This window comes from Pleomorphomonas sp. NRK KF1 (genome assembly GCF_023721755.1).
In the GTDB taxonomy this organism is placed as follows: domain Bacteria; phylum Pseudomonadota; class Alphaproteobacteria; order Rhizobiales; family Pleomorphomonadaceae; genus Pleomorphomonas.
Map to the genome: position 1 here is coordinate 170,180 of NZ_JAMDLH010000002.1, position 57,671 is coordinate 227,850.

The window sequence follows — 57,671 nt, forward strand, 5'->3', positions numbered from 1 at the left end:
TATACGACTGGCGCGTGGCTCCATATCCATTTTCGGCATGCCTGTGGCCGACGCGCTTGGCCAAAACCTGGTCGCCTATGTGCCGCAGAGCGAGGAAGTCGACTGGAACTTCCCGGTGCTGGTCGAGGACGTGGTGATGATGGGCCGTTACGGCCACATGGGTTTCCTGCGCCGGCCGCGCCCGGCCGACCATGAAGCGGTGGCCACCGCCCTCTTCCGCGTCGGCATGGCGGAGTTCCGCAATCGTCAGATCGGCGAACTGTCCGGTGGGCAGCGAAAGCGCGTGTTCCTGGCGCGGGCGCTGGCCCAGGACAGTCGCGTCATCCTGCTCGACGAGCCATTCACCGGCGTCGACCTCAAGACTGAAGGCGCCATCATCGACCTGCTCAAGGAGCTGCGCGACGAGGGCCGGGTCATGCTGGTCTCGACTCACGATCTCGGAAGCGTGCCGGAGTTCTGCGATCGTACCGTACTGGTCAAGGGCACCGTTCTGACCTACGGATTGACCGCCGAGGTATTCACTCAGGCCAACCTCGAGATGGCCTTCGGCGGCGCCTTGCGCCATTTCATCCTGAGCGAACAGCGCAATGGCGAGGCCCATTCCGTCGGCGTCATTACCGACGATGAGCGGGCTCTGGTTTTGCGCGACGGCAAGGCGACCCGACTGAACGCCGGCGCGGAAAGGTTCGAGTGATGGCGACGCTTCTCGAACCGTTCTCCTATAGCTACATGGTCAACGCCATGTGGGTGTCGGCGCTGGTCGGCGGCGTTTGTGCCTTCCTGTCCTGCTACCTGATGCTGAAGGGTTGGTCGCTGATCGGCGACGCGCTGTCGCACGCCATCGTCCCCGGCGTGGCCGGCGCCTACATGCTCGGCCTGCCATTCTCGCTGGGCGCCTTCTTCGCCGGCGGCCTCGCGGCCGCAGCCATGCTGTTCCTCAACCAACGCACCAAGCTGCGCGAGGACGCCATCATCGGCCTGATCTTCTCGTCCTTCTTCGGGCTGGGCCTGTTCATGGTGTCGCTGTCGCCCATGTCGGTCGACATTCAGACCATCGTGCTCGGGAACGTCCTGGCGATCGCCCCGGCCGACATCCTGCAACTCGCGATCATCGGTCTCGTCTCGCTCGCCGTGCTGCTCGCCAAATGGAAGGACCTGATGGTGACCTTCTTCGACGAGACGCACGCGCGCTCGATCGGCCTCAACACGACCGCCCTCAAGATCGTGTTCTTCACCCTTCTGTCGGCGTCCACCGTGGCGGCGCTCCAGACCGTTGGCGCCTTCCTGGTCATCTCCATGGTCGTGACGCCGGGCGCCACGGCCTATCTCCTCACCGACCGATTTCCGCGCCTGATCGCCATCGCGGTGGCAATCGGCACGCTGACCAGCTTCTTCGGCGCCTACGTCAGCTATTTCCTCGACGGCGCCACGGGCGGCATCATCGTTGTCCTTCAGGCGTCCATCTTCCTCGCGGTGTTCCTGCTGGCACCCCGCCACGGTCTGCTGGCGGCTCGCAGACGTGCAACACGGGATCTGGAGGCCTCCCGATGACCATCGTCGATGCGCTCCTCTTGCCGTTCCAGTTCGATTTCATGATCCGAGCGCTGGTCATCTCTGCGTTGGTAGCCGTACCGACAGCGCTGCTCTCCTGCTTCCTGGTCCTGAAGGGCTGGTCGCTGATGGGCGACGCCATCTCGCACGCCGTCTTCCCCGGCGTGGTCGTCGCCTACATCGTCGGCCTGCCCTACGCGGTCGGCGCCTTCGCGGCCGGCATGCTCTGCGCTCTCGCCACCGGATTTCTGAAGGACAACAGCCGCATCAAGCAAGACACCGTGATGGGGGTGGTGTTCTCCGGCATGTTCGGCCTCGGCCTCGTTCTTCATGTGAAGGTTCAAGCGACCGTTCATCTCGATCACATCCTGTTCGGCGACATGCTGGGCGTGTCATGGCAGGATGTCGCGTTCACCGCGACGATCGCCACCATCGCCGCCGGCCTCATCGGCGCCAAATGGAAGGACCTGCTGCTGCATGCCTTTGACCCGGCGCAGGCGAAAGCCTCGGGACTTCCTGTTGGCCTTCTGCATTATGGCTTGCTGGCGCTGATCTCGCTGACCATCGTCGGCGCCCTGCAGGCGGTTGGCATCATCCTCGCCATCGCCATGCTGATCGCGCCCGGCGCCATCGCCTTTCTGGTCACCCGGCGCTTCTCCGCCATGCTTCTGGTTGCCACAGCCGTAGCGGTGGCCGCCTCGCTCGCCGGCGTATACCTGTCCTTCTTCCTCGACAGCGCCCCGGCACCGACCATCGTACTGCTGATGGCGATCCTGTTCATCGCGGCTTTCCTGACGTCGATCGTTCGGACGGCGCGGGCCGAGCGGGCCATCTGAGGCCGCGCTTCGGCAAATGCCTCAAGGCGATGACACCCGCCCCACACAGGCGCCTCCTCTCCGACGCCGCTCTATATGCGATGCCCCTCGGTACAATTGTGCCATTTGATGGACGGAATACGGCTATCCCTGAAACAGACTCGAGATAGCCGGATTGCGCCTCGGTATACGTGAAACGTCCATTTCATACGTTAGTATGACCCGCCTTCGCCAGCATACAGCCTGGGCGATATTTCACCCCGCCACAGTCCTTTTTAAATCAATTATATAGCGTAAACACACCATGATGGATACGACCTAAGGGTGCATATTGCGCGACATGATGGAGATGATAGGGACTTGACGACCCAAGTCCATCGTGGAACTAATCTTCCATTCTATGCAGGAAAACAGTCGTTTCATTCCTTAGCGAATGAGACAAGGGAGGAGGCCGGTCTGCGGGGAGCCGACCGGCTGATGGTAGGGAGGAGACGGTCAGGCAGCGAAGCCATTTCCAGGGCGGCGCGGCGACCTCTTGCTCGACACCGCAACCGAGGTATCGGAAATGGTCGCCGATGGAATCCTACTGAAAGTCAAGGGCTTAACCAAGAAGTTCCCCGGCGTTATTGCGCTGGACGGCGTGGATATAGAGGCGCGCGCCGGCGAGATCCACGGCATCTGCGGCGAGAATGGCGCCGGCAAGTCGACTCTGATCAAAATGCTCACGGGCGCTCATACGCCGGACAGTGGAACGATCGAGTTCGACGGAGTGACCTACACTTCTCTCGATCCCCGGCGCGCAATGGGCATCGGCATCGGCTGCATCTATCAGGAGCTGAACCTCATTCCGCACCTCACGGTGGCGGAGAACATCTTTCTCGGCCGCGAGATGTATCTGGCGGAATCGCTGAACATTCTTGATCGTGGCCAGATGAATGCCAAGGCGGCCGAACTGCTCGCCGACCTCGGGCTCGCCGTGTCCCCCACCGCCAGGCTCGGCACGCTCGGCGTCGGTCACCAGCAGATGATCGAAATCTGCCGCGCCGTCTGGTCGAACGCCAAGCTGATCATCATGGACGAGCCGACGTCCAGCCTCAGCGAGAAGGAAGCGCACGACCTTTTCCGCGTGATGGCTCAAATGAAGGCGCGCGGCGTCGCTATCCTCTTCATTTCGCACCGCCTCGACGAGGTGCGCGACAATTGCGACACCGTGACGGTGATGCGCGACGGTCGCTCCATCGAGTCCTTCGCCATGAAGGAGCGCTCGGTGGCCGACATCATTCAGCTGATGGTCGGCCGCAGCATCCAGAACAAGTATCCGAAGGAGCCGGCGCCGCAAGGCGACGTCATCCTGTCCGTCCGGAACCTCAACCGCAAGGGCGTGCTGCACGACATTTCCTTCGACCTCCGGGCGGGCGAAGTGCTCGGCTTTGCCGGACTGGTCGGTGCGGGACGAACCGAAACAGCACGCGCCATCACCGGCGCCGACCCCTATGACTCCGGCGCCATCGAAGTGTTCGGCAAGCCGGTCAAGATCCGCCAGCCGCTCGACTCCATCGACGCCGGCATCGCCTTCCTGACCGAGAACCGCAAGGAACAGGGCCTCATCCTGATCCAGAGCGTCGCGTTCAATGCCACCATCGTCAAGATGCACAAGTACGGCAAGGCCGGCTGGCTGAGCCTCGGCCGCATCAAGGAGACGGCCAGGAAGGTCTGTGCCGAAATGCGGCTCAAGACCTCGGGCATGGACATGCTGGTGGGCAAGCTGTCGGGCGGCAACCAGCAGAAGGTGGTCATCGCCAAGTGGCTGCTGTCCAACGCCAAGATCTTCATCTTCGACGAGCCGACCCGTGGCATCGACGTCGGCGCCAAGGTGGAAGTCTACAAGCTTATCAACCAATTGGTCGCAAACGGCGCCGGCGTCATCATCATCTGCTCGGAAATGGAAGAGGTGATGGGCATGGCCGACCGGATCCTCGTGATGCACGAGGGCGAGATCACCGGCGAGATGACGCAGCAGGAAGCGACGCAGGAGAAGATCATGTACGCCGCGTCCGGCTTCAAGCAGGCGTCCTGACCTCAAGACCAGCCTTTTCCCGGCCAGCGCTGCCGGACCCTATTCCGTGGGAGGAATTTTCGATGTCCAACGACGTCCTGACGAACAACGGCAAGCTGCCGGCCGAGAAAGCCGTGGGCAAGAGCGCCGCCATGACCGAGAAACTCTACCAGCTCGGCGTTCTGCTCAGCCTGCTCCTGCTCTGCGCCGTCATGACCGCGCTTTCGCCCCGCTTCCTGACCATGGACAACCTTATGAACGTCGCCTCGCAGGCGGCGGTCAGCGCCATCGTGTCGATCGGCATGTTCCTGGCCATCCTGACGGCAGGTATCGACCTCTCCGTCGGCTCGGTGCTGGCGCTTTCGGCTATGATGATGGGCATCGCCTCCGACCGTTGGGGCCTGGGCCCCTATGCGTCCATGCTGGTGTGTCTCGGCTCCGGCGCTCTGCTTGGTCTCGTCAACGGCCTGCTGCTCACCAAGCTGCGTCTGCCGCACCCGTTCATCTCGACGCTCGGCATGCAGAAGATGGCGCGCGGCATCGCGTTGTTCGTCACCGCCGCCGCTCCGATCAGCATGTTCCCCGACGAAATCCAGTACCTCGGCAACAACTCGATCGGCCAGGTTCCCGTCAGCTTCATCCTGGTCGCCATCCTCTACGTCGGCATGTACTTCTTCCTGACCCGCACCTCGACCGGGCGCTACATCTACGCCGTCGGCGGCAACAAGGAAGCGGCACGACTGTCCGGCATCAAGGTCAACAGCATCCTGAACCTCGTCTATACGATCTCGGGTCTGACTGCCGCTCTTGCCGGCCTGGTGCTCGCCGGACGCGTCAACGCCGTCTACCCGCTGGCCGGCCTCGACTACGAGACCGACGCCATCGCGGCGGTCATCATCGGCGGCGCCAGCTTCTTCGGCGGCGTCGGCTCCATCGCCAACACCATCATCGGCGTGCTGCTGATCGCCGTGTTGCGGAACGGCCTCAACCTTCTGAACGTCGACAGCGCCTTCCAGACCTTCGCCATCGGCGCGGTGATCGTGGTGGCCGTGGCCGTCGACGTCCTTCGCCAGAATGTCATGAAATCCGGGCGCTGAGGCCGCAAGCCCAGCTCCAGGATCGACCCGCCCTACGTCCACGACATGGGTCCGCGCGCCTCGCCGGACCGGACGTAACGAGGCCTCGCTACGAGGAGACGCGAGGTCTCGGAACCAAACCAGTCGTAATGGGAGTGAGAACATGAACCGGAGAACTTTCGTCGCCGCCCTGATGGCCGGTGCCTTCGCCGTCGCTGCGCTGCCGGGCCTCACCGCCTTCAGCGCCCCGGCCGCCGCCGCCGAGAAGGTGAAGATCGCCGTCGTCCTCAAGACGCTGTCGAGCCAGTACTGGAAGATCGTCGCCGCCGGCGCCCAGGCCGCCGCCGACAAGAACAACGTCGACCTCATCGTGCTCGGCCCGCCGACCGAAGACGCCGTCGAACAGCAGATCAACATGGTTCAGGACGTTCTCGCCCAGAAGCCCGATGCCCTGATCTTCTCCCCGTCGCAGCCCGACACCGCCGTCAACGTCATCACCAAGGTTCGCAAGGCCGGCATCCCCGTCCTGCTGGTCGACACCGGCATGCCCGAGAAGTTCACCGACTATGCGTCGTTCATCGGCACCGACAATGTCGCCGCCGGCAAGGCGGGTGGCGAAGCTCTTCTGAAAGTGCTCAAGAAGGGCGACAAGGTGCTTCTGCTCGATGGCGCGCCGGGCAACCCGAGCATGACCCAGCGTTGCGATGGCGCCAAGGAAGTTCTGGAAGCCGCCGGTATCGAGATCGCCGCGCGTCAGCCGGCCTACTCGGACCGCGAAAAGGCCTACACGGTGACGCAGAACGTCCTGCAGTCGACGCCCGATATCGCCGGCGTGTTCGCCGGTAACGACGAAGAGGCGCTCGGCGCCCTGCGCGCCCTCAAGCAGAGCGGCAAGGAAGTTCCGATCATCGGCGTCGACGCCAACACCGACAACCTCAAGGCCATGCTGGCCGGCGACCTCTACGGCTCCATCGCCCAGGGCAACTACGACATGGGTCGCCTTGGCGTCGAGAAGGCGCTGGAAATCATCGCCGGCAAGACCATCGACAAGCGCATTGACTCCGGCGCCACCTTGATCACCAAGGAAAACGCCCAGGAACTCCTGGACTTCCGCGCCTCGATCAAGTGATCCTCGCCACTTCAGGAGAGTGTTGAGAGCAAATATGGCGAGGCGGCTCCGCTGCCTCGTCACTTTCACGAGCCGCGGTCGGATCCGGCCGCATCGCCTGTGAAAGCGGACGGCCGGTCACTCGCAGCCCCGCCACTTCGGTGGGGCGAGCCGATCGGCCGACTTTTCGACGCCAGTTATGAATCGTTTTTCTGTCACTCCAACAAACCATTGCGCCGACGGCGCCGGCGTCTTGAAGACCGGCCCGGCGCAGATCTCTAGGTAGGTCCTCATGTCCGCTTCCGTCCGCATCGGTATTGTGGGTCTCGGCCGGCTAGGCCGTCGCCACGCCGAAAACCTGGCCCTTCGCGTTCCCGGCGCCTCTCTCGTGGCGGCCGCAAGCCCGATCGCCGAAGAGCGCGCCTGGGCCGAGGCCACGCTTCCCGGCATTGCGACCTATCCCGGCCTGACCGAACTGCTCGCCCACCCCGGGCTCGACGCCGTCTGGCTGGTGACCCCGACCTCGCTGCATGCCGAACAGACGATCGCCAGCCTCAAGGCGGGCAAGCACGTCTTTTGCGAGAAGCCGATCGCCCTGGAGACCGCCGACTGCGACCGGGTCGTCGCCGTTGCCGAACAGCACCCCGACCAGTTGGTGATGATCGGCTTCATGCGCCGGTTCGATCCCGCCTATGCCGAAGCCAAGCGCATGATCGCCAAAGGGGAACTCGGCGACGTCTTCTCCATCGGCTGCCGGTCGGAGGACCCGGTCGATCCGGACGGTTTCTTCGTCCGCTTCGCGCCGACGTCCGGCGGCATCTTCCTCGACTGCTGCATCCACGACATCGATCTTGTCCGCTGGATGCTGGATGGGGTCGAGGTTTCGTCGGTGAGCGCCGCCGGCAGCCGCGTCATGTATCCGGCGCTGGGCGACTGCGGTGACGTGGACAACGGCTTTGCCACCGTGACCTTCAAGGGCGGACAGGTCGCCACCTTCCACGTCTCCCGGACGTCGCATCGCGGCTATGAAGCAACAATGACCATCACCGGAACCCGGGCGGGCCTCGATATCGGCCGCAACGCACCGCGCCGGCCGATCGCGCTGGAAGTCGGCGGGAATCGTCAGATCGAAGGCCAGGTCGATTTCTTCGAGCGGTTCGGCGACGCCTTCCTGCACGAGGCGCGCGCCTTCGTCGACGCCGTTCGGACCGGCAGCCCCACGCCGAGCAGCATCGCCGACGCCCGGGAGGCGACGCGGCTTGCCTGCGCCATGCGCGAGGCGCTGCGCGTGGGCTGACGGGCACCGACCGAGCCGAAACAACCCCGCCCTTCTCAAGCGGGCCCGGAGACCACATCTCCGGGCCCTTGTTCATGGCCGTTGCACCGATGGCATCGAGCAACATTCGCGGACCAACAAAAAGCCCTCTGAAGACGAGCTTCAGAGGGCCAGTTCCGCGCTGGGATAGCGTGGTCAGCGAAGTCCGGCTTCCGCCAGGAAACGCTTCAGGTTGGTGATGCCCATGTTGACGTACTTCTTGGGATTGGCCTTCTCGGGATCCTGCTCGGCCTCAAGCACGACCCAGCCCGAGTAGTTCGGCAAGGCCTTGAACACGCCCGTGAAATCGATCGCTCCATCACCCGGCACCGTATAGACGCCCTCAAGAACGGCATCGAGGAACGACCAGCCTTCGGCCAGCGCCTTCTTGGCGATCGGCTCACGGACGTCCTTGGTGTGAACATGTCCGATGCGATCGGCATACTTGCGCGCCATGGCCACAGCGTCACCACCGCCCCAGGTCATGTGTCCGGTGTCGAGGAGGAGTTTCACCGCCGGGCCTGTCCCAGCCATGAAGCGATCGACTTCCTCCGGCGTCTGCACGACCGTGCCCATGTGGTGGTGGTAGACGACCTGAAGGCCGTAGCCCTTCACCAGTTCGGCAAAGCGGGTCATGCGCGACAGGAAGACGGCCCACTCAGCATCGGTGAGTACCGGCCGGCTCGAAAGCGGCGCCGACTTGGTGCCGTGAACGGTGCGCGTGCACTCGCAAACGATGAGAACCTCCGCGCCCGCCTCCTTGCGCCACTTCAGCTCGTTCTGGGCCGCGGCAAACTCCGCGTCGGCGTCGCGCTCAAGCAGGAAGGTGGAATACCAGCCCGAGACGAAGACCATGCCATAGTCGGCAAGGAGCTTCTTGAGCGCCGGCCCGTCCTCGGGCAGCTTGTGCCCCTTCTCCATGCCTTCGATACCGGCCTCGCGCGCTTCGGTCAGGCATTGCTCGACGGGAATGTCACCACCGATCTCCCACAGATCATCGTTCGACCAGCAGATGGGATTGGCCCCAATGCGAATCATGTCTTCTCTCCCAGTAGCCTCACCGGTTCGGTCCTGTCGCCGACCGGGCTGTTGCTTGCCAAACGCTTCGTACGGACCGGACGTCAGGATATCGCGCGGACCATCCTCTTCGGCCGGCGACGCCATGGAACACGCATTCCGCCCTCGCTCCGTTGCAAGAGCGAATTTTCATCGACCTAGGCAAGATCCGACCCTGAGCCAGGGATCGACGAGCAGCTCGGCCCATGACGGCGATCACGCCCAATGGCGCATCAATTTCTGATCTGATTATTCCCTATTTCATTTCATTCGGTATGTAAATTCCGTTTATCACGACCACGACGAAGGTCTGCCACCGACACCGTCAGCGCCGTGGCGACGGTCAACGTCGCCGCTAGCGACCTGAACCCCTCGAAATCGGCCTCGACGATCTCGAACCAGGCTCCGTTCTCCGGCACCAGCGGACTGAACGGACTGTCGGTGATCACCACGAGGGGCACACCCTGCAAGGCGACCTGCCGCATGTGGTCGACCGTCCCGGAAGCATAGGGGGTGAAGCTGATGGCGAAAGCGGCGTCGCGGGGACCGGCGAAGTTCAGGATCTCACGATCGATGCCGAGCGGTGAGCCCACCAGCACGGTGCGAATCCCCAGCTTTCCGAAGGCATAGGCCATGTACGAGGTGATGGGATAGGAACGGCGCTGGGCAAGCAGATAGATGGTTTCGGCGTCGGCGAGAATGCGAGCGGCCTTGTCCATGACGGCGGGGTCGATCCGTTCGCAGACGCGCTCGACCGAGCGGATCGCCGCCTTGCCAAATCCGTCCAGCATGGCCGCAGTGACAGGCCGCCCGGAGGAGTGGGTGGAGAACGCATCGAGACGCTCGTCATAATTGGTCGGGCGGTCTCGCAGCCGCTCCTGGAATACCACCTGCAGCTCTGAAAAACCCTTGTAACCCATTGCCTTGGCGAAGCGAACGAGCGTCGAAGGCTGTACCTTGGCGGCGGACGCTATGCTCGCCACCGTGCCGAATGCGATCTCATCAGGCGACTCAACGGCATAGGCGGCAACCTGCGCCAAGCGGCGCGGCAGCTTGTCACGGCGCTCAACGATGACGTCGCGCAGGGCGCGAAACTCCTGCGGCGGCGCTCCGACGCCATCGGCGTCCTCGAAATCCATCGACTCGTTGTCTTCGCTCATCCCCACTCCACTCCAATCGAATTGGACGTTTCAACCGTATTCCATCGTTCCAGCCGATGTTAACCCATCCGGCTTTTGTTGGCATCGGCAAAGAAGCGGCCGGGCAATTCGGCAACCTACACCACACGACGCCCCTCGCCTGCCCATCCTTCGCCAGCAGGCGACGCACCCGTCAAGCCGCCGGATAGAGGCGAACAAGCCTCAAGCCGTTGATAATAAAAGATACCATGCACATCACCCTTCAGAGCCACCACGATCGTCGCCCCTCTTTGGTCTCGAGCATTCGACCAAATGGTAATGATCCGGAAGTTCTCGAAGGGGCGATTGCGCAGAGAAGGCCTTGACGATCCGACGATATGGAACTTAAATTCCATATTGAAAAACGACTGTTCCATATCATCCACTACACATAGTGCCAAACTCGGCGAAGAGGACGCTGGAACAGGCTTGCTACGACCCGCCCGAGGGGGTGTGACGCATTTCACCTTTTGGCGCGGCGGGCAGACACAATCAGCCGGCGGGGCACACGAGATGGCCCGGCGGAAACTGTCGAGGGAGAAAGCTCTATCATGACGCTGAGATTTGGACTGCTTGGCGCCGGGCGCATCGGCAAGGTGCACGCTGGCGCGGTTGCCGCCACGCCGGGGGCGAAGCTTGTCGCCGTGGCCGATGCCTTGCCCGAGGCGGCGGCCTTCATATCGAAATCGTCGGGAGCCGAGGTTCGGACGATCGACGAGATCATGAACGCCAAGGACATCGACGCCGTGCTGATCACGACGCCGACGGACATGCATGCCGACATGATCGAGCAGGCCGCCCGCGCCAAGAAGGCGATCTTCTGCGAGAAGCCGATCGATCTCGACGTTGATCGCGTGCGCCGTTGCCTTGACACGGTCGCCAAGGAAAAAGCGGCGTTGATGATCGGCTTCAACCGGCGCTTCGACCCCAACTTCATGGAAGCGAGGGCGCGCATCGACGCCGGCCAGATCGGAACGGTGGAAATGGTGTCCATCACCTCGCGTGATCCCTCCCCGCCACCGGCCACCTACGTGGCGCGCTCGGGCGGCATGTTCCGCGACATGACGATCCACGACTTCGACATGGCGGCCTTCCTGCTCGGCGAGGACCCGGTCAAGGTGTTTGCCGTCGGCTCGAGCCTGGTAGACCCGGAAATCGGCAAGGCCGGCGACATCGACAGCGGCTCGGTCATCCTCACCACCAAGTCCGGCAAGATCGCCCAGATCTCCAACTCGCGCCGCGCCACCTACGGCTACGACCAGCGCATCGAGGTGCATGGCTCGAAAGGCATGGTGCACGCCGAGAACCTGCGCGCCACCACCGTCGAGGTGGCGAACGCCGAGGGGTATCTTCGCGAACCGCTGCTCGATTTCTTCATGACGCGATACACGCAGGCCTATGCCAACGAGATCGCCGCCTTCATCAAGGCGCTCGAAGCCGGCAAGCCGATGCATCCGTCGGGCGAGGATGGCCTCAAGGCCCTCGCCATGGCCGACGCGGCGGTGAAGTCGCTGAAAGAAGGCCGGCAGGTCGAAATCGCCTACTGAAACGGTGGCGGCCGGTGACAATCGCCGGCCGCCTTACCGCAGCTCGACCCGACAAGTTGCGCCCGATGCCTTCAGCCGGGCTTGGGCGACAAGCTCGCACCCTGGCAATGACGCCGCAAAGTGATCTTGCATGCCCAGTCTCTCAGAGCAGTCGGGCAGCCTCCTGTCCGCACGGGCAGTGCTCACCGGCTATCAGCCACTGAAGGAAGAAATCGTTCGGCGGCAGAAGACACTGCCCAAACGCCTCCTTCAAATCGCCACCTTCGCCCTTGCCAGCCCGGATGAGGTTGCCTTCGGGACTGTCTCCTCGATTGCGAAGCACGTCGGCGTTCCGCCGTCGGCCATCATCCGCTTTGCCCAGCACTTCGGCTTCGACGGCTTTGTGGAGATGCAGCGCCTGTTTCGCGACCGGATGCGCGAGCGCAGTTCCGAGTATGAGGAACGTCTTCAGTCGCTGAACCACGGCGTCGATCCGGACGACGAGGCCGGCAAGACGCTGGAGGGCTTTTTCGCGGCGGGACGCCGATCGATGGAAAACGCATTCCAGTCCGTCGACCATGAGAAGTTCTCGTCGGCGGCATCCATACTTGCCGATGGCAAGACCATCTACCTCCTGGCGCGCCGCCGCTCATTCCCGATCGTCAGCTACATGGCCTACTCGTTCGCCAAGCTCGGATTGCGCTGCGAACTGGCAAGCTCGCCGATGGGGACCGACGGCGATCTGCTGCGGTTTGCCGGCCCCGATGATGCCGCCCTCGCCGTCAGTTTCTCACCCTATGCATCGGAAACCGTCGCACAGGCCAGAGTTCTCAGGGAGCGGGGCGTCCCGCTGGTTTCGCTGACGGATTCGCCATTCTCACCCATTGCCGCGATTTCGAACGTTTGGTTCGAAGTCGTCGAAGCAGACTATGGCGGCTTTCGGCCGCTCTCGGCCTCCATGGTGCTCGCTTTGGCGCTTTGCGTGGCGGTTGCCGAGAGAAAACAGTGGAACTGACCAGCGCGACCAAGCACGACGCCTGGGAGGCGGTCCCTTCCGGGATACTACGTTGGTAGTAGAACAATAATTTCATCGACGTTTTTGATCGGAACGTATATTCTTATTGCAACGGCGCGATACAGCGTAACGACGAAAAGCCCTGCGAGGAAAAAATGACAGACACCCCCAGCGCGGCCAAGACACTCGACCTCATCGCGATCGGCCGAGCCTCGGTCGACCTCTACGGCCAGCAGATCGGCACTCGCCTTGAGGATATCGGCAGCTTCGCGAAGTCGGTCGGCGGCTGCCCTGCCAACATCTCCGTCGGAACCGCTCGCCTCGGTCTGAGGTCGGCCCTGGTGACGCGAGTCGGCAACGAGCAGATGGGGCGTTTCATCCTCGAGCAGCTCGGCCGTGAAACGGTGGACACCTCCGGCATCGTCGTCGACAAGGAGCGCCTGACGGCCCTGGTGCTGCTGGCGGTGGAGGACGAGGGCGTGTCGCCCATGATCTTCTATCGTTCCGACTGCGCCGACATGGCGCTTTGCGAGGACGACGTCGACGAGGCCCTGATCGCCAGAAGCCGCTCGATCGTCGTCACCGGCACCCATTTCTCGCGTCCGCATTCCGAGGCCGCACAGCGCAAGGCGATCGCGCTTGCCAAGAAGCATGGCGCCAAGGTGGTGATCGACATCGACTACCGGCCGAACCTCTGGGGGCTTGCCGGTCACGACGCGGGCTTCGAGCGCTATGTCAAGTCCGACCGCGTCTCCGGTCTCCTGCGCACGGTCCTCGCCGATTGCGACCTGATCGTCGGCACCGAGGAAGAGATCATGATCGCCACCGGCGCCGACAGCGTGCTGGCATCGCTGAAGCTGATCCGGTCGATCAACGCCGCGGCCACCATCGTGCTGAAGCGCGGCGCCATGGGTTGCATCGTCTACGACGGCCCGATCTCGGACGACCTTGAAGCCGGCATCGTCGGCAAGGGCTTCCCGATCGAGGTCTTCAACGTCCTCGGGGCCGGCGATGCCTTCATGTCGGGCTTCCTGAGGGGCTGGCTGAAGGGCGAGCCGCTCGCCACCTGCGCCACCTGGGCCAACGCCTGCGGCGCCTTCGCCGTGTCGCGCCTCCTCTGTTCTCCGGAATACCCGACCTGGGAGGAACTCAGCCATTTCCTCGCCCACGGCAGCAGCGAGCGGGCGCTCCGCAAGGATCCGTCTCTCAACCACATCCACTGGGCGACGACCCGTCGGGGCGATTATCCGACGCTGATGGCGCTTGCCCTCGACCATCGCAGCCAGGTGGAAGACCTGGCGCAGGATGCGGCGACACTTAAGCGCGTCCCCGACTTCAAGGTGCTCGCGGTGAAGGCGGCGCGGCGCGTTGCTGCCGGACGCCCCGGTTTCGGCATGCTGCTCGACGACAAATATGGCCACAAGGCGCTGTTCGCCGCCGGGGCCGGCAAGGGGCTTTGGGTCGCCAAGCCGATCGAGCTGCCCGGTTCGCGTCCGCTGAAGTTCGAGTTCAGCCAGGATCTCGGCAGTCGACTGATCGAATGGCCGCTCGAACACTGCATCAAGGTGCTGTGCTTCTATCATCCCGACGATCCCGCCGACCTCAAGGCCGAGCAGACCGCCAAGCTCCTCACCGCCTATGAGGCGGCGCGCAAGGTCGGTCGTGAAATCCTGATCGAGATCATCGCCTCCAAGGCGGGACCACTCGGAGACGACACGGCGGCCAAGGCCTTGACGGAACTCTATGCCGCCGGCCTCAGGCCGGACTGGTGGAAGCTGGAGCCCCAGGCCTCGGAGAAGGCCTGGCAGGCGATCGACCACGTGATCAGGAGCAATGATCCCTATTGCCGGGGCGTGGTACTCTTGGGGCTGGAGGCGCCGATCGAAACGCTGAAGCAGGGCTTTGCGGCCGCAAGGACAGCGCCCTGCGTCAAGGGTTTCGCCGTCGGCCGCACCATCTTCGCCGACGCCGCCAAGCGCTGGCTCAACGGCGAGATCGACGACGAGGCGGCCATTGCCGACATGGCGGAGAAGTTCGGCGCCCTGGTCGACGTCTGGCTGTCGCTGGGCAGCTCGCGGGCGGCTTGATCGACAAGGTTGAAAGAAAAGCGAGAAGGGGCCGACCGCTACGACGACGGCGCCCACTTCGGGAGGATGACATGGCAGGCAAGACAGTGCGATTGACGGTGGCGCAGGCGACGGTGCGGTTCCTCGTCAACCAGAAGACCATCATCGACGGGGAGAAGCTGCCGATCTTCGCCGGCTGCTGGGCGATCTTCGGTCACGGCAACGTGGCCGGGCTGGGCGAGGCGCTCTATCAGGTGCGCGACACGTTCCCGACGCTCCGTGCCCACAACGAACAGGCGATGGCCCTGTCGGCGATCGCCTTCGCCAAGGCGTCGTTCCGCCGTCGTTTCATGGCCTGCACCACCTCGATCGGTCCCGGCGCGCTCAACATGATCACGGCGGCGGCCGTCGCTCACGTCAACCGCCTGCCCCTTCTTCTGCTGCCGGGCGACGTGTTCGCCAACCGCCGGCCCGACCCGGTGCTGCAGCAGGTGGAAGACTTCCAGGACGGCACCGTGTCGGCCAACGACTGCTTCCGGACCGTGTCGCGCTATTTCGACCGCATCCAGCGGCCGGAGCAGTTGATCCTCGCCTTGCAGCGGACCATGCACGTGCTGACCGATCCGGCCGAATGCGGTCCGGTGACGCTTTCCATGTGCCAGGACGTCCAGGCCGAAGCCTATGACTGGCCCGAAAGCCTGTTCGAGGAGAAGGTTTGGACCCCGCGTCGCATCCGGCCCGACGAGAACGAACTCGCCACCGCCATCGGCCTCCTCAAGGCGGCGAAGAACCCGATGATCATCGCCGGCGGCGGCGTGCTCTACTCCGAAGCCTCCGCCGAGCTGGTTGCCTTCGCCGAAAAGCACAGCATTCCAGTCGCCGTCACGCAGGCGGGCAAGTCCTCGATCGACGAGACGCATCCGCTCGCCCTCGGCGCCGTCGGCGTCACCGGCACCTCGGCGGCCAATGCGCTCGCCGCCGACGCCGATCTGGTGTTGGCCATCGGCACCCGCTTCCAGGACTTCACCACCGGCTCGTGGGCGCTGTTCAAGAGCGGCGAACTCAAGATCGTCGCTCTCAACGTCGCCAGCTACGACACCACCAAGCACAACGCCGCGCCGCTGGTGGCGGACGCCAAGGTCGGTCTCGGGCTGTTGTCACAGGGCCTCGGTGCATGGAAGGCGCCGCGCGTTGCCGAACGCGCTGCCGTCGAGAAGGCCAAATGGCTCGAAGACGCCGACAAGGCGCTGGCGTCGACCAACGTCGAGAAACCGTCGGACGCGCAGGTGATCGGCGCGGTGGCGCGGACACTCGGCGGGCCCGAAACGGTGGTCGTCTGCGCCGCTGGCGGATTGCCCGGCGAGCTCGACAAGCTGTGGGTGCCCACCGTTCCCGGCAGTTACCACCTGGAATACGGTTTCTCCTGCATGGGCTACGAGATCGCCGGCGGCATCGGCGTCAAGATGGCCAACCCCGACAAGGAAGTCGTCGTCATGGTCGGCGACGGCTCCTACATGATGATGAACTCCGAGCTCGCCACATCGGTCAGCCTCGGCCAGAAGCTGACGGTCGTCCTGCTCGACAACCACGGCTTCGGCTGCATCAACCGGCTGCAGATGGCCACTGGCGGCGCCAACTTCAACAACCTCTGGCAGGACTGCGCCATGCAGGCCCAGCCGGACATCGACTTCCGCGCCCATGCCGAGAGCATGGGAGCCATCGCCGTCAAGGTGTCGTCGATTTCCGAGCTTGAAACCGAACTGGCGAAGGCCAAGACGGCCGATCGTTCCACGGTGATCGTCATCGACACGGACCCACTGGTCACCACCGATGCCGGCGGACACTGGTGGGACGTGGCCGTGCCCGAGACGTCGCCGCGCAAGCAGGTTGCCGGTGCGCGCGAGGCCTACGAAGCCGCCAAGCGCCTCCAGCGCATCTTCGACTGACGCCACTGCCGAGAAGGAGAAAGCCATGTCCAACTCCCATCTGCGGGTCCGGCCGAAGGCCGACCAAGGCCTGGTCAGCGAAGTGACGCCCGCGAGCGCCGGCTGGTCCTATGTCGGGTTTGCCCTCCATCGCCTGACCGCCGGCCAGGGCCTTGCGGCCGAAACGGGGCAACGGGAAGTCTGCCTGGTGCTGGTGTCAGGCAAGGCTCGGCTTGCCATCGACGGCAAGGACCAGGGCGAGATCGGCGAGCGGATGAGCCCGTTCGACGGCGCCCCCTGGGCAGCCTACGTGCCGGTCGGCGGCCGGTACGAACTGACCGCCACCACGAATGCCGAGGTTGCCGTCTGCTCGGCGCCCGGCGCAGCCGGCTTTCCGGCGAAGCTGATCCCGCCGGGCACGCATGAGCAGATCACGCGCGGCAAGGGCTCCAACACCCGGCTCGTCACCAACATCATGCCGGAGAACGATGGGTCCGCCAACTCGCTTCTCGTGGTCGAGGTGATCACGCCGGGCGGCAACACCTCCAGCTACCCGCCGCACAAGCACGACCAGGACGACATTCCGGCCGAGAGTCATCTGGAGGAAACCTACTACCACCGCTTCAACCCGCCGCAGGGTTACGGCTTCCAGCGCGTCTATACCGACGACCGCAGCCTGGACGAGGTGGTGCTGCTCGAGGATGGCGACGTAGTCATGGTGCCGAAGGGTTACCACCCGGTCGCGACCATCCACGGCTACGACAACTACTACCTCAACGTCATGGCCGGCCCCAAGCGCATCTGGAAGTTCCACAACGAACCGGCGCACGAGTGGCTGTTTACCGGGCTTGGTGCCCCGACCGCTTCACGCTGAGCAGATCGGCAAGAGTTCCCGTCGCCCAAGCAACGGCTTCAAGGCGACCGATATCCTGAGACAAGCACTACGGAGAAGATCATGAACATGGAAATCCTGAAGCACCAGTTCGGCAAGGTCGAGCGTCTCAGGTACCTCGTCGACAACGAGTGGCGGGAATCGAAGACCAGCAAATACATGCCGGTGATGGACCCCTCGACCGGCAAGCAGATCGCCGAGGCCCCCTGCTGCACGCAGGAGGAAGTGGATTCGGCCGTCGAGGCTGCGGCGCGCGCCTTCCCGGCCTGGCGCGACACCCCGATCCCGACACGCATCCAGCTGATGTTCCGTTTCAAGCAGTTGCTGGACGCCCATCTCGACGAACTCACCGAACTGCTGGCCACCGAGAACGGCAAGGTCCTGTCGGAAGCCAAGGGCGACGTTCTCAAGGCGATCGAAGTGGTCGAGTGCGCCTGCTCGACGCACTACCTGATGCAGGGCGACACCTGCATGAATGTCTCGACCGGCTACGACACCGTGTCCTTCCGCGAGCCGCTCGGCGTGTTCGCCGCCATCGCGCCTTATAACTTCCCCGCCATGATCCCCATGGGCTGGATGATCCCGTTTGCGATCACCACCGGCAACACCGTGGTGCTCAAGGCCGCGTCGATGGTGCCGCAGACGGCGAGCCGCATGCTCGAACTGTTGATCGAGGCCGGCCTGCCCAAGGGCGTTGTCAACCTCGTCACCTGCTCGCGCGTCGAGGCGGACAGCCTCCTGGTCAACCCGGCCATCAAGGGCGTCGCCTTCGTCGGCTCGACCTCGGTGGGCCTGCACATCTACAAGACCGCCGCCGCCAACGGCAAGCGCGTCCAGGCGCTGACGGAAGCCAAGAACCACGCCCTCGTCCTTGAGGATTGCGTGCTTGAGCGCACCGTGCGCGGCATCATCAACTCGACCTACGGATGCGCCGGCCAGCGCTGCATGGCCCTGCCGGTCGTCTGCGTTCAGGAGAGCATCGCCGACGAATTCGTGGCGCTGTTCAAGAAGCTTGCCCAGGAGCTCAAGATCGGCCCCGCCTACATTGCCGGTTCGCAGCTCGGCCCGGTCATCTCGGCCGGCCAGAAGGAGTCGATCGAAAAGGCCATTCAGCGTGGTGTCGATGAAGGCGCGACGCTGGTGCTCGACGGTCGCGGCGTCAAGGTGCCCGGCTACGAGGACGGTTACTTCGTCGGGCCGACCATCCTCGATCACGTCAAACCCGGCACCTATGTCGGCGAGGAAGAGATCTTCGGACCAGTGACGTCGATCAAGCGCGTCAAGGACTTCGAGGAAGGCCTGGCGATCATGAACGCCAACCGCTTCGCCAACGGCTCCTGCATCTACACGACGTCGGGCCGGCACGCCCGCGAGTTTGCCAAGCGGACCGACGGCGGCATGGTCGGCATCAACGTCGGCATTCCCGTGCCCTTCTCCATCTTCCCCTTCTCGGGCCACAAGCAGTCGTTCTTTGGCGATCTGCACACGCTCGGCAAGGATGGTGTCGCCTTCTTCACCGAGACCAAGTCTGTCACCTCCGTCTGGTTCTCCGAGGAAGACGCCAAAAAGGCGGTCAGCACCTGGGACGGCACTCTGACCCGCAGTTGACAACCAAGGCGAGGCGGTTACCTCCACCAGCCTCGCCCTTTCTGGCGCCTCTCCTCCGGCGCTGGCCGGCCCTCCCCCGGGGCCGGCCTTTTTTTCTTTTGGCACGGTTTGCCCGGTGCCCGCCGAGGACCACTGAAATGCGAAAGCCGCCCGACAAAGGGGCGGCTTTCAGTCTTCTTTGGAGGTCGCAGTTATGGGGCCAACGCGATGGCTTTCGTGCCATCCGCCGACCAGCGCCCTTCTTCCTATGCAGCCATCACACGGTTTATGAAGCCTTCGACGGCGTCTCTGAGACGGCCCGCCTGTTCGTTCATGTCGTTGGACGCGGCCGAAACCGCCGACGCGGATTGCGAGGTTTCCCCCACCACCCGGGTCAGCGCCTGCGTTTCCTCGGTTGCCGCGCGGGTTCCCTCCGCGGCCCTCTGGGCATTGCTCGAAATTTCCGATGTCGCCGTTCCCTGCTCGGTGACGGCGCTCGAAATGATCATGGTGGTTCGGTCGACGTCGACCATGATGTCGGAAATCGAGCGGATGGCGGTCACCGCCTCGGCGGTGGACACCTGGATGGCCGCGATCTGGGTGGCGATCTCCTCGGTGGCGTTGGCCGTCTGGCCGGCGAGGTTCTTGACCTCCGAGGCGACCACGGCGAACCCCTTGCCCGCTTCGCCCGCGCGCGCCGCCTCGATGGTGGCATTGAGGGCCAGAAGATTGGTCTGCTCGGCAATCGCCTTGATCAGCGTCACCACGTTGCCGATCCGCTCCGCAGCCTCGGCCAGACTGCCGATGGTCGCGTCGGTGCGCCGCGCCTCCTCCGAGGCACGGCGCGCCACCTGCGTGGCGTTTTCCGTCTGGCGTGCGATTTCGGCAATGGACGCGGACAACTCCTCGGCCGCCGCCGCCACGGTCTGAACGCCAACCGATGCATCCCCGGACGCCTCGGCAGCGCTGGTCGCGCGCGAACTGGCCTGTTCGGCGATCGAGGCAAGCGCGTGCGCCGTTTCCTCCATCTGGTCGGCGTTGCCGGAGACGGAGGTCAGCATGGCGGCGATCTCCTGGCGGAAACCCTGGATAAGGCTTTCGATCGCCTCCTGCCGAGCGCTTCGCTTCCGCTGCTCGGCCTCTGCTTCCGAGGCGAGGCGATGACGTTCGATGGCGTTATCCCTGAACACCTGCACCGCCCGCAGCATGTCGCCGATCTCGTCACGCCGGTTGCTGTTGCCAAGATCGACGTCGGTGTCGCCCTTGGCAAGGCGCGCCATGGCCTGGGTCAGCGAGACGATCGGCCGCGATACGAGCCTCGACATGCCGATGCTCACCGCAAGCGCCAGCAGCAACGTGGCGGCGGTGATTGCCGCCATGAGAGCATAGGAGGATGTGCGGCTGTCCGCCGCCGAAGCGGCGTGCTGGTCGCTGACCGAGCGGATGGCCGCTACCGCGGCAGCGGCGTTCTGCACAGATGCCTCGCGGGCGGCGGCGAAAGCCTTGGTGCCCGCCACAAGATCGGCGAACGCCTTTCCGAAGCTCTCGATGTCGGCCGAGGGGTCGGCGAGCCCGCTGTCAGCGACGGCCTTGCCCGTCTCGACAGCCGTGGCGAGCATTGACTGGACGCTGGCTTCGTTCTCGGCGGTCGGCTCAAGCTTGTAGCCGGCCGTCTGGATGGTGAGGCTGTCGGCCGTGTAGCTGAGAGAGATGCCCTGGTCGAAGGTGGTATTCGCCTTGGTCCGATCCTCGCCGGCCTTCTGGGCCGCGGCCTCCGCTGCCTTGCCAAGGTCGCGGGCAGCCGCGACGACGGCCTCGGTTCCCTTGACGAAGGTGTCAATGCCGGAATCGGCTTGCAGTCGCAGCCCCTCGATTTCGGTGGCATCGGTCGCCCTGGCCATCGAGCCCATGATCTTGGCAAGCTCGTTGATCGACTTCGACGCCAGGCGCATCTGGTCGCCAATGGCATCCGAGCTGGCAAAGTTGTAGATGCTGCCGATGGCGGCCTTGGCCTGATCGATCGCCTCTTTTGCGGCGGTTACGTCGTTCGTGTTGCGGCTCGACACGAAGCGGACCAGCGATGTCCGCGCCCTGACGGCCAATACCTGCCCCTGATAGGCCAGCGCCAGGAACTCCGAAGCCTCGCGCACCTTCGCCTGCTCGGCCGCGGCAAGTTGCTCCATTTCCTGCGACTTCATCTTCGCATCCGTCTGAAGCTTGTGCGCGACCCATCTGAGGGCGGAAACGGACTTGTCGGCGTTGCTCCAGGCGGTAGCGGTATCCGCCGATGCCTGGACCAGCGAATCGATCGACTGCCGGAAGGCGCCGATCGCGGCGCTTGCCGATTTCAGCGACGGATCGTCCGCCTCACCGAGAGCGGCCACATCGGTGTTGACCCGGTCCAGCAAACCACCCGCGTTCTCCGCCGCCTCAGGGGCCCGTGTGACGATGAAGCGATTGACGGCGTCGACCGCGGCGCCCACCTCGGCAACGGCGACGGACGACCGAGAGGTCAGGTCGATGGCAAGCCCCAGGCGACCAAGACCGAACGCTCCAGCGGCGCCCACGACGGCCGCCATGAGGGCCAGCAATATCAGGCTCGCGCCGATTTTTCGACTGACCGACTGCTTGGCGAGCGCTTCTGCACGCTTCATGATCCTTCCTCCCATTCCGGCCGGCCACGCGCCCGCGAGCCCGAACCGATACCTACCCTCGCTTCCCCACTCGGCCATCTTCCTCCGACGGCCATTGCCACCGGATGGACTGTCGCAATTTGGGAATGTTTATATCGAAAATTATTTCTGTAAGCACATATGTTTCACCACCGTACTTTAGGCGTCGACGGTTTCCCAATCGTTAGTTTTTGCGAGGTCATTCGCTTTCGACGACTTGCTTGAAGCAGAGAAAACGTCCGCCGGCGTGTGGAAGACAGGCCACTTCGGTACACAGCCCATTTAGTTCCCGCCGTGAAGGAAATTGGGTCTATCATGGCGAGACCGGATCAGGCGCCGAGCGCCATTTGGCCTTCGGGCCGCCGCGGATCAGACGCGTAAACAAGTGCTTTGAAATGTGATCCTTGACCGGAACCGAACGAGGCCTGTCGACGTTTGGTGTATAAGCCCGGAGTGCGGGAATCCAGCCAGACGTCAATGCGGCGAAGCGTGGCGCCCCTCAGTCTCCGATCACTTGAAAGTTGCATTGATCTTCACCATCTTGGGAATGATGTTACGCGTTTCCCGTTTATTACAAAGACTTACGCATTATTAACCACCTTAGTCTGCTTGGGTGCCGAGTCGATGCTGACCAAGACGCAATAGAACAGGCTATGTCCTAGCCCAGTTCTTCTCAACGTTTCCACGTCGGTCCACGCCCAATCGTGGACGAAATTCCGAATTCGGGAGACTTGCCGATGAACCGCGACAATCTCACTCCGCCCGTAGGTCATGTTGCCCTGATCGGGAACTTTCCGCCTCGCAAGTGCGGCATAGCCACGTTCACCGCCGACTTGCGCGAGGCGCTGGCCACGACCGATGGCGATCTCAAGATCAGCACGGTCGCCGTGACCGACGAGGGGCAGAACCATGCCTATCCACCGGCTGTCGGCTACGAGATCAGCCAGCACGAGGCGGACGACTATGCGGCGGCGGCCGACCATATCAACGCTCTCAATCCGGACGCGGTGTCGATCCAGCACGAGTTCGGCATTTTCGGCGGTCAGGCGGGCGAGTATCTCCTCAAGCTGACCGAGCGCCTGCGCGCTCCGATCGTGACGACGCTTCACACGGTGCTGGTCGATCCGACCCCCGATCAGCGGCGCGTGATGGAGCATCTCGCCGAGCACTCGGCCCGGCTGGTGGTGATGACGGAGATGGGGCGCACCATTCTCACCCGCGACTGGAGCTTCCCGGAAGAGAAGATTGCCGTCATTCCGCACGGCATTCCCGACGTCCCCTTCCTCGACCCGGCATTCCAGAAACACAACTTCGGTCTCGATGGCCGCAAGGTGGCTTTGACCTTTGGCCTCCTGTCGCCCAACAAGGGCATCGAGAACATGATCGATGCCCTTCCCGATCTGGCCCGAACACACCCCGATCTCGTCTATGTCGTGCTTGGCGCCACGCATCCACACCTCGTCGCCCGCGAGGGCGAAGCGTATCGCGAGAAGCTGCAAGCCCAGGCGGATGCGCTCGGCGTGACCGATCACCTGATGTTCGTCAACGAGTATGTCGATGCCCCGGTGTTGAAGGACTGGCTTTCGGCAGCCGACATCTACGTGACGCCCTATCTCAACGAGGCGCAGATCACCTCCGGCACGCTGTCCTACGCGGTGGGCCTCGGCAAAGCCGTGGTATCCACGCCCTACTGGCACGCCCGCGAGTTGCTGGCCGATGACGTCGGCGCTCTGGTGCCGTTCGGCGATCCCAAGGCGCTCGCCTCGACCATTGGCGACTTGCTGACCGACAACGGTCGCCGTGACCGCCTGCGCGCCTTTGCCTATGATGCCGGACGGCAGATGATCTGGCCGGTGGTGGGGCGCGCCTATCTCGACCTGCTGGCCGAAGCCCGCTCCGGCGGGCGGACGCTGGCCCCTGTCAGCAATCTCAGAATCGGCCGGCGGGCGCCGCTGGTGTCGACGCTCGCCGCCGTCGACCGCATGACGGACGGCTGCGGCATGCTGCAGCACAGCCGTTCGACCATTCCCGATCGTCGACACGGTTATTGCCTCGACGACAACGCTCGCGCCATGATGCTGGCGGTGGAGCTGAAAGCGGAGGGCATAGAGACCGAGCGGGCCACTCGTATTGCCGATACCTGTGCCGCCTTCGTGGACTCGGCTTGGGACGAGGGGCGCGCCGCCTTCCGCAATTTCATGGGCTACCAGCGCAACTGGCTGGAGGACACCGGATCGGAAGACAGCCACGGCCGAGCGGTATGGTCGCTCGGACGCGTGGTCGCGAGCACCGACGATCACGGACTGAAGCTCTGGGCCACCGGGCTCGCCGACCGCGTGATTCCGGCCAGCGCCCACCTCTCCAGTCCGCGCGCCACCGCCTTCACCACGCTGGGCCTCATCGGCTGGCTGACGGTCTACCCCGGACATCGGCCGGCACGTCACCTGCTCGACACGTTCGCAGCCCAGTTGCATGCCCTTCTGCGCGAGCAACGCCGGCCCGACTGGCTGTGGTTCGAGCCGGTGCTGGCCTACGATAACGCCCGGCTGCCCGAAGCGCTGATCCGCGCCGGTCAATGGCTGGACAAGGACGACATGATCAGGGACGGCATCGCCGCGCTTGATTGGCTGGCGGAACTCCAGACAGATACCGACGGCCACTTCCGCCCCGTGGGCACCGAGAGCTTTGGCAGGCTCTACAGTCGCCCGCTTCCCTTCGACCAGCAGCCGGTCGATGCCTGGGCGATGATCGAGGCATCGACCGCGGCCTTCGATGCCACCGGCGACGACCGCTGGCAACGTTACGCCGAAGCGGCTTTCGACTGGTTCAACGGTCGCAACGACCTGGGGCTCAGGCTCGCGACGCCAAACGGCGGCTGTTACGATGGCCTACAGGTCGACCGCGTCAACCTCAATCAGGGAGCGGAGTCCATTCTCGCCTTCCAGTTTTCGGTTCGCTCGATAAGGCAGTTGCAACGACTCGCGCACGGCCGTTCTGAACGGGTGGTCGCGAGGGCTGGCCAATGACACTGCAACTGCTGCCCCAGCGCCTGTATCCCGACCCCAGCCGGGTGGTCATTCGCAACTTCCAACTGGCTGGAGAGCCCCGCGGACTGAATCCCGCCTCGCAGGCGAGAGCGCGACGGATCGTCGAAACCGTCCAGGCCATGGACAACCGGACGGTCCAGGCCGAACTGTCGCTCGTCATGGCTGACTTCGAGACCCGGCATCGCGAGGTTCGGCACTTCTTCGAGGAACGCTACGAGGGGATGGCCGCCCATCTGGGCATTCTCGAACCGCTGCGAGAAGCGGAGCGGCTGCTGATCGGCGCCTACTTCTGCCACGAGTACTCATTCGAGGCGGCGGCCCTCATGAACCCGAGCGTCGTCCGGCATCCCGATCAGTCCGCCCTGGCGCCGGGCGAGGTGCGTTTCCTGTTGTCGCTGAGGGCCGTCGGCGAAGGGCACATCTCGTCCATCACGTTCCGCGAGGGGGTTCTTTCCGACCAAGGCGAGCTGCGGCTCACCGAGGACAGCCCGTTCGCCGTCGCTTCCCGTCCGGAGATTGGCGAGGACGGAAGGGTATGGGCCGTCCGCGAGGGTGAGGGGCCGCTCGACGAGACCGTCCTGTTGCCGGTCACCTCGGCGCAACGAAACGGTCTCGAAGATCTCAGACTCGTTCACTTCGTCGATGCCGACGAAGGGCCGCTCTGGTACGGGACCTACACCGCGTTCAGCGGTCAGTCGATCGCCTCGGAGTTCCTCATTACTCGAGACTTCAGGCGCTTCGAGCTGAGACCCCTGTCGGGACCGGCGGCCCGGAACAAGGGCATGGCACTCTTCCCGCGCAAGATCGGCGACAGCTACACCATGCTGGGGCGGCAGGACAACGAGAACCTGTTCCTGATCCGATCGGACAACCTGTTCGAGTGGGGTGAGGGCGAACGGATTGCCGGCCCGCTCCACCCCTGGGAACTCCTCCAGATCGGGAACTGCGGATCCCCCATAGAACTTGACGAGGGATGGCTCGTGCTGACCCACGGCGTTGGTCCGATGCGGAAATACGCAATCGGCGCCATGCTGCTCGACAAGGACGACCCGGCGCGCTTGCTCGGCCGTTCGCGCGTGCCGCTCTTGTCGCCGTCCGATGCAGAGCGCGAGGGCTATGTGCCGAACGTCGTCTATACGTGCGGCGCGATGGCCCATGCCGGGCGGCTTTTCGTTCCCTATGGCATTGCCGACAGCGCGGTGGGCTTTGCCAGTGTGGGGATAGAGGAACTGCTCGCCTCGCTCGACTGATATACTGGTCGTCTGGACGAAAGAATGCGCCCCTTTAGGGCGCATTCTTTCGTCTATTCCGGACCGTTGCGACAAGGTCCTCCCGGGTGCAGGCTTCCGCTTCCCGCAACGACTACGAGATTTCCGACAAGCCCTCGAAGAGTACAGTAACCGCGCAGCCAAGTCGCGTTTGCGCGCATTTGCACTCGCCGCCATTCCAAGTAAAAGAACAATGACGAATAGTCGCGCCCCGGCGAGCCTCGCGCGGCAATGGCAAACGTGTGAATCAGACCAGCCCTGCGCCTCGGATGCTGGTAGGGAGCCGATGAATGGAGCCTAACACCGCCAAGAAGAAAGTCCCGAACCCAGCCGACGTGCACGTTGGGGCTCGCATCCGCATGCGGCGCATGATTGTGGGCATCTCGCAGGAGAAGCTCGGCCAAGCGCTCGGCGTCACATTCCAGCAAGTCCAGAAATACGAGAAAGGCGCCACCCGCGTGGGCGCCGGGCGTCTTCTCGAGATCGCCAACTATCTCGGCGTACCGATCGGCTATTTCTTCGAATCCGCAGCTTACGACGCTTTGAAGGCGAGTGAACCGAGCGGAACGGTGGTTACCGCGCCCGACGAGTTCGACGAGTTCGTGAAGAGCTCTGAAGGCATCAAGCTCAACAACGCCTTCCTCGGCATCAACGACCCGATGGTGCGTCGCCACCTTCTCGACCTCGTCGTCTCGATGTCGCGCACCGGCCAGGAAAGCTGAGAACGCCGCGACCGGTTCAGTGGCGACGTCGATGTTCGTCGAGGTCGACGACGTCCGGGTCCGTCTGGAGCGCCAGCAGGCCCGACAGTTCGGCATTGGCAAGACCGAGCAGGAGGGCAGCGGACACACTCACCTCCCGTGCCTGTGGCATCAGATAGTCGATCATCGTCATCATCGCCCGGATATTCATGGGACGATGGACATCGCCGGCATAGACCTGCTCGCCTGCCATGGGTTCGTCGAATTTAGCACTCATTGATCACCCGATATTCTTTCCAGGATGCCGGGCCGATCCCACTGTCCCTCCGGCCGCACAAGCACGGCGGCGCCGGAGTCCGGCGACAACACGTCCTCGGCTGGTGGAACCACAAGGTCGGCCTCGTAGTAGGTTTCTTCGGTCAGGTAGTTGATGCCCGTGCCTTCGCGCAGGACGAAACCGAAGTGCTGCCAGATGGGAGCGACATTCGCCGCGGTCTGGCCGTAGAAGCGCGTGTAGCCCTTAGTGCGACAGAGCTCGATGCCCGCCCTTACCAGCTTCAAGGCCATCCGGCTTTTGCGGAAGCGGGGCAGCACGGCCAATCGCTCGAGTTTCACGAACCCGGCAAAGTAACGAATGCGCAGGCAGCCGGCAGGCTCGTCACCAACGAAGCCGAGCAGGTGGGTCGCGGTGAGGTCGTTGCCGTCGACGTCCTCCGAAAAGGGGATGGACTGCTCTGCGAGATAGGTTGCCGCCCGGATCGCATGGACCATCAGGAGCTGGTTGACGTCGTGAACGACAGTGATGCCGATTGTGTTGCGCCTGCCGGTCGTGCCTGCGGCGCCGGGACGCCAGGTGTCGTACGGGGCCTCCGGCACATCGAGCTCGCCGTGTCGCTCGGCCTCCGAGAGGCGACGGCAGGTCATGACGCCGGGCGCGTAGACTTCGCCGTGCCGGGCGCCCATCGTGAAACCGATGCTCTCGAACAGGCGGCGGGCCTTGTCGTTGGCAGCCTTGCAAAACACCGGAAGACCGCGAAACTTGTCGGATGTCAGGCGTTCCATGACAAGCGAAATGCCGCCGGCGATCGCCGGCGAGATATAGATGCCCCAGAAGTAGATGGCGACAGGCTTCTCCCACTGGCGAGCAATGAAGCGATCGGCGGGAGCCCCGGTGTCCATGCGTCCATCGAAGAGCGCATCAAGGCCATCCTGGTTCAATGGCAGGAGGCACACGAACCCGAGAGGACCATTGCCGGCCTTTTCGCGCCACTGGCCGCGCCCGATGGCCAGGATGGTGTCGGGATTGCGCGTGTAAATGCGCATAACCGTTTCGAGACTGGCCACACCCTGAATTTCAGGGGTCGCTTTTCTCATCAGATCTGCAATAATTTCGCTGGAAGGACTGAAGACCGAAATGTTTCGGCCATATTTCGAGTAATCGATACGATCAATGTGGCGAGATGGATAGAAATTGGGTGCTTGTTCGTAGTTTCGAGCGTGAGAATTCATCGTTCCCCTCGTCCTGAATGATCAAATCCCATTTCAATCTGAATTTAAGCGTAGCCAATTCGGAGGCTGTTCCGTGCATCCGATTTTGACGCGGGGTGATGAGGTAGATGGAACACGGTGACGGAGCGGCGGGGCTGGACATCAACTGGGATGACGTTCGCGTATTCCTGCTGGTCGCTCGACTCTCCAGCTTCCGGGCGGCGTCCCTGGAAAGTGGCGTGTCCGTCAACGCGCTGCGTCGTCGAATCGAGACGCTCGAGCACAAGATCAACGCCGTCTTGCTGACCCGGTCGGCAAAGGGAGTCGAACTCACCGACGAAGGACGCAAGGTGGAGGAAACCGCTCAGGCGATGCTGGAGCAAGCCCGCGCCCTCGCCCGCCTGTCGTCACGTTCCAAGCGCGGGCTTCGGGCGACTGTGCGGGTAGGCGCCACCGAGGGGCTCGGTGCTTTTTGGCTGGTTCCACGCCTGGTCGATCTGTTCGAACGCGCACCCGGGATTCAGGTCGATTTCCGCAACGAGATGCGGATGCCGGACGTATCCGGGCTCGAAGTGGACATCGCTGTCCAGCTCGAGCGACCGGCTGACGAAGACTTGAAGGTCGTCCGTCTCGGCTGGCTGCACATCGTTCTCTTCGCCTCCGGAGATTACATCTCCCGCAACGGCATCATCGAGACCTCGCAGGACATTCCCCGCCACCGCTTCATCGAGATCAGCGCTCCACAAATCCAGAGCGGAGCGCTCAAGGACGAGTTGCCGGAAGACGACAGCCGCAGCTTCGTCGCCTTGCGGGTCAACACGGCCTCGGCCCAGGTGTTGGCGGCGACGCATGGAGCCGGCGTGACGGCCCTGCCGACCTACGCTCGGCTGGTGACTCACAAGTTGCATCACGTCGCCCGCGAGTTCACACTCAAGCGGGACATCTGGCTCTGCTATCATCCTGATATCGTGGAGTTTCGCCATATGCGGCAAGCCATCGACTGGATCAAGGCGTCATTCGATCAGGAGAAATACCCCTGGTTCGGAGAAGGGTATCTTTCTCCCGACGAAATCGATCGCTTGGCCGCCAAGCGAGGACTCGGCACCCTCTTTTCCGGCTTCAAGGACGAGCATAAGTTGTAGGGTGTATGGTGGAGGCGATGCGGCATCGCCTCCTATCATCTCGGAGGCGGCGATGAACGAGAAGGCTTTGACACTCCGCGCTGAACTGCCGCGCCTCATCGAGGCGGCGAAGGCTCTTGAAGCGTCTGTTCTTGTCATGCTCCTAACGTCTGCCGACGAGGAACTTCGAAAGCAGCAGTGCGAACAGCGACAAGCCTCGGAAAAGGGCCCGAGCGAACGCCCATGAGTCTGCGATTTCGCACTTGTCCTTTTTATGCGAAGCGGCCTACCCGATTGAGGGTCGACCATATTTAATTTATTGAATATAGCTAACACCGCTCGGTTCGTGGAGCATCCGTCAGCGCAGCCTCCACATCAGCGTTCCATTTCCCGAAACCGTTTTGTGACGAGCAACAGGCCTGCTAAAGCTGAGACCAGTTTGCACGTTGGCGAGCGGCTCCTACCTCAAGAAGCTGGAATCACGCCTCGTTTCGCTTCTCTTTACGAGTAGAACATGTCCGACAGTCGCCTTTCGACGAAATCTCTCGCCAAGTCCCCAACCGGCATCTCCGGCTTCGATGACCTCACGCTCGGCGGCCTCCCAAAGGGACGACCGACGCTCGTTTGCGGCACCGCGGGCTGCGGAAAGACGCTGTTCGCAGCGACCTTCCTCGTTCACGGAGCGCGCGAACTCGACGAGCCCGGCGTTTTCGTCAGTTTCGAGGAACGCCCCAGCGACATCATCGAGAACGTGGCCTCCCTCGGTTTCGATCTGGACGCGTTGATCGAGGCGGAGAAGGTCGTCATCGAGCACATCGCGGTCGATCCTTCGGAGGTGGCCGAAATCGGCGACTTCGATCTCGAGGGGTTGTTCCTTCGCCTGGAGCTCGCCATCGACTCCATCGGCGCCAAGCGGGTGGTGCTCGACACGATCGAGAGTCTTTTCTCGGCCTTCACGAACCAGGCGGTGCTGCGCGCGGAAATCCGCCGCCTGTTCGACTGGCTCAAGGATCGCGGCCTCACGACGGTCATCACCGGCGAGCGAGGGGACGGTGCTCTGACCCGCCAAGGGCTGGAAGAATACGTTTCGGACTGCGTCCTTCTGCTCGACCACCGCGTCCAGAACCAGATATCGACGCGACGCCTCCGGATCGTGAAATATCGTGGCTCCAGTCATGGTACCAACGAGTACCCCTTCCTGATCGACCAGGGCGGCTTCTCGGTGTTGCCGGTCTCGTCGCTCGGCCTCAACCATCGAGTGTTCGACGAGAGGGTGAGCACCGGCGTCGCCGATCTCGATGCCATGGTTGGCGGTGGCGGCTTTCACCGCGGGTCCAGCATCCTCATTTCCGGCGTGGCCGGTTCGGGCAAATCGTCGCTGGCGGCTAGCTTCGTGGACGCGGCCTGCAAGGCGGGGCAGAAGGCCCTTTATTTCTCCTTCGAGGAGTCGCAGGACCAGACGGTGCGCAACATGCGCTCGCTGGGCGTCGACCTCGGAGCGCATATCGCCGCCGACAAGCTGAGATACGTGGCGGCGCGTCCGACGTTCTACAGCCTTGAGATGCATCTTGCGCTTATGTTGCGAGAAGCGCTGGCGTTCCGCCCGGACGTCTTCGTTCTCGATCCGTTGTCGGCCTTCACAGAGACCGGGAACCGAACGGAGGTGCACGCGATGCTGCTGCGCATCGTAGACTTCCTGAAGTCGGAGGGCATCACCGGCGTTCTGACCCATCTCACCCAGAGCGGGCAGACGGTCATCGAGACCGAGTCGGGGCTTTCCTCGCTGATGGATGCCTGGATCCTTCTCCTCAACAGGGAATCGAACGGCGAGTTCAATCGCGAACTCTACCTGCTCAAGGCGCGTGGCCTCAGTCACTCCAACCAAGTGCGCGAGTTCGTGATGGGCGGAGATGGCATCCGTCTTCTGCTGCCTTACACGGGCCAAGGCCAAGCGTTGACCGGGGCTGCGAGACGCGTGGCAGAAGCCGAGGAGCGACGGCGGGAGCGGCTCCGTGAGATCGAAGCCGAGAAGGCGCAGCATCTGATCGAGCAGCGGCGGCGGCGCACGCTAGCTCAAATCGAGGTTCTGCGTTCCGAGCTGGAAGCCGACGAGGCCGAGCTGCGAGGACTCGTCCAGGTGGAAACGGACCGCCGCACGCAAGTTGAGACAGACGAAGTCGAGATGCGCAAATCTCGCGGCAACTGATAGGATATGTCGATGTCGACGGAAGAGGCCTCCACGCGCAAACTGATCCTCTATGTTGCGGGCGAAACCCCCAAGTCCCTGGCAGCCATTTCGAACCTTGAGCGCATCTGCCGGGAACACTTGCCGGGAAAGTATCGAATTGAGGTCATCGACCTCAAGAAGAACCCGCAGCTCGCCCGCGAGCACAAGATCGTGGCGATTCCAACTCTCGTCAGAGAGTTGCCCATTCCCATCCGGAAGATTATCGGCGATCTTTCCGACGAGCAGAAGGTTCTGATCAACCTCAAGGTCGAATGATGCGGAACTCCCAGGAACAGGCGCTGCAGAGCCTCATCGACGACCTTAGGCAGCGCGCGGCCGAAGCCGAGGAGACGCTGGCCGCCATTCGTGACGGCAGCGTGGATGCCGTCGTGGTGGGGGGAGAAGGCAAGGACGAGGTTCTTGTCATCGGCGACGACGCCTCGGCGTTCAGAAACTTCATGGAGGCCATGGAGCCCGGAGCCGTTGCCGTCGATTCCGCCGGCCGCCTCCTTTACTCCAATGCCCGTTTCCGTCAGATCTTCGCCGAAGACTGGGATCGTCTGAAGGGCAAGCTTCTCTCCGAGATCCTTCCCGGACCGGCATCGCAGCTCATCGGCAAGCTGATCAACCCGGACAGTCACGAAGCCGCGCCGGTGTCGGTGTCTTTCCTCGAGAAGGGTGTCGAACGAAACTACCTCGTTTCCGCCCGTCCGGTGCACCTTGGAACCGTGCGCGGCTTTGCCGTCACCTTTTCCGACCTGACCGAGCGCGTCCGTGCCGAAGCCGCCGAGCGGGCGGAGCGGATTGCCAATGCGATCATCGCCTCCGCGAACGAGGCGGTCGTCGTCTGTGACCGAACGCTCACCGTCACCCATGCCAACTTCGCCGCAGAGGCATTGTCGACCGAGAAGCTGGTTGGCGCGCGTCTGGATGCGGCGATTCCGCTCAAGTTCCCGGATGCGACCGGCATACTCGATATCGGCGAGCTCGTTGAAACATCGCTCGCCGGAACGCCGCTTCGCAGCATCGAAGCCTTTGCTCCCATGTCCCCCGGAGCGCGGGACGTCATGGTCAGCGCCGCTCCGCTCAACATATCGGATGATGGGCCCGAGGGCTGCGTGCTGACCCTGGTCGACCTTTCCCAGCGCAAGAAGGACGAGCGGCAGATGCACCTGCTGATGCGCGAGCTCGACCACCGCGTCAAGAACACGCTGGCACTGGTGCTGTCGATCAGCAAGCGCACCGCGGCCAGCGAGGAGACACTGGAGGGCTTTCAGGGATCGTTCAGCGGCCGCATCGAGGCGCTCGCCGCCACCCACAACCTGCTCGCCGGCGCCTCCTGGGAGAGCCTCTCGTTGCGCCAGATCTTCAGCGCCGAGGTTTCGCCCTACACGGAAACCGGAGGTGAGCGCGTCAACATCATCGGTGTCGATCTCAGCCTCTATCCGCGTGCCGCCATCGCACTCGGTCTGATCTTCCACGAACTTGCGACCAACGCCACCAAGTATGGCGCCCTGTCCGGCGAAAAGGGCTCGATCGTCCTGGAAATTCACCCCAAGACGGATGCCCCCTCCGTCGAGGTGACATGGACCGAGAAGGATGGACCGGCCGTGAAGTCCTTCTCGCGGAAAGGCTTTGGCCACACGGTCATCGCGCGAAGCCTATCCTACTCGCCGCATGGCGGGACCACGATGGAGTTCGAGCCGACCGGCGTCGTTTGCCGCATTCGAATTCCGGCTTCGGACGTGGCGTGAAGAGGCGCCGACGCCTACACGGGCGTCGGCGCCGGCATCCTCGCTCTCAGACGAGATAGTCGGCAAGCACGAAGTCGTCGAGGCTGGGGATGACAGAATCCGCTTCGGTCAGAACCGACGGCTTGCCGATGCCGAGCGCTGCCATGCCGGCTCCCTTGATCGATGCCACACCGGCCACAGCGTCTTCCACCCCGAGGCAATCGACCGGATCGACCCCAAGCTGGGCTGCTGCCTTCAGGAAGATTTCCGGATCCGGCTTGCCGCGCGTCAAAAGACGCGCATCGACCACCGTGTCGAACATGTGGGAGATGCCGAGCCGTTCGAGAATGGCCGGCGCGTTCTGGCTGACCGACGCGAGACCGACCTTGAGACCGGCAGCTCGCACCGCCTCAAGCGTGTTCAGGGCGCCCGGCAGAAGATCGTCCCGCGTCATGGTGCCGATCAGTTCCTTGTACCAGACGTTCTTCATGTCGGCGAGGCGATCGAACTCGGCCGGCTCCAGCGTGACGCCCCCCTTGTCCAGGATCATCTGCAGGGACATGCGGCGATCGATGCCCTTGAGGCTCTCGGCGAGCTCGTCATCGAAACCGATCCCGAGCGTGTCGGCCAACCGCTTCCAGGCGAGGTGGTGGAAGCGCGCGGTATCGGTGATGACGCCGTCGAGGTCGAAGACGACCGCTTTGAAGGGCTTCTTGTCGAAAGTCTTCGGCAAGGCCACGCGGCGCACCGGCTCTTCAGCCGAAAGATCGACCGGCTCGCCGCAATAGAACAGGCGAATAGCCTCGCCCTCAATGAGCCGGAACTCCGCGCCGGCCGCCGACACGGCAACTTCCAGCGTCCGTCCATGATCGACAAGGCGGAAACGATAGCTGTTCCAGCTCTTCGGAAGAGATGGCTTGAAGTGAAGTTCGCCCTTGATCGCTCTCAAACCGGCGAAGCCATGGACCACGCTCATCCAGGTGCCGCCCATCGCCGCGGTGTGAACGCCATGGAACGTGTTGCCATGGGTGTTGTCGATGTCCATGCGGGCGGTGTGCATGAAGAACTCGTAGGCCCGCTCGTGCAGCCCGATTTCGGCGGCGATGATCGAGTGTATGCAAGTGGACAGCGAGGAATCGTGAGTGGTTATGGCTTCGTAATAGTCGAAGTCGCGCCGTTTCACCGCCTTGGAGAACATGTCGCCGCGCAGGAACAGGGCCAGCAGTACGTCGGCCTGCTTGCAGACCTGATGCCGGTAGATCACCAGCGGATGATAATACAGGAGCAGCGGATGATTTTCGGCCGGCGTGCCGGCAAAGTCCCAGACCTTGCGGGCAAGGAAGGTATCGTCCTGAGCATGGATGCCACGCCCCTCGTCATATGGCAAACGCAGCCGGTCAGAGATATCCGTCCAATGACCGAGCTCCGACGAGGCAAGATCGAGCTTTGCCGAAAGCTCCTTGAGCATCGCGGGCTCTTCCCGCTCCATCAGCTCAGCGACCTCCACGGCGAACGCAAGATGGGTTTTGGCCATGACGTTGGTGTAGAAATTGTTGTTAACAAGCGCCGTGTACTCGTCGGGCCCGGTCACTTCATCAATGTGATAGCTGCCTCCGACCAGATGGGCGAGATCGGCCCAGATGCGCGCCGTCTCAAACACAAGTTCGGCTGCGCCCTCGACCAGCAGTGAAACATCGCCGGTTGCCTCGACATACTGCTTGATGGCGAAGGCTATGTCGGCATTGATATGGTACTGGGCCGAGCCAGCCGGAAAATAGGCCGAGCACTCCTCGCCGGTAATGGTTCGCCATGGGTAGAGCGCGCCGCGAGAATGCCCCATATCGCGGGCCCGCGCCCGCGCCTTGTCGAGATAGCTGACCCGGTGGCGAAGCACCGACCGCGCCAGCTCCGGCATGGTCCGAAGGAAAACCGGAAGAATATAGATCTCGGTGTCCCAGAAGGAATGGCCCTCATAGCCCTCGCCAGTCAGGCCCTTGGCGGCGATGTTGGTTCGACCGTCGCGGCCGATGGACTGGAAGAGGTGGTAGAGGTTGAAGTGCAGCCCCTGCGCCAAGGCATCGTCACCCTCGATGTCTATGTCTGCCTTCTCCCAAAAGGCGGCAAGGCGGGCGCGTTGTTCCGCCGCCAGCCCCTCAAAGCCTCCGGCCCGAGCACCGTCCAGAGCTTCGGCGGACCGGATGGCGAGTTCGGACGCCGGTGCGTCGCGGCTGGTGACGATGGCCGTGAGCTTCTCGAGGGTAACGGTCTCTCCAGCCTTGGCGGAGGTACGGAAGGTCTGGGCAAGAACGCCGCCTTCCTCAAGCCAGGCGTTGTCGCTCTCGCCGTTTACCCCAGCCAGTGTTTCAATCCGAAGCGTCAGGTCGCTGTTGCTCGTCCGAGACACCAGCACCGACCGGCCTGGCGACACGGCCGTTTCGACAGTGGAAAGGGCCCGACTGGAAGCGCCCGAGCCGAGACGCGGATCGAAGCTCTCCTCGACACCCCTAACCATGCTGTTGATGGTGGCGACAAACTCGACCGTAGCGTCGGTGTCCAGGGGCGTCACCGCCACAGACTGGGCGAGGATGGCACTCCGGGACAAACTGACAAGACGCCTCGAGACGATGCTGACCCGGCGCCCTGACGACGATTGCCACTCGACCGTCCGAACCAGTACGCCCTCGCGAAAGTCGAGACTGCGCTCGTAGGACAGGATCGTTCCGTTCGCCAAGTTGAACCGCTCGCCGTCGACGGTGATCTCGACACCCTTGGCATTCGGGAGATTGAGCATGAACTCGTTGGTCCGAGCGAAGCCGTAGGCGTTCTCGGGATAGCGGATCGCTTCCGTGTCGTAGAAGCCGTTGACGTAGGTCCCCTCCATGCTGGCCTCGGCCTCGCCCAGCCAGACCTCGTCGTGGCTGCCGCGTGTGCCGATATGGCCGTTGCCGAGTGCGAACAGGGTCTCGCGCAGCAGATTGGCGTCGGCATCCCAGCGGGTTTCGACCAGGCGCCAGGGATCGGTAGGCAGCGACGAGAGCGTCGGGGCGAGGTTCGCAGTCACTTCAGTCTCCTTGGAAAGGTCGAACGCCGACTCGCGCAGCCCCGTCGGGGCAACCGGACGGCAAACGTCACGCTTCGGTCCTGCTACCGATGAGCCAACGGCGATGACGCCGGGATGTCAATCGGACGAGTGGACCTCGGTTTGTTGAGAGCGGTGAGAGTCGCCGCGATGGCACCCAATCGGTCGTCGGTTCCACCGGCACCGACCAGCGCGCCGCCGTCCGGCAGCCCGATGGCGGCGAGACCGCAGGCGTTGACGAAGCCGGTCGACCCGAACTCGGGCGCAACGAACAGCAGATCGAAATCCGAGAAAGCAGCCTCGACCTGTCGGCGCAGCGCGAGGAGACGACGCTGCGCCCGAGCGAGATCGCAGGCCGGGAGGGCCAGCGCCTCCGAAAGACGCCGCCGGAGGCGGGTAGGCACCAGCTCCGGCTGCTCGGCGAAGGCCGTCGCCATATCGTCCAGACGCGGCGCCAGCCAGACGTCGTCCCTTGCAAGGGCGGCAATTTCGGCAAAAGGCGTCACATCAGTGGCGACCGTCTCCAGCCCGAGCCGCTCGATGATCGCTTGCGCCGCCTCCGACGTCTCACCACCGAGCAGACCGAGACGCCCTGGTGGGCAGGCAGGGCGGACGAGACCATCGACGCTTTCGAGCGCGCGCCGTACGACCGCGCCACCGGCGACATCGGAGGTGAGAATGGCGATACCGTCAACGTCGGGAGCCATAGCGGAAACCCCCTCGATCGAGACGCCCGCCAGAGTCGGCTTGACGACGGCCAGGCCGCAGTCGACGGGGACCGCATCGGCACGGTCGCCGATAAGAACGAAAGCCGCGAGACCGGCGGCAATAGCCGCCAAGGCGTGTGCGACCGGCGCATCACGGCCAAAGGGATCGACCGGCAGCTTGCCGACCAGAAGAGCACCGGCAGCCCTCAACCGTTCCACGACGACGGCGTCAAAGTCGGGCTGAAGGTCGAACGCGGGAGCGCCGATCGAGGTGGTAAGCCCCACGACATCGATTCCGGCATCGAGCGCGTAGGGCACCCCCCAGAGCGGCAAGGCGGACGGATCCGGATGACGAGCGAGAAGATCGCGAGCTGCGGCATAAAAAGCGGCTGCAATGCAGGCACCACCAAGCACCGCGCAGCGGGCGTGGATATCGTCGGCAAGGTCGAGAAGGCTATTCGGACGCCGCGCAAAGCGCGAGCGGAGGCCATCCAGCGTCAACACAGGAGCGCGCATCGGCACCCCTCCCCTATACTGCCCGACCGCCAATCGGACCCCCTCAAAAGCGCTTTTGCTCTCGTAGCATCGCGGTCAAAAGCCTGTCAATGCTTTTGTTTCGGCCCCTACTCGTTAAATAATCGATGCGTATTATTAGTATGTATTACAGCCTTCTCAGAGTTATCCCACCATTTGAGACGACATATGGCTGATTATTCCGTCATAAAAGCGCTTTTGCTCTTTTGGGCAGCTGTACAACTCGGCAAGCAAGAGCTATACAGACGCCCTGTTTTCGCAGATATCGGCGCCTTCATGAACCTCAAGGAACTGGCACGTCACCTCGGGCTTTCCCAGAGCACGGTCAGTCGCGCCCTCAACGGCTATCAGGACGTCAGTCCGGATACGCGGGAGCGCGTGCTCGCGGCTGCGCGGCGTTTCGACTACTCGCCCAATGCCAGCGCCCATAGGTTGGCAACCGGGCATTCCGGCGCAATCGGCATCGTCTTTCCCTCCGACAAGGACCCGCTGCTGGATCCGCTGTTTACCGACTTCCTGTCCGGCCTCACCAACAGCGCCGCCCGCCGGCAGATGGACATCCTGGTCAGCGCCAGTCTCGACACGTCAGAAGCGAGCTATCGCCGCCTTGCCCAGCGGGGCTCGGTGGATGCCGTCGTGCTTTCGAGCCCGCTTGTCGAGGATCCGCGCGTGCCGCTGCTCGAACGGCTCGGCATTCCTTGCGTGGTGCACGGCCGCACCAATTCGCCGCATCCCCACGCGTTTCTCGACATCGACAACGAGGGGGCCTTCCGCCAGGCCACCGAGTTGCTGATCGGCCTCGGCCATCGGCGCATCGGTCTCGTCAACGGCGACGCGCGACAGGCTTTCGCAGTCGACCGCGAAGCTGGCTGGCGTTCGGCCCTCCTCCGCGCCGATCTGGAAGCGCCGGATATCCTCAACAGATCCGACATCATGACCGACGAGGCGGGATACCGGCTGACGGCCGAAATGCTGACGAGCGCCACGCCACCCACCGCCGTCATCTGTTCCAGCATCTTTTCGGCCATCGGAGCGTGCCGCGCCATTCGCGATTGCGGACTGTCGATCGGCTCGGATATCTCGGTGATCGCCCACGACGACGGCATCACCTCGATCCGGCCGGAGGCGCACCACCCGCCGCTGACCACCACCTTCTCCTCGATCCATCGGGCCGGCGAACGCATTGCCGAAATCGCGGCCGACCTCATTGGCGGCAAGCCCACCGCCGACTGCCAGGAAGTGTGGCCGGTGGACCTGATTTTCCGCGACAGCACACGACCACCCAGATCCTCCTGACGGCTGCGTCAGGCGTCGCTTCCAAGCTAACTCCGCGCGCCCGCCTTCAGGCAGGTGGCTGGGCAATATTGCCGGCACCTCGGAACAAGTACTGTCCCAGAGGGTTGTCGCCTCGACCGTCGGAGGCCACGTCGGCATACACACCGAACCACCTGGCAGGAGCGAACACAGCCCTGACAGGGCTAGCCGTAGCGCGACAGGGCAACGGCGGGGATGCGGACATCTGCATCGGTGTCTTCACTTCCCAGGGCAAGCCCAAGTCTGCAGACCTCCACGAGCTCGAGGCCACAGCGTTACGCACCCGAGTTTTGGTTTGGGAAGGATCTTCGGCGGGACAAGGTCGGCGATGAACACTGTTAATATCGATTAGCGCAGATCTCTCGCCGGCTTTCAACGACATGAAAGGAACATCCCATGAAACACCTTATGCTGAAAGCGTGCTTTGTCGCCGTTTTGACCTCCACGAGTCCGGTCCTAGCCCAGACAACATCTCCAACGCCGTCAGACAATGCTGCCCAGGCCAGCCCGGTCGACAGGGAAACATTTGTGGACAAGGCGCAAAGCTCCAATCACTGGGAGATCCGTTCCAGCGCGCTCGCCGAGACGCAAGCACAGGCAGAGGGGGTGAAAGAATACGCTCGAATGATCATCAAGGATCATGAGGCGGCCGGCGTCAAATTGGCCGATGCGTTGCAGAAAGACAGTTCAGACGCCGCCTCGGAGCCTGCCGTTGGACTGATGCCCGAGCATGAAAAGATGCTTGAACAACTCAAGATGGTGAATGGCGCCGAATTCGACAGAATGTACCTCGACATGCAGGAGCAGGCGCACGTGCAAGCGATCGACCTGTTCCGCAGCTACGCCAAGACGGGCGAAGATGAGGCATTGACCAGTTTTGCGAGCGAAACGTTACCCACGCTTGAGACGCACCTGGAGAAGGTCAAGAAGCTCAACTCTTCGAACTAGAGCCGTCGGTGGCGGTCAGAAATGCCACTGGACGCTCTGCACGGGAGCGGAGGAACCTCCCTCCGCTCCCAGCGTTCAAACCAGAAATGTGAAAGGAAACGCCAATGCAAGTCAATCGTGACGACGAGATCCGTGCCCGTGCCTATCAACTCTGGGAAGAGGAAGGCCGTCCGGAGGGCAGAGCCGAGCAGCATTGGTTCACTGCGCGGGAAGCCCTATCCGTCGAGGAGAACCAGGACACGACCTATCTTCCGATCGACAACGGCACCGATGCCGAGCCGATCGAAGCAGTCGAAAATGCCGGCGAGTTTCCCACGCTTACCGATCAGGGCGAGCAGCGGCTTCCTCGTCGCTCCAAACGGGACGATGAGTCCCTGCCGGCCAACAGCTGACGCCGCTCGCGCGGGTCGGCTTGCCGGAAGCGACCTGGGCTTGGGAAGATGGCACGCCGAGGCGAACTTGCGCCGTTTCGACCTCTCGCCTCGACCGCCCCGTATCAGTGCTTGGTGACGTTGCCCTGATAGTCGAGGCGAACGAGAGACGGAATGCCGTTCAGCCTCGCGCTGCCGCGCCAGACCCCGTCGGTTCCCAGCACGAGATCGGCGACATGCGTGTAGCCGGCCCCTTCGATCCAGGCCTTGGCCTGGGCTTTGGTGAAGCTGTTCTCGCCGGAGACCGGAGCCTTCACCGACGCCCGTTCCTGTGCCAGCGTCAGGCCGGCGACTGACACGAGCGTCGCGGACAACGCAATTGCGGCGATTGTTCCCTTCATCGTCACATCCTTTCACCTTGCGAAGTTGTTTCAAACAACCGCAGCGGAGGATTGTTCCCTGCGAGAGCGCTTCGTGATGCCGGTGGTTGGCACACGCTCCACCGGAATTTCCGAAGCACGGCTTGACGACGTTCGCCCGCTAGATTATTCGTATCACTAATACGTATAATAAGACTACGGGCGGAAACAAACCCATGAAGCGTCCCACGCAGAAAGACGTCGCCAAGCTGGCAGGCGTCTCGCAGGCGGCTGTGTCCATGGTGCTGAGCGGAACCGGCGCACCGACGGTGTCCCCCGACACCTGGGCACGCATCACAGAGGCAGCCAAGGCGCTGGGATATGCGCCAAATCGCTTTGCACAGGCGCTCAAGACGCGCCGGACGATGACCATCGCCTGTATTGTCCCCGACATCACCAATCCCTTCTATCCCGTGCTGATCCGTGGCGTGCAGGCCGTCGCGCAGGAGGGCGCCTACGATGTCATCACCGTCAACACCGACGGCGACCCGGCCCGCGAGCGGCACTTCCTCGACTGGGCGCATCAGGGTCGGGTGGACGGTGTCATCGGCGTGTTCTTCACCCTCACGGCAACGGATTTCCGTTCGCTGGTCGAAGCGGGCGTTCCGGTGGTGCGCATCGAGTCGGCCCGCAAGAAGGGTGGCGATATCGCCATCGACGATATTTTCGTCGATAGCCACGAGGCGGCCCATGCCGTGGTCGACTACCTCATCGGACGAGGCCATCGCCGCATTGCCATGCTGGCTGGTACCGGTGGCCCGCAGCGCGTGCGGGTCGAAGGTTACCGCGAAGCCATGGCGGCGGCCGGAGCGCCCGCCTCCGTCACCATAACCGAAGCGTTCAGCGAGGAAGCCGGCTTCACTGCCGCGCAATCCATACTCGAAAGCGGCTACGAGCCGACGGCCATCTTTGCCGCCAACGATCTGATGGCAATCGGAGTCATGCGGGCATTGCGCGATCGAGGACTGCGCATCCCCGAGGATGTGGCGGTGGTCGGCTTCGACGACATTTCACCGGCCAGCCTGGTGTCGCCACCGCTGACGACGGTCAGCCAATTCCAGGCCCGGATGGGCGAACTGGCAGCCGAGGCCCTGCTTCAGCGGTTGCGCGGGTTGAGGCCATCTCACGGGACCACGGAAGAGGTTCGCTTTCAGCTTGTCGAACGCGCATCGGCCTGAAGACCGAGCCATTCAGGCGCGTTCGAATGGAGGATTTGCCCCCCGGTCTTTTCCGGCGGGAAGCGGTCGGCCCGGAAAGTCGACCGGAAGAGGAGCCGGCTCACGCGATCGACGAGGTCGAGACAGCAAGCGCGTCGAACCGGAAAGAACAACAAGGTGGAGGACACAATGGACAGACGGACATTTCTCGCGGGAAGCCTGGGCGCGTCTCTCGTTCCCTTCATGAACCGCATGGCCTTTGCCGCCGGCAAGCCGGTGACGTGGTGGTATGAAAGTGCCGCGCCGGCGCAGCAGGAGGCCATCGCCAACGTGCTGGTGGCCGGCTTCAACGCCGCCCATCCGGACTACAGCCTGGCGATCGACTACCGCGGCTCCGAGCTCGACAAGCAGATGCGCGTCGCGCTCCTCTCTGGAAACGGCCCGGACGTCGTCTACACCGCCGGCCCGAGCTACGTGGCCCCGATGGCACGCGCCGGCCAGTTGCTGGCACTCGACGACTATGCCGAGAAGCTTGGCTGGAACAAGCGGGTCCTGCCGGTGTTCCTCGAGATGGGCAAATACGACGGCAAACTCTATGCCGTGCCCAAGACCTACGAGACCCTCGGCCTGTTCTACAACAAGGCCGTCCTCAACAAGAACGGCTGGAAGGCGCCCACCACGCTCGCCGAAATGGAAGCGTTGGCCGACGAGGCGCTCAAGGCCAAGCTCGTTCCCTTCGCTTCCGGCAACGCCGGCTGGCGCGGCAACAATGAGCATTACGTCACCATCGTCTTCAACTCGATCGCCGGCCCCGAGAACGTCTACAAGGCTCTGACGGGCGAAATCCCCTGGACGGCCGAGCCCTTCGTGGCGGCGATCAACAAGCTGAACGACTGGTGGCAGAAGGGCTACTTCGGGCCCGACTATTTCTCGCTCGAAACCGAGCAGTTCTTCGCCCAGATGGCCGCTGGCCGGTCGCCGATGCTGCCGAGCGGCACCTGGCACTTCCAGTACATCCAGTCCTACTTCAAGGAAAATGCCGATCAGTGCGGCTTCGTCGGCTTCCCGAGCGCCGAAGGGCTCGGCGGGCCGGTCTATGCACTGGGTGTCGGTTCGACCCTGTCCATCGCAGCGGCCTCGCAGAACCCGGACGGAGCGGCGGCAGCAATCGACTACGTCTTCTCGCCGGAGTTCTACGGCGCCATGAACTCCGTGTGGCAGGGTGAATGGAACACGCCGCTGGTCGACCTCAGCATGGTCAAGATCAGCAACGACGTGCCGGCCCTCTATGCCGAGACCATGAAGACGCTGGCCGAGTCGGTCGCCAAGAACCAGTACGGCTACACGTCCTGGACATTCCTGCCGCCAGCTACCGACACGCAGCTGATCAACGGCATCGAAGAGGTTTGGCTCGGCCGGGCGACGGTCGCCGACTATCTTGCTCAGTTGGACGCCACGTTCCAGCAGGAAAAGGCAGACGGCAAGGTGCCGGCCGTACCGGCCCGCTGACATTCCGAGCGGCGTACGTTCCCGCAGACGCACGCCGTTCCGCTCCTTCGTGATCGCATCGTCCGGAACGCGGTTCCCGCCGTTCCGGGCGATACCCCAGCTCGACGGATGGAGGCGGCCTCGGTCGCTTCCGCTCGCCGGAGACACCCCATGCATCGCCTTTATCTGATCCCGACGTTGCTCATCAACGTCGTCATCATCTTCATTCCCGCCGCGCTGACCATTGCGCTGGCCTTCTGCCGCTGGGACGGCATCGGCACGCCGGTGTTCATCGGGCTCGCCAACTTCCGGCAGCTCTTCGCCGATCGCGTGTTCTGGATGGCGCTCGGCAACAACATCATCTGGACGGCCATCTTCCTGACGGTGCCGATCGCCATGGGATTGCTCGCCGCAACCATGATGTTGATCGCCCGTCGCGGCAGCGCCTTCTTCCAGGTTATCTACTTCCTGCCGATGGTGATCGCCACCGCCATCACGGCTCGTGTCTGGCAGGGCATGATCTACTCGCCACTCACGGGCATCGCCGGCCTCGTCACGCGCGCCGGCTTCCCGGTTCCCAATCCGCTGACGCAGCCGTCGACCGCCCTCTACGGCATCGCCGTCGTCGACCTCTGGCACTGGTGGGGCTTTCTCTGCGTCATCTTCTTCGCGGCGCTGCGGCAGGTGCCGCAGGAACAGATCGAAGCGGCCCGCATCGAAGGGGCGAGCTTCTGGCAGATGCTGCGCTACGTGCTCTTGCCCGGCATCCGGCCGACCATCACGCTGATGATGATCATGACCATCATCTGGTCGTTCCTGGTGTTCGACTTCGTCTACATCCTGACCCAGGGCGGCCCGGCCTTCTCCAGCGAGGTTCTCTCGACGCTCGCCTATCGCAGCGCCTTCTACGACCTCGCCGTCGGCAAGGCCGCCGCCGTGGCCGTAGTGATCAGCCTGTTCGGCCTTGCGACCACCGCCTTTTACATCCGACTGCAGGCGAAGGAGTTCGACCAATGAGGCTGATCGAAAGCCGGACGACCTTCGTCCTCACCTACACGGCGCTGGCGATCCTTCTGCTGATCACCCTGTTCCCGATCGCCCTCCTGGTGCTCAACTCACTGAAACCGGCGACGCAGATCGTCCAGAGCCCGCTTGCCTGGCCGGAAACCTATCGCTGGGACAACTTCGTCCGGGCCTGGAACGACGCCCGCTTCGGCACCACCATGCTCAACTCGGCGATGCTGGCGGCGATGACCATCGTGCTGGTCTGTTCCACCGGCTCGCTCACCGCCTACGTGCTGGCGCGCCGCAAGATCAAGAGCTGGAAGATCGTCACCTTCTACCTGCTCGCCACCACAACGGCGCCGATCCAGCTGTTCCTGTTCCCGCTCTACTTCGGCTTCGCCAAACTCGGGCTCATCAACAACGTCTTCGCGGTGTCGCTGATCTACACGGCCATCTACTCGCCCTTCGCGGTGATGCTGCTCAGAACCTACTTCCTCGCCGTTCCGAAGGAACTGGAGGAAGCGGCGCTGATCGATGGAGCCACCCACTGGCAGGTGTTTTCCAAGGTGATGCTGCCGATCGTCTCGCCCGGCATCCTCACCGTGGCGCTGATCATCGGCCTCTACTCCTGGAACGAGTTCCTGATCGCCACGACCTTCCTGCAGCGGACCGACCGGCTGACCGCCGTCGTCTCCTTCTTCCTGCTGTCCGGCCAGTACACCTCCGACTGGGGGGAGATCATGGCCGCAGCCCTCATCATCGTGCTGCCGGTGATCGTCCTGTTCGTCGCCCTGCAGCGCCGCTTCATCGAAGGCATGGCCGGCGGTTCGGTCAAAGGCTGAACCCCGCGTTCCCGCAAACACCTACCGGAGAGTTCCGATGTCCCTCCCCTCCGACTATCTCGAACGCGTCTACGCCGGCGTCCTTGGCAAGCTGATCGGCGTCTACCTCGGCCGCCCCTTCGAGGGCTGGACCTATGCCAAGATCATGGAGAAGCTCGGCCCCATCGACTATTACGTCCACGAGAGGCTCGGCCAGCATCTCGTCGTCACCGACGATGACGTCGCCGGGACCTTCACCTTCCTGAGAGCGCTCGAGGATTACGGCGTCTCGCCCGACCTCTCTTCCGAAGATATCGGCAAGTCCTGGCTCAACTATCTGATCGAGCACCGGTCCATCCTCTGGTGGGGCGGCAACGGCAACTCGACCGAGCACACCGCCTGGCTCAATCTCAAGCGCGGCATTCCGGCGCCCGCTTCCGGTTCGATCGCCACCAACGGGGTCACGGTGGCCGAGCAGATCGGCGCCCAGATCTTCATCGACGGCTGGGCCATGGTGGCTCCGGGCCAGCCCGAGCTCGCCGCCCGGCTCGCTCGGGCCGCCGGTCGGGTCAGCCACGACGGCGAATCCGTCCACGCCGCCGCGCTCTGGGCGGCGATGGAGGCGGAAGCCTTCGTCTCGAAGGATATCGACCATCTGATCGACACAGGTCTCTCGGTCATCCCCAAGGATTGTCTGATTGCCCGGCTGATCGCCGATATCCGCCGCTGGCACGCCGAGAACCCCGACTGGCTGACGACGCGGCAACTCATCCAGGACACCTATGGCTACGACAAGTTCCCCGGCAATTGCCATGTCGTGCCCAACCACGCGCTGATGATCATGGCGATGCTCTACGCGCCGCACGACTTCCAGGCGGCGCAGCGCATCGTCAACACCGCCGGCTGGGATACCGACTGCAATGCCGGCAACGTCGGCTGCCTCAGCGGACTGATGCTCGGTCTCGACGGCATCGAGGCCGGTCCCGACTGGCGCGGCCCGGTCGCCGACCGTCTGCTGATCTCCTCGGCCGACGGCGGCAACGGCATCAACGACGCCGTGCGTATCGCCTACTATGTTGCAAATCTCGGTCGCCAGCTGGCCGGCGAAGCGCCCCTTCCCTCACCCAAGGATGGCGCCCGCTTCCACTTCTCGCTGCCGGGCAGCGTCCAGGGCTTCCGCCCGGACCCGAGGACGAATGCCAATCCGGCGCTGCGGGTTGGCAACTGCGCCCTCGGCGATGGTCGGGCGCTGGAGGTAGCCTACACGGCGTTGGCGCCGGGCCAGGTGGCCGCCGCGACAACGCCGACCTTCGCACCGCCCGCCGTCACGGAAATGCGCACCTACGAACTGATGGCGACGCCAACCGTCTATCCCGGCCAGAGGGTGCGTGCCCGCGTGGTCGCGCCGAAGGACAACTCGGGTGCCGTCGACGTGCGCCTGACGCTGAAGGTGTTCGGCGAAAAGGACCGCCTCGTCGATGTCGACGGCAAGCCGGCGCAGCTGGCGCCGGGTGCCGAAACGGTTCTCGAATGGCGCCTGCCGGAGTTCGACGGTCAGCCGATCGGCGAGGTCGGCGTCGCCATTACCACCCAAGCCCAACGGGCCGACGGCCGCGTGCTCATCGACTGGTTGCGCTGGGAGGGCACTCCGGAAGTCACGCTGCGCCGGCCGAAGGCGGACGGCGACTTCTGGCGCATGGCCTGGGTCAACGGCGTCAGTTTCTTCTCCAAGCTGTTCCCGCCGAGCTTCCGTATTTCCCAGGCGGTCGGCGAGGGCATGGTCAGCCACGGCACGCGGGAATGGGCCGATTATAGAGTGAAGACCGATCTCACGGTGCATCTCGGCAGCTACGGCGGCCTTGCGGTACGCGTTCAGGGCCTCCGTCGTTACTACGGCATCCGCCTCGTTCGCGACGGCCGGCTGCAGATCGTCAAGGTGCGCGACGAGACGGTCTCGGTGCTCGCCGAGGCGCCCTTCAACTTCGTCTTTGAAAAGGCGGTGCCGATGGAGGTGTGCGTCAGCGGCGTCACCATCTCCGCCATGGTCGGGGGCACGCGCCTTGAGGCCCGCGACGACAGCGATACCGCCATTGCCGACGGCGGCATCGGTCTCGTCATTCACGAAGGTGCGCTGTCGACCGACTCTGTCAGCGTTTCGGCCGCCTGAGACGGAATAGGGAGACAACAAAATGGCATCGGTCTCGATCCGCGAGGCGGTCAAGAATTTCGGCGCCGCCAAGGTGATCCACGGCGTGTCCGTGGACATCGCCGACGGCGAGTTCGTCGTGCTGGTCGGTCCGTCCGGTTGCGGCAAGTCGACGCTGCTCCGGATGATCGCCGGACTTGAGGACATCTCGGGCGGCACCATTTCCATCGGCGGGCGGGTGGTCAACGACCTGCCGCCGAAAGCGCGCGACATATCCATGGTGTTCCAGAACTACGCCCTCTACCCACACATGACGGTGGCGCAGAACATGGCCTTTTCGCTGACGCTGGCCGGAGCGCCGGCGGCCGAGAAAGCGCAGAAAGTCGGGGCGGCAGCCGAGATCCTAGGCCTTACACCGTTGCTCGACCGCTACCCGCGACAGCTCTCGGGGGGCCAGCGGCAGCGCGTCGCCATGGGCCGGTCCATCGTCCGGAACCCGCAGGTGTTCCTGTTCGACGAGCCGCTCTCCAATCTGGACGCCAAGCTGCGCGTTTCCATGCGCGCCGAGATCAAGGCGCTGCACCGACGGCTCGGCACCACAACGGTCTATGTAACGCATGACCAGGTGGAGGCGATGACGCTCGCCGACCGTATCGTCGTCATGCAGGCCGGGCGCGTCGAACAGGCCGGCGCACCGATCGAACTCTACGATCGGCCAGAGAATACCTTCGTCGCCCAGTTCATCGGCTCCCCCTCGATGAACATCCTCCCAGGGCGGCGTCAGGGAAGCGGTGCCGTGCTCGACAACGGCGGCACGGTCGCCGCTTCCCTTCCAACCAGTCTCGAAGAGGGGCGACATATTCTGGTCGGCAAACGGCCGGAGAACGTCCGATTAACAGATACGGACGGCCTGCAAGCCACCGTCAAGGTGGTCGAACCGACGGGCTCGGAAACCTATGCGGTGTTCGATGTCGGCGGAGAAGAGGTGGTCGGCCTGTTCCGGGACCGCGTCGACCTGCGCGAGCAGCAGGCCGTGCGGCTGTCGTTCGACGACGGCCCGCTCCATCTGTTCGACGCCGAGACGAAACGCCGTCTTTCCGAATGAGCATTGGCCGGTGGACCGCACCGATCCACCGGCCGAGCCCGTTCAGAGCCGCCAACCGGTTTCCACGTCGAAGAAGGAAGCCTTCTGAACGTCGATGGTGACGGGGAAGGTGCGGTCCGCCTCGCAGCCGTCGTCCTGGCCCACGAGATGCGAAAGGCCGACGCCATCGAAGTTGGACCAAGCCAGAATGCTGCTGCCCATCGGCTCGATCAGCGACACCTTTCCTTCGATGGCCTGAGCATCGCCCTTGGCCGGCAGGATATGTTCCGGCCGGAGACCGAGCACGGCTTTCCGACCGCCTTCAACCTTCTGCGCAAAGGGATAATGGCTGGCGTCCAGCCGGAAGTCGCCGGCGGTGAAGACCAGCCGATCGCCGTCGGCGACGAGCTGCCCCTCGACCTTGTTCATGGCCGGTGAGCCGAGGAAGCTGCCGACGAACTCGTTGGCCGGCTTGTTGTAGACGTTGAGCGGCGTATCGAGCTGCTGGATGATGCCGTCCTTCATAACCGCGATGCGATCGGCCAGCGTCAGAGCCTCGATCTGGTCGTGGGTCACGTAGATCATGGTCGACTTCAGCGTCTTGTGCAGTTTCTTGATCTCAAGCCGCAACTCGGCGCGAAGCTTGGCGTCGAGGTTGCTGAGCGGCTCGTCGAACAGGAAAATGTCGGCGTCGCGCACCAAGGCTCGGCCGATGGCGACGCGTTGACGCTGGCCGCCCGACAATGCCGACGGCTTGCGATCGAGCAGATGGGTGATCTGCAGGAGTTCGGCCGCCCACTTCACCTTCTTCTCGATCGTGGCGCGATCGATGCCGGCGATGCGCAGCCCGAAGGACAAGTTTCGCTCGACGCTCATCGTCGGATAGAGGGCGTAGGACTGGAACACCATGCCGATGCCGCGATCCTTGGGATCAGCCCAGGTGACGTCCTTGTCGTTGAACAGGATGCGGCCGCCGCTGACGTCGACAAGCCCACCGATGGCGCTCAAAAGCGTGGACTTGCCGCAACCGGAGGGACCAAGAAGCACAAGGAACTCGCCGTCCTGGATCGTCAGATCGAGGCTCTTGACGATCGCCACATTGCCGTAGCTGATTTCCAGATTCTGCAGGGACACTGAACTCATGGCTTAACCCTTCACGGCACCGGAGGCGATGCCGCGCACGAACCAACGGCCGGACACCAGATAGACGGTGAGTGGGACCAGCGAGGTGAGCACGGTTGCCGCCATGTTGACGTTGTAGGCGCGCTCGCCGGTGGTGGTGTTGACGATGTTGTTGAGCTGAACCGTCATCGGCAGGTTGTCGCGGCCTGCGAAGACGAGGCCGAGCAGGAAGTCGTTCCAGATGGCCGTCACCTGCATGATCACGGCGACGATGGCGATCGGCACCGACATCGGCAGGACGATCGAGATGAAGATCTTCCAGAAGCCGGCACCGTCGATGCGCGCCGCCTTGAACAGCTCGACCGGCAGGCCCGAGTAGTAGTTGCGGAACAGCAGTGTCATCACCGGCATACCGAAGATGATGTGCGTGATGACGATGGCGGGCAGCGATCCGTAAATGCCGGTCTGGGCATAGAAGCGCACCAGCGGGTAGATGAACACCTGGTAGGGAACGAACGAGCCGAGCAGCAGGCAGGCGAACAGGACGTTGGCGCCCTTCACCTTCCAGAAGGACAGCGCGTAGCCGTTGAGGGCGCCAAACAAGATGGAGAAGACGACGCTTGGCAGCAGAATCTTCACGGAGTTGCCGAAGCCGACCTGAAGGCCGGTACAATCGAGGCCCGTGCAGGCCGACGTCCAGGCCTTCACCCAGGCATCCAGGCTGAAGTGCTGCGGCAGCGAGAAGATCAGTCCGAGACGGACTTCATCCATGCTCTTGAACGACGTGACGAGCATCACGTAGAGCGGCAGCAGGAAGAACAGCGCCAGCACGCCGAGAAAGGTGTAGATGCCGATGCGCCCCCAGACTTCCTGATAGGTCAACGGACGTTTGCTGGCGGTAGCCGATTTTGCCTGAGACATCATGACGCCCTCCCGCTCTTGCGGAAGTACTGGGAATAGATGACAGGGGCCATGACCAGGAGAACAGTGACGAGCATCACCGTCGATGCCGCCGTGGCGAGGCCGATGTTGGCGCGCTCGAAGAGATTGTCCATGATGAACTTGGCCGGAACCTCACTGGCCGTTCCGGGACCGCCGTTGGTCATGGCGACGACGACGTCGTACATCTTGACGATGCTGATCGACAGAAGCACCAGGGAGGTGATGATCATCGGCCGAAGCATCGGCAGGACGATCGAGACATAGACTCGCCAGGCCGGAATGCCGTCGATGCGCGTCGCCCGCCAGATCTCGGTATCGACGCCCCGCAATCCGGCGAGGATCAGCGCCATGACGAGGCCGGCACCGTGCCAGACGGTAGCCAGGATGACGGCGTAGAGCACCATCTCCGAGTTGACCACCCAGTCGAGAACGAAGTCTGTGAAGCCGAAGCCATGCATGGTGTGCTGGATGCCAAGGTCCGGATTGAGAACCCACTGCCAGATCAGGCCCGCCACCACGAAGGACATGGCATAGGGGTAGAGAAACACCGTGCGGAACAGGCTTTCGGCGCGCACATTCTGATCGATGAAGATCGCCAGAAGTGTGCCGAGCAGGAAGCAGATCAGCAGGAAAAAGAAGGCGATGACGGCGAGGTTGCCCAGCGAGGTCAGCCAGCGCGGCGTATCGAACAGGGTGAGGTATTGGTCGGCTCCGACGAAGTCGTACCTCGGCAACAGCTTCGAACTCGAAAACGATAGCCGAACCGACCAGGCCATGGTGCCGAGATAGGCGAAGATGACGACAATGGCCATCGGCAGCAGGGCGATATAGGCGACCAGATTGCGCTTCACATGCCGTGAAAGTTCGGCTCCCACGTGCTCCTCCCTATGGAATGGCGGGAAGACGGACCACCGCCTTCCCGCGTTTTGAAGCAGATCAGCCCTTCAGGGCCTTCTCGAAGCGCTCGACGGCCTGATCGACGGTCATCGGCGTGTTCCAGAGCTCGGTGACGATGTCCTGCACGGAGCCGTACACGGACTCTTCCATCATCTGGGACGCATCGGGAGCCTGACGGGCCGGATCGGACATGATCTTCATGCCGAGCTGGGCGCAGGCATCAAGGTTCGACATATCGACGTCGGCACGGATGGGGATCGAGCCCTTGAGGTTGTTGAACTTCACCTGCACGTCGGGACTGGTCATGGTTTCGACCAGCAGATGCTGAGCCTTCACCTGCTCGGCGTCATCCGTCTTCGGGAAGACGAAGACATCACCGCCAAGAACGTAAGGCGAGTCGGGGCGGAGGCCCGGAATGCAGCCGTAGTCCTTGCCGATTTCCTTGTTGGCCTGCTTGAACTCGCCCTTGGCCCAATCGCCCATCACCTGGAAGCCGGCCTCGTCCTTGATGAGTAGCGCGGTGGTGTCGTTCCAGTTACGGCCCGGCGAAGCCTGGTCGACATAGGGCTTCAGGCTGATGAAGGTCTCGATGACCTTGCGGAACTCCGGCGAGCGGATCGCCGCCTCATCCTTGTCGCCATAGACGGACTTCCACAGTTCGCCGCCGCCGACATTGGTGAGCACGGCCGAGAACAGCGAGTTCTCCTGCCAGCGCTGACCGCCGAGGGCGAGCGGAGTGATGCCGGCCGCCTTGAGCTTGTCGAGGGCGGCAAAGAACTCGTCCATGGTTTCCGGCGGCTTCTCGACGCCGGCCTTGCTGAGGGCGGCGCTGGAGTACCAGATCCACAAGGGCATGTGGATGTTCACCGGCGCGGCGTAGTACTTGCCATCGACCTTGACCGCCTTGGCGATCGGCTCCGGCAGAACCTTGTCCCAATTGTTCTTGGTGGCAACCTCGTCGATGTCGTTGAGGAGCCCCTCGCCGATGATCTCGTGATACTGGCGCGAGGTGTTGAACAGCGCGGCCGTCGACGGATCGCCGCCGACGATGCGGTTGATGGCGGCGCTACGAGCCGCCGATCCACCGGCGACGGCATTGTCCATCCACTCGCCGCCGGCGGCGTTGAAGGCATCGGCGAAGACCTTGATGGCAGCGGATTCGCCGCCGGACGTCCACCAATGGATGACTTCGGCCTTCAGCGGCTCCTCCGCCTTCGCGACTCCCGTCGCGGCCACAATGGCGATCACCGACACGGCGACCATTTGTTTCATTCCGATCATGATTCCTCCCAAACGGGTAGCGCCAAGGCGTTCCGGCCGGTCCGACCTTGGGTGACAAGGGCTCCTGATCCAAAAGTGGGATCGGTTCCATTTTTGAACTATGAGGCTTGATTTTGTCAATGCGCCTTGCGAGAAAAGCGGGACAGGAGAGTTGCGTAATCGGTGGGTATCGGTTTTCTCTCATTTAAAAACAAAAGGATAATTGCTATTGTGCCGGGCGATTGGGTGATCGGAGTTCCGAAATGGCGACGGTAAAGGATGTGGCAAAGCTGGCCGGCGTGGGGTCAGGAACCGTTTCGCGATACATCTCTGGAACCGGTTCCGTTTCACGCAAGTCGGCCGAGAAGATTGCCCGTGCCATCGAGCAGCTCAACTACCGGCCGAACAGCATGGCGCGATCCTTGTCGTCGCGCCGGTCCGATCTCATCGGCGTGTGGGTGCCTTCGCTCGAAGGCCCCTACTACCACATGATGATCCGCACGATCGAAAGCGCGCTTCGCTTGCACGGCAAGCACATGATCCTGGCCAACGCCGAGGATGCGCAATCGAACGAGGATCGCCTCGCCCATCTCGATTATCTCATCAACCGCGACTGCGACGGCATCCTGATTTCGAGTTCCCTGCAGAGCGAGTTCGAGCTGGCAACCTACGCCGAGAAGTTTCCCAACCTGGTGGTGATCAACCATCATACCGACGAGTTGGCTGGCCGCTCTTTCTCGATCGATCACGATCTCGGCGGCCGATTGGCGGCCCGGCATCTCCTGGAGCTCGGGCATACTCGCGTGGCAACCATCACCGGCCGGCTTTCCGCGCAGGACGCCCGGCAGCGCCATCATGCGTTTCTCGACGAGATGGCAAAGCTCGGCCATCCGGTCCCTCCGAAAAGGATCATCGAGGGCGCCTTTTCCTATGCCGGCGGCGAACAGGCCGTGGCGGCGCTTCTTGCAACGGACGCCGACTATTCAGCGGTGTTCTGCGGCAACGACAAGGTGGCGATGGTGCTCATTGCCGAACTGCACAAGCGCGGCATCTCGGTGCCGGGCGACGTGTCCGTCATCGGTTATGACGACGTCGAGTTCACGCCTTTCACCGCACCAGCCCTCAGCACCATCCACGCCCCGATCGAAGAGATGAGCCAGTCGGCTTGCCATCAGCTTCTCAACCTCACCTACGGCCTCGATCTGCCCTACCAGGAACACTTCGAGCCATCACTTTCCGTTCGGCAATCGACGGGACCGTAAAGTTCCTAGATCGACGCGCCCGACCGACGCGTGGCAATCCTTTCCGAGAGACCTCAATGCCCTCCTTCATCGACAACGGAACCCGGTTCCACCTGGACGACCCGACGCTGGCTCCCAACTCGGCCGGTTACCTTTGGAACCGAAGGATGATGATCCAGATGAACAGCCGCGGCTATGCCGTGAGCCAGTACATGGATCCGGAACCGCGCAAGTACGCCCACCCGCCCATCATCCCGGCACCCACATTCATGCTGCCGGAGCAAACCTATTATCCCAACCATCCCGGCCGCTTCTTCTACGTCCGCGACAACGATACGGGGACCCTGTTCTCCGCACCTTACGAGCCGGTGCGCGCCCGGCTCGACCGCTTCGCCTTCGAGCCGGGCCTGTCCGACATCCGCTGGCTGATCGAAAAGGACGGCGTCCGGGTCGAGCTTTGCCTCGTCCTGCCGGTCGATGACGTCGCCGAACTCTGGACGGCGAAGATCACCAACATGACGTCCGCGCCGAAGAAGCTGACCTTCGTGCCATTCTTTCCGGTCGGTTTCAGTTCCTGGATGAACCTCGGGGGACATTTCGACGCCGATCTCAACGCCGTGCTCTGCACCTCGGTCACGCCCTATCAGAAGATCGAGCAGTATTTCAAAAACCAGCATCTCAAGGACATCACCTTCCTCGCTGCCAGCCGCCGTCCCGATCATTTCGAGGTGGGGCAGCAGGCCTTCGAAGGCGAAGGTGGACTGCGCGCCCCCTCGGCGCTCGCCGACGGCGGTCATCTTCGCGACGGCGAGGCCTATTACGAGATCCCAGCCTGCATCATGCAGTGGGATCTGACGATCGCCGGTGGCGAAAGCGAGGACTTCCGCTTCCTGTTCGGCCCGGCCAGGGACGAGGCCGAAATCTCGGCGCTCAAGACAAGATATCTTGACGGCGACATCGAGCAGGTTCGCCGGGACTACCACGCCTACGTGGTCGAGGGCGGCCGCAGTTGCCTGAAGGTCCAGTCGCCGGACGAGACGTTCAACCACGTCGTCAATCACTGGCTGCCGCGCCAGGTGTTCTACCACGGCGACACCAACCGTCTGACTACCGATCCCCAGACCCGCAACTACCTGCAAGATGCGCTGGGCATGCTGTTCATCCGGCCGGAAGCGGCGCGCGCCGTCATCCTGCACGCGGTCAGCCAGCAGCATGTGAGCGGCAAGATGCCCGACGGCATTCTGCTGCGACCCGACGCCGAGCTGAAATACATCAACCAGGTGCCGCACACCGACCACGGCGTCTGGCTCGTCATCACGGCCAAGGCCTACCTCGACGAGACCGGCGACCACTCCATCCTGGACGAGATGGTTGCATGGACCGACGACCCCGCACCGGCCAGCGTCCGCGAGCACATCACGCGCGCCTTGCGCTTCCTTGCGGCGGCGGTCGATGAACGGGGACTGCCCTACATCGAGCAGGGCGACTGGTGCGACCCGATGAACATGGTCGGCTACAAGGGCAAGGGCGTCTCCGGCTGGCTGGCCGAGGCGTCGAGCCATGCCATGTCGCTGTGGTCGGAGGTCTGCGCCGCCGAAGGCGACCAGGAGACGGCGGGTTGGCTGAAGGCGGAAGCGGACGCTCTTGTCGAACGGATCAACCGCCATCTCTGGGTCGGCGACTGGTATGGTCGGGGCATCACCGACGACGGCGTGGTCTTCGGCGTGCCGGCCGACAAGGAGGGGCGCATCTTCCTCAACGCGCAGAGCTGGGCGCTTCTCTGCGGCGCTGCCGACGACGACCGCAAGGCGCGGATGCTCAAAGCCATCGATGAGCAGCTTGTCACGCCCTACGGCGTCGAAATCCAGGCGCCGTCGTTCACGGCCATGCGGGAGGATATCGGGCGCCTCACCCAGAAGTGGCCCGGCGTGGCCGAGAATGGCTCCGTCTACAACCATGCCGCCGCCTTCTACGCCGCTTCGCTGTACCACGTCGGCGAAAGCGACCGCGGGTTCAACGTGCTGCGCGCCATGATGACCAACCCCGACCGGGAAGACATTGCCGCGCGCGGTCAGCTGCCGCTCTACATTCCCAACTACTATCGTGGCGCCTATCGCCAGTTCCCCCGCACCGCCGGTCGCTCCAGCAACCTGTTCAACACGGGCACCGTCGCCTGGGTCTACCGCATGGTGATCGAGCAGCTCTGCGGCGTACGCGGCGACGGCAAGGGCGCGGTGATCGCACCGCAGGTGCCCTCGTCCTGGCAGACGCTCTCCTTCACCCGACGCCTTCGCGGCGCGACGTTCAACGTGACCTTCTCGCGCGATGACGGCATCGCCGAGCAAGTAGTAGAGATCGACGGCCAGCGCGCCGAGGGCGGCAGGCTTGCCGGCATCGAAGCCGGCCGTATCTATGACGTCAGGGTAAAAGCCCCCCGCTGAAGCGCGGCAGGGAGAGAACGATGATCGTTATCGTCATGGGCGTATCGGGAAGCGGCAAGACGACCGTCGGCGAGTTGCTCGCCGAACGCCTGGGCTGCGGCTTCTCCGATGCCGACGATTTCCACCCCGCCGCCAACGTCGACAAGATGCGGGCCGGCATTCCGCTGACCGATGATGATCGATGGCCGTGGCTGAAGGCGCTCCGGCAAGCCATGGACGACTGGCAAGCGGCCGACGAAAGCCGCGTGATCGCCTGTTCGGCCCTGAAGGCCGTCTATCGCGACGTGTTATCGCCGAAGGACGATGTGGTCTTCGTCTATCTCAAGGGCAGCGCCGAGACGATCGCTGGCCGGCTCAAGGCGCGCAAGGGCCACTACATGAACCCCAACCTGCTGACGAGCCAGTTCGCCGCATTGGAAGAACCTGCCGACGCCATCGTGGTCGACATTGCTCCGCCGCCGGCAGTTGTTGTCGATCACATCATGACCCAGCTCGACGCACGCGGGGATCATCAGGAAAAGAGACGCACATGACCGTTCGCTCCACCATCGCCGACGTCACCGAGCGTATCGAGCGACGCAGCCGAACAAGCCGTACCGCCTATCTCGACGGTATCGAGCGGGCGCGCGATGCGATCCGTGCCGCAGGCCCGGCCCGCCATCGCCTGCCCTGCTCCAATCTCGCCCATGGATTTGCCGCCTGCCCGACCGACGACAAGCGGCGCCTTGCCGGCGCTGAGGCCATCAATCTCGGCATCGTCACCACCTACAACGACATGCTGTCGGCGCACCGACCCTACGAGCGCTATCCGGAACTGATCCGCGAGGAAGCGCGCCGGCTTGGCGCCGTAGCGGAAGTGGCCGGCGGCGCGCCCGCCATGTGCGACGGCATCACGCAAGGCCGTACAGGCATGGAGTTCAGCCTGTTCTCGCGGGACGTCATCGCCATGTCGACGGGCATCGCCCTGTCGCACGACATGTTCGACGCCGCTCTGATGCTGGGCATCTGCGACAAGATCGTCCCTGGTCTCGTCATGGGCGCCCTGGCCTTCGGCCATCTGCCGACCCTGTTCGTTCCCTCCGGCCCCATGCCCACCGGCCTCGGCAATGCCGAGAAGAATGCCGTGCGTCAGGCCTACGCCGCGGGCCTGGCAACCGACGCCGATCTTCTGGAGGCGGAGGCGAAATCCTACCACGCGCCGGGCACCTGCACCTTCTTCGGCACGGCCAACACCAACCAGATGCTGATGGAGATCATGGGCTTGATGCTGCC

The 57,671-nt window shown here is 63.4% G+C and carries 46 protein-coding genes (2 of these 46 running past the window's edge); 34 read left to right on the forward strand and 12 right to left on the reverse strand.

Annotated features, from left to right (window positions below):
- The 7 genes from M4J39_RS06230 to M4J39_RS06260 all read left to right on the forward strand — a co-directional run.
- Window positions 1-694 carry the 3' portion of a manganese/iron ABC transporter ATP-binding protein gene (locus tag M4J39_RS06230; protein WP_251726959.1) on the forward strand. It extends 203 nt beyond the left edge of the window, so 694 of the gene's 897 nt are visible here — the last part of the coding sequence; the start codon falls outside the window, past its left edge; the stop codon is at window positions 692-694.
- Window positions 691-1,551, forward strand: a complete 861-nt coding sequence (locus tag M4J39_RS06235; RefSeq protein ID WP_371875407.1) for a metal ABC transporter permease — start codon at window positions 691-693, stop codon at window positions 1,549-1,551. Before M4J39_RS06230 ends, M4J39_RS06235 begins: the two co-directional genes overlap by 4 nt.
- Entirely contained in the window at window positions 1,548-2,387 is an 840-nt protein-coding gene (locus M4J39_RS06240; RefSeq protein ID WP_251726961.1) for a metal ABC transporter permease, read from the forward strand. Before M4J39_RS06235 ends, M4J39_RS06240 begins: the two co-directional genes overlap by 4 nt.
- Before the next feature lie 514 nt (window positions 2,388-2,901).
- Entirely contained in the window at window positions 2,902-4,443 is a 1,542-nt protein-coding gene (locus tag M4J39_RS06245) for a sugar ABC transporter ATP-binding protein (RefSeq protein WP_251726962.1), read from the forward strand.
- A gap of 62 nt (window positions 4,444-4,505) precedes the next feature.
- Entirely contained in the window at window positions 4,506-5,519 is a 1,014-nt protein-coding gene (locus M4J39_RS06250) for an ABC transporter permease (protein WP_251726963.1), read from the forward strand.
- 142 nt (window positions 5,520-5,661) lie between these two features.
- On the forward strand, window positions 5,662-6,627 hold the full coding sequence (locus M4J39_RS06255; protein WP_251726964.1) for a sugar ABC transporter substrate-binding protein: 966 nt from the start codon (window positions 5,662-5,664) through the stop codon (window positions 6,625-6,627).
- A 271-nt stretch (window positions 6,628-6,898) separates the two neighbouring features.
- Window positions 6,899-7,903 (forward strand): Gfo/Idh/MocA family oxidoreductase, encoded by a 1,005-nt coding sequence (locus M4J39_RS06260; protein WP_251726965.1) that lies wholly within the window; start codon window positions 6,899-6,901, stop codon window positions 7,901-7,903.
- A 174-nt stretch (window positions 7,904-8,077) separates the two neighbouring features.
- Here M4J39_RS06260 and iolE read toward each other — a convergent pair whose 3' ends face one another.
- Both iolE and M4J39_RS06270 read right to left on the reverse strand, forming a co-directional pair.
- On the reverse strand, window positions 8,078-8,959 hold the full coding sequence (gene iolE / locus M4J39_RS06265) for a myo-inosose-2 dehydratase (protein WP_251726966.1): 882 nt from the start codon (window positions 8,957-8,959) through the stop codon (window positions 8,078-8,080).
- Between the two features lie 284 nt (window positions 8,960-9,243).
- Window positions 9,244-10,137, reverse strand: coding sequence for a MurR/RpiR family transcriptional regulator (locus tag M4J39_RS06270; RefSeq protein WP_251726967.1), 894 nt, complete (start codon window positions 10,135-10,137; stop codon window positions 9,244-9,246).
- Window positions 10,138-10,706: 569 nt separating this feature from the next.
- On the opposite strand from M4J39_RS06270, the gene iolG reads away from it, so the two are divergent.
- From iolG to M4J39_RS06300, 6 genes are all read left to right on the forward strand, one after another.
- Window positions 10,707-11,702, forward strand: coding sequence for an inositol 2-dehydrogenase (iolG, locus tag M4J39_RS06275; RefSeq protein WP_251726968.1), 996 nt, complete (start codon window positions 10,707-10,709; stop codon window positions 11,700-11,702).
- A 130-nt stretch (window positions 11,703-11,832) separates the two neighbouring features.
- Window positions 11,833-12,696 carry a MurR/RpiR family transcriptional regulator gene (locus tag M4J39_RS06280; protein ID WP_251726969.1) on the forward strand — a complete coding sequence of 288 codons (864 nt, stop codon included), beginning with the start codon at window positions 11,833-11,835 and terminating at the stop codon, window positions 12,694-12,696.
- 155 nt (window positions 12,697-12,851) lie between these two features.
- Complete coding sequence (gene iolC / locus M4J39_RS06285; protein ID WP_251726970.1) at window positions 12,852-14,783, forward strand: 5-dehydro-2-deoxygluconokinase; 1,932 nt, start codon at window positions 12,852-12,854, stop codon at window positions 14,781-14,783.
- Between the two features lie 71 nt (window positions 14,784-14,854).
- Window positions 14,855-16,708, forward strand: coding sequence for a 3D-(3,5/4)-trihydroxycyclohexane-1,2-dione acylhydrolase (decyclizing) (gene iolD, locus M4J39_RS06290; RefSeq protein WP_251726971.1), 1,854 nt, complete (start codon window positions 14,855-14,857; stop codon window positions 16,706-16,708).
- A gap of 25 nt (window positions 16,709-16,733) precedes the next feature.
- Window positions 16,734-17,561, forward strand: coding sequence for a 5-deoxy-glucuronate isomerase (gene iolB / locus M4J39_RS06295; protein WP_251726972.1), 828 nt, complete (start codon window positions 16,734-16,736; stop codon window positions 17,559-17,561).
- Window positions 17,562-17,642: 81 nt separating this feature from the next.
- A complete protein-coding gene (locus M4J39_RS06300; protein WP_251726973.1) occupies window positions 17,643-19,187 on the forward strand; it encodes a CoA-acylating methylmalonate-semialdehyde dehydrogenase in 1,545 nt (514 codons plus the stop codon).
- 245 nt (window positions 19,188-19,432) lie between these two features.
- Here the strand turns inward: M4J39_RS06300 and M4J39_RS06305 are convergent, their stop codons facing one another.
- A complete protein-coding gene (locus tag M4J39_RS06305; protein ID WP_251726974.1) occupies window positions 19,433-21,820 on the reverse strand; it encodes a methyl-accepting chemotaxis protein in 2,388 nt (795 codons plus the stop codon).
- A gap of 755 nt (window positions 21,821-22,575) precedes the next feature.
- Between M4J39_RS06305 and M4J39_RS06310 the strand changes: the two genes are divergently transcribed.
- The 3 genes from M4J39_RS06310 to M4J39_RS06320 all read left to right on the forward strand — a co-directional run bounded on the left by M4J39_RS06310 (window position 22,576) and on the right by M4J39_RS06320 (window position 26,875).
- Window positions 22,576-24,864 carry a glycosyltransferase family 4 protein gene (locus M4J39_RS06310; protein WP_251726975.1) on the forward strand — a complete coding sequence of 763 codons (2,289 nt, stop codon included), beginning with the start codon at window positions 22,576-22,578 and terminating at the stop codon, window positions 24,862-24,864.
- Entirely contained in the window at window positions 24,861-26,135 is a 1,275-nt protein-coding gene (locus M4J39_RS06315; protein WP_251726976.1) for a glycoside hydrolase family 130 protein, read from the forward strand. Before M4J39_RS06310 ends, M4J39_RS06315 begins: the two co-directional genes overlap by 4 nt.
- Before the next feature lie 308 nt (window positions 26,136-26,443).
- Window positions 26,444-26,875 carry a helix-turn-helix domain-containing protein gene (locus tag M4J39_RS06320; protein WP_251726977.1) on the forward strand — a complete coding sequence of 144 codons (432 nt, stop codon included), beginning with the start codon at window positions 26,444-26,446 and terminating at the stop codon, window positions 26,873-26,875.
- A gap of 16 nt (window positions 26,876-26,891) precedes the next feature.
- Here M4J39_RS06320 and M4J39_RS06325 read toward each other — a convergent pair whose 3' ends face one another.
- Together M4J39_RS06325 and M4J39_RS06330 are read right to left on the reverse strand one after the other, a co-directional pair.
- Entirely contained in the window at window positions 26,892-27,131 is a 240-nt protein-coding gene (locus M4J39_RS06325) for a hypothetical protein (RefSeq protein ID WP_251726978.1), read from the reverse strand.
- A complete protein-coding gene (locus tag M4J39_RS06330; protein ID WP_251726979.1) occupies window positions 27,128-28,363 on the reverse strand; it encodes a GNAT family N-acetyltransferase in 1,236 nt (411 codons plus the stop codon). Before M4J39_RS06330 ends, M4J39_RS06325 begins: the two co-directional genes overlap by 4 nt.
- Window positions 28,364-28,470: 107 nt before the next feature.
- Between M4J39_RS06330 and M4J39_RS06335 the strand changes: the two genes are divergently transcribed.
- The 5 genes from M4J39_RS06335 to M4J39_RS06355 all read left to right on the forward strand — a co-directional run bounded on the left by M4J39_RS06335 (window position 28,471) and on the right by M4J39_RS06355 (window position 33,444).
- Window positions 28,471-29,484, forward strand: a complete 1,014-nt coding sequence (locus M4J39_RS06335) for a LysR family transcriptional regulator (protein WP_251726980.1) — start codon at window positions 28,471-28,473, stop codon at window positions 29,482-29,484.
- Window positions 29,485-29,536: 52 nt separating this feature from the next.
- Window positions 29,537-29,710 (forward strand): hypothetical protein, encoded by a 174-nt coding sequence (locus M4J39_RS06340; protein WP_251726981.1) that lies wholly within the window; start codon window positions 29,537-29,539, stop codon window positions 29,708-29,710.
- Window positions 29,711-29,977: 267 nt separating this feature from the next.
- Entirely contained in the window at window positions 29,978-31,669 is a 1,692-nt protein-coding gene (gene kaiC, locus M4J39_RS06345; RefSeq protein ID WP_251726982.1) for a circadian clock protein KaiC, read from the forward strand.
- A 6-nt stretch (window positions 31,670-31,675) separates the two neighbouring features.
- Complete coding sequence (locus M4J39_RS06350) at window positions 31,676-31,966, forward strand: circadian clock KaiB family protein (protein WP_371875408.1); 291 nt, start codon at window positions 31,676-31,678, stop codon at window positions 31,964-31,966.
- A complete protein-coding gene (locus tag M4J39_RS06355; protein WP_251726984.1) occupies window positions 31,963-33,444 on the forward strand; it encodes a sensor histidine kinase in 1,482 nt (493 codons plus the stop codon). The genes M4J39_RS06350 and M4J39_RS06355 overlap by 4 nt, the downstream gene beginning before the upstream one ends.
- Window positions 33,445-33,490: 46 nt before the next feature.
- On the opposite strand, the gene pgmB is transcribed toward M4J39_RS06355, so the two are convergent.
- Entirely contained in the window at window positions 33,491-36,484 is a 2,994-nt protein-coding gene (gene pgmB, locus M4J39_RS06360) for a beta-phosphoglucomutase (protein ID WP_251726985.1), read from the reverse strand.
- An 83-nt stretch (window positions 36,485-36,567) separates the two neighbouring features.
- Window positions 36,568-37,725 (reverse strand): amidase family protein, encoded by a 1,158-nt coding sequence (locus M4J39_RS06365; protein ID WP_251726986.1) that lies wholly within the window; start codon window positions 37,723-37,725, stop codon window positions 36,568-36,570.
- A gap of 294 nt (window positions 37,726-38,019) precedes the next feature.
- On the opposite strand from M4J39_RS06365, the gene M4J39_RS06370 reads away from it, so the two are divergent.
- The 3 genes from M4J39_RS06370 to M4J39_RS06380 all read left to right on the forward strand — a co-directional run bounded on the left by M4J39_RS06370 (window position 38,020) and on the right by M4J39_RS06380 (window position 40,397).
- Window positions 38,020-39,039, forward strand: a complete 1,020-nt coding sequence (locus tag M4J39_RS06370) for a substrate-binding domain-containing protein (protein WP_251726987.1) — start codon at window positions 38,020-38,022, stop codon at window positions 39,037-39,039.
- Between the two features lie 414 nt (window positions 39,040-39,453).
- Complete coding sequence (locus M4J39_RS06375) at window positions 39,454-40,005, forward strand: DUF4142 domain-containing protein (protein ID WP_251726988.1); 552 nt, start codon at window positions 39,454-39,456, stop codon at window positions 40,003-40,005.
- Between the two features lie 104 nt (window positions 40,006-40,109).
- Window positions 40,110-40,397, forward strand: a complete 288-nt coding sequence (locus M4J39_RS06380; protein ID WP_251726989.1) for a DUF2934 domain-containing protein — start codon at window positions 40,110-40,112, stop codon at window positions 40,395-40,397.
- Window positions 40,398-40,501: 104 nt separating this feature from the next.
- Here M4J39_RS06380 and M4J39_RS06385 read toward each other — a convergent pair whose 3' ends face one another.
- Window positions 40,502-40,777, reverse strand: coding sequence for a PepSY domain-containing protein (locus M4J39_RS06385; protein WP_251726990.1), 276 nt, complete (start codon window positions 40,775-40,777; stop codon window positions 40,502-40,504).
- Window positions 40,778-40,971: 194 nt separating this feature from the next.
- Between M4J39_RS06385 and M4J39_RS06390 the strand changes: the two genes are divergently transcribed.
- From M4J39_RS06390 to M4J39_RS06415, 6 genes are all read left to right on the forward strand, one after another.
- A complete protein-coding gene (locus M4J39_RS06390) occupies window positions 40,972-41,973 on the forward strand; it encodes a LacI family DNA-binding transcriptional regulator (protein ID WP_251726991.1) in 1,002 nt (333 codons plus the stop codon).
- 168 nt (window positions 41,974-42,141) lie between these two features.
- Complete coding sequence (locus tag M4J39_RS06395) at window positions 42,142-43,461, forward strand: ABC transporter substrate-binding protein (protein ID WP_251726992.1); 1,320 nt, start codon at window positions 42,142-42,144, stop codon at window positions 43,459-43,461.
- A 150-nt stretch (window positions 43,462-43,611) separates the two neighbouring features.
- Entirely contained in the window at window positions 43,612-44,457 is an 846-nt protein-coding gene (locus M4J39_RS06400; protein WP_251726993.1) for a carbohydrate ABC transporter permease, read from the forward strand.
- A complete protein-coding gene (locus M4J39_RS06405) occupies window positions 44,454-45,287 on the forward strand; it encodes a carbohydrate ABC transporter permease (RefSeq protein WP_251726994.1) in 834 nt (277 codons plus the stop codon). Before M4J39_RS06400 ends, M4J39_RS06405 begins: the two co-directional genes overlap by 4 nt.
- 37 nt (window positions 45,288-45,324) lie before the next feature.
- Window positions 45,325-47,433 carry an ADP-ribosylglycohydrolase family protein gene (locus M4J39_RS06410; protein ID WP_251726995.1) on the forward strand — a complete coding sequence of 703 codons (2,109 nt, stop codon included), beginning with the start codon at window positions 45,325-45,327 and terminating at the stop codon, window positions 47,431-47,433.
- Between the two features lie 22 nt (window positions 47,434-47,455).
- The gene (locus tag M4J39_RS06415) at window positions 47,456-48,517 is read left to right on the forward strand and encodes an ABC transporter ATP-binding protein (RefSeq protein ID WP_251726996.1); all 1,062 of its coding nucleotides are present in this window, start codon (window positions 47,456-47,458) and stop codon (window positions 48,515-48,517) included.
- 42 nt (window positions 48,518-48,559) lie between these two features.
- On the opposite strand, the gene M4J39_RS06420 is transcribed toward M4J39_RS06415, so the two are convergent.
- The 4 genes from M4J39_RS06420 to M4J39_RS06435 all read right to left on the reverse strand — a co-directional run bounded on the left by M4J39_RS06420 (window position 48,560) and on the right by M4J39_RS06435 (window position 52,738).
- Complete coding sequence (locus M4J39_RS06420; RefSeq protein ID WP_251726997.1) at window positions 48,560-49,639, reverse strand: ABC transporter ATP-binding protein; 1,080 nt, start codon at window positions 49,637-49,639, stop codon at window positions 48,560-48,562.
- A gap of 3 nt (window positions 49,640-49,642) precedes the next feature.
- The gene (locus tag M4J39_RS06425; protein ID WP_251727571.1) at window positions 49,643-50,539 is read right to left on the reverse strand and encodes a carbohydrate ABC transporter permease; all 897 of its coding nucleotides are present in this window, start codon (window positions 50,537-50,539) and stop codon (window positions 49,643-49,645) included.
- Complete coding sequence (locus M4J39_RS06430) at window positions 50,539-51,435, reverse strand: ABC transporter permease subunit (protein ID WP_251726998.1); 897 nt, start codon at window positions 51,433-51,435, stop codon at window positions 50,539-50,541. Before M4J39_RS06430 ends, M4J39_RS06425 begins: the two co-directional genes overlap by 1 nt.
- A 61-nt stretch (window positions 51,436-51,496) precedes the next feature.
- Window positions 51,497-52,738: an ABC transporter substrate-binding protein gene (locus M4J39_RS06435; RefSeq protein ID WP_251726999.1), complete on the reverse strand. Its 1,242-nt coding sequence runs from the start codon at window positions 52,736-52,738 to the stop codon at window positions 51,497-51,499.
- Window positions 52,739-52,980: 242 nt separating this feature from the next.
- On the opposite strand from M4J39_RS06435, the gene M4J39_RS06440 reads away from it, so the two are divergent.
- The 4 genes in view from M4J39_RS06440 to edd are tightly spaced (at most 56 nt apart) and all read left to right on the forward strand, a layout consistent with a single transcriptional unit that may run on beyond the window.
- A complete protein-coding gene (locus M4J39_RS06440) occupies window positions 52,981-53,979 on the forward strand; it encodes a LacI family DNA-binding transcriptional regulator (protein WP_251727000.1) in 999 nt (332 codons plus the stop codon).
- Window positions 53,980-54,035: 56 nt separating this feature from the next.
- Window positions 54,036-56,399, forward strand: a complete 2,364-nt coding sequence (locus tag M4J39_RS06445) for a GH36-type glycosyl hydrolase domain-containing protein (RefSeq protein WP_251727001.1) — start codon at window positions 54,036-54,038, stop codon at window positions 56,397-56,399.
- 20 nt (window positions 56,400-56,419) lie between these two features.
- Window positions 56,420-56,932: a gluconokinase gene (locus tag M4J39_RS06450; RefSeq protein WP_251727002.1), complete on the forward strand. Its 513-nt coding sequence runs from the start codon at window positions 56,420-56,422 to the stop codon at window positions 56,930-56,932.
- Window positions 56,929-57,671: the 5' end (the start) of a phosphogluconate dehydratase gene (gene edd / locus M4J39_RS06455; RefSeq protein WP_251727003.1), read on the forward strand. It continues 1,078 nt past the right edge of the window; the window shows 743 of its 1,821 coding nt (coding positions 1-743); the start codon lies at window positions 56,929-56,931; the stop codon falls past the right edge of the window. Before M4J39_RS06450 ends, edd begins: the two co-directional genes overlap by 4 nt.

Coding starts and splice junctions, on each gene's coding strand:
- M4J39_RS06240 (WP_251726961.1), top strand. CDS start 1,548: ATGACCATCGTCGATGCGCTCCTCTTGCCGTTCCAGTTCGATTTCATG.
- M4J39_RS06250 (WP_251726963.1), top strand. CDS start 4,506: ATGTCCAACGACGTCCTGACGAACAACGGCAAGCTGCCGGCCGAGAAA.
- M4J39_RS06255 (WP_251726964.1), top strand. CDS start 5,662: ATGAACCGGAGAACTTTCGTCGCCGCCCTGATGGCCGGTGCCTTCGCC.
- M4J39_RS06260 (WP_251726965.1), top strand. CDS start 6,899: ATGTCCGCTTCCGTCCGCATCGGTATTGTGGGTCTCGGCCGGCTAGGC.
- iolE (WP_251726966.1), bottom strand. CDS start 8,959: ATGATTCGCATTGGGGCCAATCCCATCTGCTGGTCGAACGATGATCTG.
- M4J39_RS06270 (WP_251726967.1), bottom strand. CDS start 10,137: ATGAGCGAAGACAACGAGTCGATGGATTTCGAGGACGCCGATGGCGTC.
- iolG (WP_251726968.1), top strand. CDS start 10,707: ATGACGCTGAGATTTGGACTGCTTGGCGCCGGGCGCATCGGCAAGGTG.
- M4J39_RS06280 (WP_251726969.1), top strand. CDS start 11,833: ATGCCCAGTCTCTCAGAGCAGTCGGGCAGCCTCCTGTCCGCACGGGCA.
- iolC (WP_251726970.1), top strand. CDS start 12,852: ATGACAGACACCCCCAGCGCGGCCAAGACACTCGACCTCATCGCGATC.
- iolD (WP_251726971.1), top strand. CDS start 14,855: ATGGCAGGCAAGACAGTGCGATTGACGGTGGCGCAGGCGACGGTGCGG.
- iolB (WP_251726972.1), top strand. CDS start 16,734: ATGTCCAACTCCCATCTGCGGGTCCGGCCGAAGGCCGACCAAGGCCTG.
- M4J39_RS06300 (WP_251726973.1), top strand. CDS start 17,643: ATGAACATGGAAATCCTGAAGCACCAGTTCGGCAAGGTCGAGCGTCTC.
- M4J39_RS06305 (WP_251726974.1), bottom strand. CDS start 21,820: ATGAAGCGTGCAGAAGCGCTCGCCAAGCAGTCGGTCAGTCGAAAAATC.
- M4J39_RS06310 (WP_251726975.1), top strand. CDS start 22,576: ATGAACCGCGACAATCTCACTCCGCCCGTAGGTCATGTTGCCCTGATC.
- M4J39_RS06315 (WP_251726976.1), top strand. CDS start 24,861: ATGACACTGCAACTGCTGCCCCAGCGCCTGTATCCCGACCCCAGCCGG.
- M4J39_RS06320 (WP_251726977.1), top strand. CDS start 26,444: ATGGAGCCTAACACCGCCAAGAAGAAAGTCCCGAACCCAGCCGACGTG.
- M4J39_RS06325 (WP_251726978.1), bottom strand. CDS start 27,131: ATGAGTGCTAAATTCGACGAACCCATGGCAGGCGAGCAGGTCTATGCC.
- M4J39_RS06330 (WP_251726979.1), bottom strand. CDS start 28,363: ATGAATTCTCACGCTCGAAACTACGAACAAGCACCCAATTTCTATCCA.
- M4J39_RS06335 (WP_251726980.1), top strand. CDS start 28,471: ATGGAACACGGTGACGGAGCGGCGGGGCTGGACATCAACTGGGATGAC.
- M4J39_RS06340 (WP_251726981.1), top strand. CDS start 29,537: ATGAACGAGAAGGCTTTGACACTCCGCGCTGAACTGCCGCGCCTCATC.
- kaiC (WP_251726982.1), top strand. CDS start 29,978: ATGTCCGACAGTCGCCTTTCGACGAAATCTCTCGCCAAGTCCCCAACC.
- M4J39_RS06350 (WP_371875408.1), top strand. CDS start 31,676: ATGTCGATGTCGACGGAAGAGGCCTCCACGCGCAAACTGATCCTCTAT.
- M4J39_RS06355 (WP_251726984.1), top strand. CDS start 31,963: ATGATGCGGAACTCCCAGGAACAGGCGCTGCAGAGCCTCATCGACGAC.
- M4J39_RS06365 (WP_251726986.1), bottom strand. CDS start 37,725: ATGCGCGCTCCTGTGTTGACGCTGGATGGCCTCCGCTCGCGCTTTGCG.
- M4J39_RS06370 (WP_251726987.1), top strand. CDS start 38,020: ATGAACCTCAAGGAACTGGCACGTCACCTCGGGCTTTCCCAGAGCACG.
- M4J39_RS06375 (WP_251726988.1), top strand. CDS start 39,454: ATGAAACACCTTATGCTGAAAGCGTGCTTTGTCGCCGTTTTGACCTCC.
- M4J39_RS06380 (WP_251726989.1), top strand. CDS start 40,110: ATGCAAGTCAATCGTGACGACGAGATCCGTGCCCGTGCCTATCAACTC.
- M4J39_RS06385 (WP_251726990.1), bottom strand. CDS start 40,777: ATGAAGGGAACAATCGCCGCAATTGCGTTGTCCGCGACGCTCGTGTCA.
- M4J39_RS06390 (WP_251726991.1), top strand. CDS start 40,972: ATGAAGCGTCCCACGCAGAAAGACGTCGCCAAGCTGGCAGGCGTCTCG.
- M4J39_RS06395 (WP_251726992.1), top strand. CDS start 42,142: ATGGACAGACGGACATTTCTCGCGGGAAGCCTGGGCGCGTCTCTCGTT.
- M4J39_RS06400 (WP_251726993.1), top strand. CDS start 43,612: ATGCATCGCCTTTATCTGATCCCGACGTTGCTCATCAACGTCGTCATC.
- M4J39_RS06405 (WP_251726994.1), top strand. CDS start 44,454: ATGAGGCTGATCGAAAGCCGGACGACCTTCGTCCTCACCTACACGGCG.
- M4J39_RS06410 (WP_251726995.1), top strand. CDS start 45,325: ATGTCCCTCCCCTCCGACTATCTCGAACGCGTCTACGCCGGCGTCCTT.
- M4J39_RS06415 (WP_251726996.1), top strand. CDS start 47,456: ATGGCATCGGTCTCGATCCGCGAGGCGGTCAAGAATTTCGGCGCCGCC.
- M4J39_RS06420 (WP_251726997.1), bottom strand. CDS start 49,639: ATGAGTTCAGTGTCCCTGCAGAATCTGGAAATCAGCTACGGCAATGTG.
- M4J39_RS06425 (WP_251727571.1), bottom strand. CDS start 50,539: ATGTCTCAGGCAAAATCGGCTACCGCCAGCAAACGTCCGTTGACCTAT.
- M4J39_RS06435 (WP_251726999.1), bottom strand. CDS start 52,738: ATGATCGGAATGAAACAAATGGTCGCCGTGTCGGTGATCGCCATTGTG.
- M4J39_RS06440 (WP_251727000.1), top strand. CDS start 52,981: ATGGCGACGGTAAAGGATGTGGCAAAGCTGGCCGGCGTGGGGTCAGGA.
- M4J39_RS06445 (WP_251727001.1), top strand. CDS start 54,036: ATGCCCTCCTTCATCGACAACGGAACCCGGTTCCACCTGGACGACCCG.
- M4J39_RS06450 (WP_251727002.1), top strand. CDS start 56,420: ATGATCGTTATCGTCATGGGCGTATCGGGAAGCGGCAAGACGACCGTC.